The sequence below is a fragment of the Paenibacillus sp. DCT19 genome (genome assembly GCF_003268635.1).
In the GTDB taxonomy this organism is placed as follows: domain Bacteria; phylum Bacillota; class Bacilli; order Paenibacillales; family Paenibacillaceae; genus Paenibacillus.
The window spans coordinates 1,048,185-1,105,855 of the sequence record NZ_CP029639.1; the positions used below are offsets into that span (position 1 = coordinate 1,048,185).

General features: G+C 45.3%; 45 protein-coding genes and 3 pseudogenes (2 of these 48 cut by a window edge). 39 read left to right on the forward strand and 9 right to left on the reverse strand.

What is annotated here, in order from left to right:
* The 8 genes from DMB88_RS04640 to DMB88_RS04670 all read left to right on the forward strand — a co-directional run.
* Nucleotides 1–442, forward strand: partial view of a methionine ABC transporter permease gene (locus DMB88_RS04640; RefSeq protein ID WP_128100394.1) — the 3' portion only. The gene continues 227 nt to the left of window position 1, outside the view; only the last 442 of its 669 coding nucleotides appear in the window; its start codon lies off the left edge, out of view; the stop codon is at nucleotides 440–442.
* 65 nt (nucleotides 443–507) lie between these two features.
* Entirely contained in the window at nucleotides 508–1,347 is an 840-nt protein-coding gene (locus DMB88_RS04645) for a MetQ/NlpA family ABC transporter substrate-binding protein (protein ID WP_128100395.1), read from the forward strand.
* A 577-nt stretch (nucleotides 1,348–1,924) separates the two neighbouring features.
* Nucleotides 1,925–2,770, forward strand: a complete 846-nt coding sequence (locus DMB88_RS30780; protein ID WP_254438453.1) for a HAMP domain-containing protein — start codon at nucleotides 1,925–1,927, stop codon at nucleotides 2,768–2,770.
* Nucleotides 2,771–2,787: 17 nt separating this feature from the next.
* A complete protein-coding gene (locus DMB88_RS30785; RefSeq protein WP_368028318.1) occupies nucleotides 2,788–3,735 on the forward strand; it encodes a methyl-accepting chemotaxis protein in 948 nt (315 codons plus the stop codon).
* Nucleotides 3,736–3,811: 76 nt separating this feature from the next.
* Entirely contained in the window at nucleotides 3,812–4,117 is a 306-nt protein-coding gene (locus tag DMB88_RS04655; RefSeq protein WP_128100396.1) for a nitrogen regulation protein NR(II), read from the forward strand.
* An 88-nt stretch (nucleotides 4,118–4,205) separates the two neighbouring features.
* The gene (locus DMB88_RS04660; protein WP_128100397.1) at nucleotides 4,206–6,383 is read left to right on the forward strand and encodes a sensor histidine kinase; all 2,178 of its coding nucleotides are present in this window, start codon (nucleotides 4,206–4,208) and stop codon (nucleotides 6,381–6,383) included.
* On the forward strand, nucleotides 6,341–6,784 hold the full coding sequence (locus DMB88_RS04665; RefSeq protein WP_128100398.1) for a hypothetical protein: 444 nt from the start codon (nucleotides 6,341–6,343) through the stop codon (nucleotides 6,782–6,784). Before DMB88_RS04660 ends, DMB88_RS04665 begins: the two co-directional genes overlap by 43 nt.
* Nucleotides 6,785–6,837: 53 nt before the next feature.
* Nucleotides 6,838–7,476 carry a response regulator gene (locus DMB88_RS04670; protein ID WP_128100399.1) on the forward strand — a complete coding sequence of 213 codons (639 nt, stop codon included), beginning with the start codon at nucleotides 6,838–6,840 and terminating at the stop codon, nucleotides 7,474–7,476.
* Between the two features lie 24 nt (nucleotides 7,477–7,500).
* Here DMB88_RS04670 and DMB88_RS04675 read toward each other — a convergent pair whose 3' ends face one another.
* Together DMB88_RS04675 and DMB88_RS04680 are read right to left on the reverse strand one after the other, a co-directional pair.
* On the reverse strand, nucleotides 7,501–8,175 hold the full coding sequence (locus tag DMB88_RS04675) for a response regulator transcription factor (RefSeq protein ID WP_128100400.1): 675 nt from the start codon (nucleotides 8,173–8,175) through the stop codon (nucleotides 7,501–7,503).
* A 193-nt stretch (nucleotides 8,176–8,368) separates the two neighbouring features.
* Nucleotides 8,369–9,232, reverse strand: coding sequence for a helix-turn-helix transcriptional regulator (locus DMB88_RS04680; protein ID WP_128100401.1), 864 nt, complete (start codon nucleotides 9,230–9,232; stop codon nucleotides 8,369–8,371).
* A 131-nt stretch (nucleotides 9,233–9,363) separates the two neighbouring features.
* Between DMB88_RS04680 and fabF the strand changes: the two genes are divergently transcribed.
* A complete protein-coding gene (gene fabF, locus DMB88_RS04685; protein WP_128100402.1) occupies nucleotides 9,364–10,602 on the forward strand; it encodes a beta-ketoacyl-ACP synthase II in 1,239 nt (412 codons plus the stop codon).
* A 185-nt stretch (nucleotides 10,603–10,787) separates the two neighbouring features.
* Here the strand turns inward: fabF and DMB88_RS04690 are convergent.
* Nucleotides 10,788–12,016, reverse strand: a pseudogene (locus tag DMB88_RS04690) (nitrate/nitrite transporter).
* 427 nt (nucleotides 12,017–12,443) lie between these two features.
* Between DMB88_RS04690 and DMB88_RS30790 the strand changes: the two are divergent.
* The 10 genes and pseudogenes from DMB88_RS30790 to DMB88_RS04730 all read left to right on the forward strand — a co-directional run bounded on the left by DMB88_RS30790 (nucleotide 12,444) and on the right by DMB88_RS04730 (nucleotide 28,079).
* Nucleotides 12,444–13,604 (forward strand): FAD-dependent oxidoreductase, encoded by a 1,161-nt coding sequence (locus DMB88_RS30790; RefSeq protein WP_254438454.1) that lies wholly within the window; start codon nucleotides 12,444–12,446, stop codon nucleotides 13,602–13,604.
* Between the two features lie 5 nt (nucleotides 13,605–13,609).
* Entirely contained in the window at nucleotides 13,610–14,701 is a 1,092-nt protein-coding gene (locus tag DMB88_RS30795) for a (2Fe-2S)-binding protein (protein ID WP_254438455.1), read from the forward strand.
* Between the two features lie 36 nt (nucleotides 14,702–14,737).
* A pseudogene (locus tag DMB88_RS04700) lies at nucleotides 14,738–16,866 on the forward strand (molybdopterin oxidoreductase family protein).
* A 279-nt stretch (nucleotides 16,867–17,145) separates the two neighbouring features.
* Nucleotides 17,146–17,565 carry a hypothetical protein gene (locus DMB88_RS04705; protein ID WP_128100403.1) on the forward strand — a complete coding sequence of 140 codons (420 nt, stop codon included), beginning with the start codon at nucleotides 17,146–17,148 and terminating at the stop codon, nucleotides 17,563–17,565.
* A gap of 25 nt (nucleotides 17,566–17,590) precedes the next feature.
* On the forward strand, nucleotides 17,591–22,564 hold the full coding sequence (locus tag DMB88_RS04710) for a DUF4132 domain-containing protein (protein ID WP_128100404.1): 4,974 nt from the start codon (nucleotides 17,591–17,593) through the stop codon (nucleotides 22,562–22,564).
* A 612-nt stretch (nucleotides 22,565–23,176) separates the two neighbouring features.
* On the forward strand, nucleotides 23,177–25,882 hold the full coding sequence (locus tag DMB88_RS04715) for a beta-glucosidase (RefSeq protein WP_128100405.1): 2,706 nt from the start codon (nucleotides 23,177–23,179) through the stop codon (nucleotides 25,880–25,882).
* A 122-nt stretch (nucleotides 25,883–26,004) separates the two neighbouring features.
* Nucleotides 26,005–26,223, forward strand: coding sequence for a hypothetical protein (locus DMB88_RS04720; RefSeq protein WP_128100406.1), 219 nt, complete (start codon nucleotides 26,005–26,007; stop codon nucleotides 26,221–26,223).
* A gap of 95 nt (nucleotides 26,224–26,318) precedes the next feature.
* A pseudogene (locus tag DMB88_RS04725) lies at nucleotides 26,319–27,247 on the forward strand (hypothetical protein).
* Between the two features lie 50 nt (nucleotides 27,248–27,297).
* Nucleotides 27,298–27,549 (forward strand): glycoside hydrolase family 30 beta sandwich domain-containing protein, encoded by a 252-nt coding sequence (locus DMB88_RS30800; RefSeq protein WP_254438456.1) that lies wholly within the window; start codon nucleotides 27,298–27,300, stop codon nucleotides 27,547–27,549.
* Between the two features lie 89 nt (nucleotides 27,550–27,638).
* Nucleotides 27,639–28,079: an acetyltransferase gene (locus DMB88_RS04730; protein ID WP_128100407.1), complete on the forward strand. Its 441-nt coding sequence runs from the start codon at nucleotides 27,639–27,641 to the stop codon at nucleotides 28,077–28,079.
* 240 nt (nucleotides 28,080–28,319) lie between these two features.
* Here the strand turns inward: DMB88_RS04730 and DMB88_RS04735 are convergent, their stop codons facing one another.
* On the reverse strand, nucleotides 28,320–29,108 hold the full coding sequence (locus DMB88_RS04735; protein WP_128100408.1) for a formate/nitrite transporter family protein: 789 nt from the start codon (nucleotides 29,106–29,108) through the stop codon (nucleotides 28,320–28,322).
* A gap of 319 nt (nucleotides 29,109–29,427) precedes the next feature.
* Between DMB88_RS04735 and DMB88_RS04740 the strand changes: the two genes are divergently transcribed.
* A complete protein-coding gene (locus tag DMB88_RS04740; protein WP_128100409.1) occupies nucleotides 29,428–31,869 on the forward strand; it encodes an S-layer homology domain-containing protein in 2,442 nt (813 codons plus the stop codon).
* 33 nt (nucleotides 31,870–31,902) lie between these two features.
* Nucleotides 31,903–35,988, forward strand: a complete 4,086-nt coding sequence (locus DMB88_RS04745; RefSeq protein WP_128100410.1) for an S-layer homology domain-containing protein — start codon at nucleotides 31,903–31,905, stop codon at nucleotides 35,986–35,988.
* Nucleotides 35,989–36,104: 116 nt separating this feature from the next.
* Here DMB88_RS04745 and DMB88_RS04750 read toward each other — a convergent pair whose 3' ends face one another.
* The 3 genes from DMB88_RS04750 to DMB88_RS04760 all read right to left on the reverse strand — a co-directional run bounded on the left by DMB88_RS04750 (nucleotide 36,105) and on the right by DMB88_RS04760 (nucleotide 37,804).
* Nucleotides 36,105–36,494, reverse strand: a complete 390-nt coding sequence (locus DMB88_RS04750) for a hypothetical protein (RefSeq protein ID WP_128100411.1) — start codon at nucleotides 36,492–36,494, stop codon at nucleotides 36,105–36,107.
* 22 nt (nucleotides 36,495–36,516) lie between these two features.
* Nucleotides 36,517–36,747, reverse strand: coding sequence for a bacteriocin immunity protein (locus tag DMB88_RS04755; protein WP_128100412.1), 231 nt, complete (start codon nucleotides 36,745–36,747; stop codon nucleotides 36,517–36,519).
* A 67-nt stretch (nucleotides 36,748–36,814) separates the two neighbouring features.
* Nucleotides 36,815–37,804, reverse strand: coding sequence for a quinone oxidoreductase family protein (locus tag DMB88_RS04760; protein ID WP_128100413.1), 990 nt, complete (start codon nucleotides 37,802–37,804; stop codon nucleotides 36,815–36,817).
* 138 nt (nucleotides 37,805–37,942) lie between these two features.
* On the opposite strand from DMB88_RS04760, the gene DMB88_RS30805 reads away from it, so the two are divergent.
* The 6 genes from DMB88_RS30805 to DMB88_RS04785 all read left to right on the forward strand — a co-directional run bounded on the left by DMB88_RS30805 (nucleotide 37,943) and on the right by DMB88_RS04785 (nucleotide 42,283).
* Nucleotides 37,943–38,164 (forward strand): helix-turn-helix domain-containing protein, encoded by a 222-nt coding sequence (locus tag DMB88_RS30805; RefSeq protein WP_254438457.1) that lies wholly within the window; start codon nucleotides 37,943–37,945, stop codon nucleotides 38,162–38,164.
* Nucleotides 38,137–38,856, forward strand: coding sequence for a LysR substrate-binding domain-containing protein (locus DMB88_RS04765; protein WP_254438458.1), 720 nt, complete (start codon nucleotides 38,137–38,139; stop codon nucleotides 38,854–38,856). The genes DMB88_RS30805 and DMB88_RS04765 overlap by 28 nt, the downstream gene beginning before the upstream one ends.
* Nucleotides 38,841–39,938, forward strand: a complete 1,098-nt coding sequence (locus DMB88_RS04770) for a threonine aldolase family protein (protein ID WP_128100414.1) — start codon at nucleotides 38,841–38,843, stop codon at nucleotides 39,936–39,938. The genes DMB88_RS04765 and DMB88_RS04770 overlap by 16 nt, the downstream gene beginning before the upstream one ends.
* 344 nt (nucleotides 39,939–40,282) lie before the next feature.
* The gene (locus tag DMB88_RS30810) at nucleotides 40,283–40,987 is read left to right on the forward strand and encodes a dockerin (RefSeq protein WP_128100415.1); all 705 of its coding nucleotides are present in this window, start codon (nucleotides 40,283–40,285) and stop codon (nucleotides 40,985–40,987) included.
* A complete protein-coding gene (locus DMB88_RS30815; RefSeq protein WP_254438459.1) occupies nucleotides 40,915–41,661 on the forward strand; it encodes a discoidin domain-containing protein in 747 nt (248 codons plus the stop codon). Before DMB88_RS30810 ends, DMB88_RS30815 begins: the two co-directional genes overlap by 73 nt.
* A gap of 148 nt (nucleotides 41,662–41,809) precedes the next feature.
* Entirely contained in the window at nucleotides 41,810–42,283 is a 474-nt protein-coding gene (locus DMB88_RS04785; RefSeq protein ID WP_164848610.1) for an SMI1/KNR4 family protein, read from the forward strand.
* A gap of 101 nt (nucleotides 42,284–42,384) precedes the next feature.
* Here DMB88_RS04785 and DMB88_RS04790 read toward each other — a convergent pair whose 3' ends face one another.
* On the reverse strand, nucleotides 42,385–43,416 hold the full coding sequence (locus DMB88_RS04790; RefSeq protein ID WP_128100416.1) for a PocR ligand-binding domain-containing protein: 1,032 nt from the start codon (nucleotides 43,414–43,416) through the stop codon (nucleotides 42,385–42,387).
* A gap of 581 nt (nucleotides 43,417–43,997) precedes the next feature.
* On the opposite strand from DMB88_RS04790, the gene DMB88_RS04795 reads away from it, so the two are divergent.
* The 8 genes from DMB88_RS04795 to DMB88_RS04830 all read left to right on the forward strand — a co-directional run bounded on the left by DMB88_RS04795 (nucleotide 43,998) and on the right by DMB88_RS04830 (nucleotide 53,829).
* Complete coding sequence (locus tag DMB88_RS04795; protein WP_128100417.1) at nucleotides 43,998–45,137, forward strand: glycerol dehydrogenase; 1,140 nt, start codon at nucleotides 43,998–44,000, stop codon at nucleotides 45,135–45,137.
* Nucleotides 45,137–46,906, forward strand: coding sequence for a dihydroxyacetone kinase subunit DhaK (gene dhaK / locus DMB88_RS04800; protein ID WP_128100418.1), 1,770 nt, complete (start codon nucleotides 45,137–45,139; stop codon nucleotides 46,904–46,906). The genes DMB88_RS04795 and dhaK overlap by 1 nt, the downstream gene beginning before the upstream one ends.
* 347 nt (nucleotides 46,907–47,253) lie before the next feature.
* The gene (locus tag DMB88_RS04805; RefSeq protein WP_128100419.1) at nucleotides 47,254–48,294 is read left to right on the forward strand and encodes a siderophore ABC transporter substrate-binding protein; all 1,041 of its coding nucleotides are present in this window, start codon (nucleotides 47,254–47,256) and stop codon (nucleotides 48,292–48,294) included.
* A 33-nt stretch (nucleotides 48,295–48,327) separates the two neighbouring features.
* Nucleotides 48,328–49,338, forward strand: coding sequence for an ABC transporter permease (locus DMB88_RS04810; RefSeq protein WP_217363779.1), 1,011 nt, complete (start codon nucleotides 48,328–48,330; stop codon nucleotides 49,336–49,338).
* Complete coding sequence (locus DMB88_RS04815; RefSeq protein WP_128100421.1) at nucleotides 49,335–50,399, forward strand: iron chelate uptake ABC transporter family permease subunit; 1,065 nt, start codon at nucleotides 49,335–49,337, stop codon at nucleotides 50,397–50,399. The genes DMB88_RS04810 and DMB88_RS04815 overlap by 4 nt, the downstream gene beginning before the upstream one ends.
* A complete protein-coding gene (locus DMB88_RS04820) occupies nucleotides 50,396–51,148 on the forward strand; it encodes an iron ABC transporter ATP-binding protein (protein ID WP_128100422.1) in 753 nt (250 codons plus the stop codon). Before DMB88_RS04815 ends, DMB88_RS04820 begins: the two co-directional genes overlap by 4 nt.
* 172 nt (nucleotides 51,149–51,320) lie before the next feature.
* Nucleotides 51,321–52,499 carry an alanyl-tRNA editing protein gene (locus DMB88_RS04825; protein WP_128100423.1) on the forward strand — a complete coding sequence of 393 codons (1,179 nt, stop codon included), beginning with the start codon at nucleotides 51,321–51,323 and terminating at the stop codon, nucleotides 52,497–52,499.
* A 25-nt stretch (nucleotides 52,500–52,524) separates the two neighbouring features.
* The gene (locus tag DMB88_RS04830; protein ID WP_128100424.1) at nucleotides 52,525–53,829 is read left to right on the forward strand and encodes a DUF1963 domain-containing protein; all 1,305 of its coding nucleotides are present in this window, start codon (nucleotides 52,525–52,527) and stop codon (nucleotides 53,827–53,829) included.
* Between the two features lie 191 nt (nucleotides 53,830–54,020).
* Here DMB88_RS04830 and DMB88_RS04835 read toward each other — a convergent pair whose 3' ends face one another.
* Nucleotides 54,021–54,584 carry a GNAT family N-acetyltransferase gene (locus DMB88_RS04835; protein WP_128100425.1) on the reverse strand — a complete coding sequence of 188 codons (564 nt, stop codon included), beginning with the start codon at nucleotides 54,582–54,584 and terminating at the stop codon, nucleotides 54,021–54,023.
* Nucleotides 54,585–54,840: 256 nt separating this feature from the next.
* Between DMB88_RS04835 and DMB88_RS04840 the strand changes: the two genes are divergently transcribed.
* From DMB88_RS04840 to DMB88_RS04855, 4 genes are all read left to right on the forward strand, one after another.
* A complete protein-coding gene (locus DMB88_RS04840; protein ID WP_128100426.1) occupies nucleotides 54,841–55,296 on the forward strand; it encodes a GNAT family N-acetyltransferase in 456 nt (151 codons plus the stop codon).
* A 218-nt stretch (nucleotides 55,297–55,514) separates the two neighbouring features.
* Entirely contained in the window at nucleotides 55,515–55,787 is a 273-nt protein-coding gene (locus DMB88_RS04845; RefSeq protein ID WP_128100427.1) for a hypothetical protein, read from the forward strand.
* Between the two features lie 179 nt (nucleotides 55,788–55,966).
* Complete coding sequence (locus DMB88_RS04850; RefSeq protein WP_128104316.1) at nucleotides 55,967–57,265, forward strand: amino acid permease; 1,299 nt, start codon at nucleotides 55,967–55,969, stop codon at nucleotides 57,263–57,265.
* A gap of 185 nt (nucleotides 57,266–57,450) precedes the next feature.
* Nucleotides 57,451–57,671, forward strand: the 5' portion of a protein-coding gene (locus DMB88_RS04855; RefSeq protein WP_128100428.1) for a hypothetical protein. It continues 169 nt past the right edge of the window; only the first 221 of its 390 coding nucleotides appear in the window; it begins with the start codon at nucleotides 57,451–57,453; its stop codon lies beyond the right edge, outside the window.

The window sequence follows — 57,671 nt, forward strand, 5'->3', positions numbered from 1 at the left end:
TGTATTCATGATTCCGTTCACACGGATTGTGGTGGGCACGTCTATCGGTACACTTGCGGCATCTGTTCCACTATCGGTCATTGCCATTGCTTATTACGCTAGGCTCGTTGAACAGGCGTTGCTCGATGTACCCAAAGGCGTCGTGGAAGCTGCAACATCGATGGGAGCATCAACCATACAACTTGTCGTGAAATTCCTTTATGTGGAGGCGCGATCAAGTCTTGTATTGGGTCTTACGACGGCGACCATCAGTTTTATCTCCTACTCCACAGTGATGGGTATCGTTGGAGGCGGCGGTGTTGGTGATTTTGCGATTAGGTATGGTTACCAGCGGTACGAAACGGATATTATGGTATTTACGATTATCATTATGATTATCTTGGTACAGACGATTCAATATGCAGGCAGCAGGTTATCACGCTGGCTTGATCGTCGATCTTGAGCGTATAATGAGGTCGAAATGAACATGTCACACACAGACTACATAATGAAGGGGTTAATGATGAAATGAAAGCGAAATTAATGCTCACACTGCTTGCAGTGATGCTTGTAGTAGCCGGTTGCGGTCAGAAGGAAGCAGCACCTGCGGCGGAAGGAACGAACACAGATAACGGGGCAACACAGGAAGTTACATTGAAAGTGGCTACATTGATTCCGCCGATGACGGATGTGTTGGACATTGTAAAACCTTTGTTGAAAGAAGATGGTGTGAATCTGGAAGTTGTAGTTTTGTCTGATAATGTGCAGCCGAATACAGCGCTAGCGAACAAAGAGGTGGACGCCAACTTTTTCCAGCATTTGCCCTATATGACTCAATATAATGAAGCGCATAACTCCAATCTGGTAGGCGTTCAACCTATCTACAATGCGATCTATGGTGCGTATTCCAAAACATACAAGTCAATGGATGAACTGCCGGATGGAGCAACGGTTGCGATTGCCAATGATCCTTCGAACATAGGACGTTCCTTGGTCATGATGGAGCAGAATGGTTTGATTAAGCTCAAAGAGGGCGTAGGCTTCGATGCTACACCATCGGATATTATTGAAAATCCTAAGAACTTCAAGTTTAAGGAAGTGGATCTGTTGATGCTGGCTCGTATGTTAGATGATGCAGATCTGGTTGCGATGACACCTGCTTATGCAAGTCCACTGGGGCTTACGCCGAAGAAGGATGCACTTTTCACGGAGAAGGATGATTCTCATTTTGCCATCACATTGGTTGCTCGTGAAGATAATAAAGACTCTGAAGCCATTCAGAAATTGGCTAAACGTATGGCTGGCCCTGAGGTAAAAGCGTTCTTCGAAGAGAACTATGCTGATATCGCAATTCCGGCATTTGAATAAGGGTTGACTCCGAACACATAAATTTAATACAACAGACTTAAAGATCTGAGCGATGATGCTCAGGTCTTTTTTTGATCATTGAGAAGATAGACACTTTTGTTAATAAGTGTTTAAAAACTTAACATTTTAGTCATATCACGAATTTACTTTATTTAATAACTTTTTCTTATAATTAGCTTGGAAAAATAGTTCTTAAGCATTAGGAAAAGCGAAAAACAAGAGATTTTTCGATGAGAAAAGTGTCGTTTTGCAGTTGTTAGACCTATTTTTTCTATGGATGTAGTACGTCTAGTAGAACGGGTGCTGTCATGTCCAGAAGAAAGGAGTAGAAGGTACATCCGAATGGATGAAACGATTTAAAATAAATAAATGTCGGAAGAGGTAGAGAAACTTGGTGAAAATAAAGAGGAAGTTGATTTCATTTCATAAAATTCATAAAAACTTTAAGGCTAAGCTAGCGCTGTCATTAATCGCTTTTTTGGTTATACCTTCGTTGCTCGTAGGAATATTAGCATATAACAATGCAAGAGCCGAAATAGAAAAACAAATTTTACATAGTGCTACAGAGAACGTTAATTTGGCGAATTCGACCATTGATATTGTAATAAATGCGAAGCGTAATCACATTGAATTCTATGCAGATAAGCTTACCGGAATGAAGGGTCAAGAAGATGCGGAGACATCGATGGTTAACGAATTGAAAGACTATGCGGGTCAGAATAAAGATATTATTATGATCGGCTTGGGGACAGAGGAAGGCGCCTTCCTAAAGTCATCTGATCTGAACATGCCAGAGGGCTACGATCCAAGAACAAGACCATGGTATATCGAAGCGATGGGAAACCCGGATGAAGTCATTGTAAGTGATCCGTATACTTCTGCTGAAACAAATGAGGTTACCATCACCATTGCAAAGGCGCTTCGTGACAGATCTGGTGTGGTTGAGTTGGATCTGGATTTGACTGACATTAGTAGTTTAGTTAGCGGGATTAAGGTGGGAGAACAGGGATATATGATTTTGCTGGATAGCAGTAAAAAGTATATTTATCATCCAACTCTGTCTGCTGGAGCAGATGCCACAGAAGATATGTGGACACAAGTGTATGAGAATAAGTCGGGGCAATTCAACTATACTTTTGGTCAAGATGAGAAAATTATGTACTTCGATACCAATGCATCAACAGAGTGGAAAGTGGCTGGAACGATGTATTCCTCTGAAATCGATACTGCGGCTGCCCCTATTTTGCAGCGTATGATGATTATTATTTCAGCTTGTCTTATCGTGGGCTGTGTCATTATCTTGCTGGTGATGCGTTCTATCGTTCGACCGATTCGCCGTCTGAAAGACCAAGCGATCCAAGTGAGTGAGGGGACCTTACCCAGACGATTGTTAGTACAAGTCATGATGAGATCGGCGAGCTGAGCGATGCGTTTGGAAAAATGCAGAGTAATCTACGATTGTTGATTCAAAATGTCGAGAAAAGCGCAAGCGAGGTTGTTGCTTCCTCAGAGGAAATGACACAGAGTGCAGAATCGACCAGTGCAGCCAGTGAGCAGGTTGCACGAGCCATTCAGGAAATTGCGGGCGGTGCAGAGAGACAGACCAGTGGCATCGAACATAATCATGGAGCGATGAACGAAATGACGGTAGGCATTACTCGTATCTCAGAAAGCTCTATGCGAGTCGCCGATTTAGCGAAGAATACAACAATTCAAGCGGAAGAAGGCGGAGAAGCGGTCAAACAGACCGTTAGCCAGATGCATTCCATTCAGAACACCGTAGCAGAGACGAATCAACTGATTCAGGCATTACATGAACGTTCTAACCAGATTTCTGCGATTACAGAACTGATCGGTAATATAGCGAAGCAGACAAATCTGCTTGCTCTTAATGCATCAATTGAAGCTGCTCGTGCAGGCGAGCATGGTAACGGTTTTGCCGTTGTAGCGGGTGAAGTACGCGTGTTGGCTGAACAATCCCAACAATCCGTGAGTGAGATCACCGCCCTCACCAATGCGGTTCAGGAGGATATGGCTGCCTCAGTTCGCATGATGGCAAAGGTAACAACAGAGGTGGGTGATGGCATGATCATCTCAACAGAAGCCATTCAGAAGTTTGAATACATTCTGAGTAGCATGAGAGATACGACACCACAGATTGAAGAGATTGCCGCGACGTCACAGGAGATTACAGCAGGAGTGCAGGAAGTAGCAGCGATCTCTAGAGAGTTGGCAGGCATTGCGTCAGCTAATGCGGCAACGTCCGAAGAAGTTGCGGCCTCGTCAGAGGAGCAGCTAGCAGCGATGGAGGAGATTTCATCGTCAGCACGCAGCTTAACGTCTATGGCGGAGCACTTACAAGGTCTCATTCAAAAATTTAAGTATTAAATCCATATAGGATATAGACGTGTTCTCCGAAGGATAAATTCATTTACATCATGTTACATCAAGGGAGGTAGTTGCGATGCAACTAGAACTTAAAACTTTTTTATTGTTAGAGGATGCTGTCATGATTACTGATGAACATGGTGTAATTCTGGAGGTGAACTCCATCTATGAAGCCAAAACGGGTTGTACCAGGGAGCACATGGTTGGGCAGCCTGCTCGATTGGAAATTGATACACATTGGAGAGGGAATCAGACATGGTCTGGTGTTGCCCAAATTGCAAAATCCAACCAGGAGATTTGGGAAGCAGAAGTCACAATAACCTCTGTTTATTTAGACGATTCTATCTTTTATATTACTATTTTCAATGACTTGTGTAAGTAAGTGGTTATATAGAGGTTAAGATTAAAAATAGTTTAATTGATTAAGAGAGATTGGCATAATATGATTTGTTTAATTGGAAGCTGCAAACGTGAATGCAGTCAAGTTCACGTTTGCAAATACCAGAATCCGCGATTTGGACGGTGACCTATTGCTACGCGATCTTGTACTGAATATTACGTTGATTCTGATCTTCGTTTTTCTCACACATTATTATACGAACCAGACGAGTACGAAGCGTGTTTCTTTCATTGTTAATCGAATGGTTGTTGGTGTTCTTTATAGCGTTCTTGGTACGGCTTTGTATTATTTTACGATTCAGATCAGTGATGGTTCATTATTAAACTTTAGAGCAAGTGTGTATTTTTTAGCCGCATATTTTGGAGGAAGTCTTTCTGCGTTTGTCACTTTTGCGTTAATGTTAAGCCTCAGATTAGCTATCGGTGTTACCCCTCAATTCGGTAATTTAGAATTTTTAATTATTGAGATCCTCTTTGTCATCGTTATATGTCTGATCTTCAAGTATGTTAGGCATTTTGTGCTGAAATGGATATGTGGAGCAGTGCTGCTGAACTCGGTGTATATCTTCACTGTAGGTGAAATACAGTCACTGTCTCTGCCCATTTTGAGCATTCATTTGTCATTTCAGAGTGCGTGTATTTTATTAGTTTCGTTATTTTTGCATTATCTTAATCAGAACCATAATTATCGCCTACTCGTTATTCAGAATGATCGGGAAATGCTAGAGATGCTGCGTATGCAGACTGGCTTTGCCTTTAAAATACAGAAGCGAAACGCTAATTTTGAATATGTTGTATTAGAAGGGGAGATGCTCTCCCGCATGGGCTTGGATATGAAAAGCGTAATGGAAAAGAACAAACGTGGAGGAACGAGCCTTCTACCTAAGGAAAAAATGGATTTTCTGATTGCACAATATGAGCGGGCTTGGCAAGGAGAGTCCTTATTCTATGAGTTTGAATATAGGGGTCATTATGCGATTGTGAAGATACAGCCTCTACTGGAAGACGGCGAAGTGAAGTATATAATCGGTCACGGGCTTGATATTACGGAACATCATGCCGTGAAACGAAGAGTTCAAGAGAGTGAAGAGCGTTATCGAACGTTGGAGCGTGTCTCACAGGATTGGTTTGTCGGATTTGATGCGGAGAAACGCATTGTGTCAGTGAATCAGAGGTTTCTCGATGCGCTTCAGACCAGCAAGGAACAGGTCTTCGCACAGCGACTTGAGAACTTGATTACGATTGAAGAGTTGGAGAACTGGTCGTTACTTTTGCAACAATCCTTGTATAATCAGTCTTCTCAAGAGATGGAGCTTAGCCTGAGGCTCGGAGAAGGGCAGTTACAACATTACCGGGTGCACTTACATCCCATTCAGATGGTGAACTCTACAGAGCGAATCAAGGGTGTGTTTCATGATATCACAGATCAGGTTCAACGCTTGAAGGCTGACGAGGCCAGTCAGGCAAAAAGCAATTTTCTCGCATTAATGAGCCACGAGATTCGTACTCCGCTTAACGGCATCATCAGTTTTACATTATTGCTTCAACGTACAGGTCTTAACACCATGCAAATGGAGTATCTGAATAAAATTAATTCGTCTTCCCAATCCCTGCTTACCTTGGTGAATGATATTCTGGATTTTTCCAAAATTGAAGCAGGCATGCTGACCATTGAGAGGGTACCCTTTTTTCTGGAAACCTTCTTCAAAGGCATTGCTGATCAAGCCGGTGCGGCAGTGGGGTACAAAAATATAGATGTCATCTTCAATACAGATCCAGATCTGCCATTGCGTGTGTTGGGTGATCCAGTGCGGCTCGAACAGATTCTGCTGAATTTACTCAGCAATGCGATCAAATTCACAGAGCACGGTCATGTTCTTGTCCAGGCTGAGCTCATATCGCTGGATACAGAGCAAGCGCTTGTTCGGTTTGTTGTAGAGGATACGGGCATCGGTATAGCACCGGAGCACATGGAGCGGTTATTTGTACCCTTCACACAGGGAGATCCATCAACGTACCGAAAATATGGAGGTTCGGGTCTAGGGTTAACCATCTGTTATCATCTCGTGAGCTCATTGGGAGGAACTTTGCAAGTAGACAGTGTACAGGGAGAATATAGTCGTTTTTCCTTCGAGTTGGTACTGGATTTGGCGGATACGGAAGAGAATTTCTTCCTTCGCATGTATCCTCAACTGCAGCCTATGATGTGGCGATCATTGAAGATAATCAACGACTGGGTGAAAGCTTGATTCAGATGATGCATTCCTTTGGTGTTCATGCCGTGTCATATCCTGAACTACCTGAAATAGCAGCAAGTCGTGAGTTTACTTCTGATCATGATGGAACATATGCGCTATTCATGATTGATATGGACATCATAGAGAGGGGCAACGAGAGGGATTGGAACCGCTTTATTGAAAACCTTGATCGGACAAAAGTCAAGGTGCTCGGATACACCCATCCGTTCAGCGAGCATGATATGTGGGAAGAGGGCGATTTAAGCCGTCCAGATATCATGCTTTTCAAACCACTCACACGTTTAGGCTTATTTGAGGCGTTGCTTACGCTTCAAGGAAATGGGGCATTGGAGCAAGAACGAATGGACAATGATCTAGGTGATTCGCCTATACACATAAAGGACATATTTTAGTTGCAGAAGATCATGAAATTAACCAACTTGCCATACGCGCAACACTTGAACATATGGGTTTTGAAGTCACTTTGGCAGCCGATGGACAAGAAGTCATGAAGAGGCTGGATGAACAGAAATGGAAACTCATTATGCTGGATCTGTATATGCCTGAAATGAATGGGTTCGATACAGCACGAAAAATTCGTCAGATTAGGCAGTATGATCATACGCCGATCCTTGCGCTAACGGCAAATGGGTTAAAAAGCGATTATGAGAAATGTCTTGAAGTGGGAATGAATAGCATCTTACTTAAACCCATCAATGAGCAACAAATCACAGAAAAATTAACAATATGGATCAATCTGAAAGGGTTGAAAGAGATTAGAGGTATGCATGTAGAGCAGGCCATTAACCAGATGGGCGAGAAGCCGCATATCTTACAATATGCGCTTACGAAGTTCAAGGCGGAGTATAGTTTATTTCAGAAAAAGGTGGAGATGCAGCTTCAATACCATCGGCTGGATGATGCGATTCGCAATGTTCATTCACTCAAAGGCGTTGCTGCGAACCTGCATGCCGAAAAGTTATTGAACCATGTTCTTGAACTGGAGACATGTTTAGTTAATCTGTCACCTAGAGCCGATGTGGCTGCACAGCTAGAGCGGGTGCAACAAGAGATTAATATGATCATTGCGTCTTTACCATGGTGAAGCAGCTATAGCGAATAGTTAATATTATGGTGTAAACTTATATCCCACCCCCCAGATCGTGTGAATATATTGGGGGTTTTTTGGGTTGATTTCGATTTTTTTGCGTAATTTGGCAATGTGAACATCGATGGTACGATCATTAATATAAGCATCCAAACCACGAATGGCTTCAATTAAGGCATAGCGACTGTATACTCTGCCTGGATTAAGGACAAAGAGCTTCATAATTTCAAATTCAGAGAATGTAGTTTCAATCTTCCGATGATTGAGCAGAATCGTTCTACGTTCCAAATCAAGAGAGATTCCCGTCTGCTCCTTAGACATGATGGAGTTGTGATGTATAGCCGTTCGTCGTAGCACAGCTTCTATGCGTGCCTTAAGCTCTTGCATACTAAAGGGTTTACATACATAGTCATCGGCTCCATCGGATAAGGAACGAATTCGTTCAGAGATATCAGTTAACGATGAGATGACAATCATAGGTGTAGTTGTATGCTCTCGAATGAGCAGACAAGGGTTCTTACCTCCCAGGTCGGGGAGCATTAAATCAAGAAGAATGATATCAGGCAGCGCTTGAAGCTGTAGAAGACCATCTCTTGCGTTATCGACACGAATTACGTCATATCCTTCCCCTTGGAGATACAGGGATAATGTGTCACCTAACATATTGTCGTCTTCTATTATAAGCACTTTGGTCATGATGTTCCTTTCTAAAATCCACGATGTGGAAGTGGGCTAACTGTCCTAAATGCACCTTAATCTACCTGATAATCTATACTTACGAGGGATGATGTCAAGGATGGGATGGACGCTATCCGAAATGTAGTTTTCATTCTAGTTGATTTTAATATTAATTAGAGCCACGCTGGTGTGAGAGTAGCATCAAGTCTGGTTATAATGAGTCTCCGAGGATTCTCGGATCACGCTCCATGAGATGCATGAGCTTCTGTTCAGTAGCTGTATCCGCTGCAGGTGTATAGATGCTACAGCGTAGATCAGAACTGCCATGAATTTGTAAGGAGGTAAGGTCAAATAACATCTTGCCTGCCTTAGAATGTCTAAACTCAATGAGAACGTCAGGGGCACTGCTGACACTACTCTGTGTCCACAGTGTCCGGAAGTCTGGATATTGATCCATCATCTCGTCCAAAAATAAATTATACCATTCATCCTCTACATACTGACCATAATAGGCGCGGAAAATCGCCAGAAACCCGCTAACAAAATGCTCCCAGTTCACAGCAAGTCTACGGAACTCCTTACGTTCAAATAACAGTCGAATCATATTGCGTTGTTCAAGTGGAATGAGGTCAAAATCAATAAATACATGTCTCGCTGCATCGTTCCATCCAACAATGTAACATCGCCGATCAGAGATGATGCTTGGGCAATGCTCCAGATCACGGAGAATCCGTTGCAATGGTGGACTGATCTGCAGTGGTTCTTCCTCTGCAATATGTGCTGCTGCCTGATGCTCCAATGCTAGCGAAAACAAATATTTGCGTTCATCTGGTGTTAACCTGAGAGCCGTCGAGATATTATCCAACACGGAATGAGATACCTGAATATCCCGTCCCTGTTCCAGCCAGGTGTACCAAGTGGTGCTTACTCCGGCTAGTTGAGCTACTTCTTCCCGCCGTAAACCAGGTGTTCTTCGCCGAGTGCCCATAGGCAGACCGACGGATTCTGGCGATATTTTGGCACGCTGGGTTTTCATAAATGAAGATAGAGCTTGAAGCCTAGCGTCATGATTCACGAGTTCACCCTCCATCTAATCCATTATCCTAGTGGTCATTATACTAGGATAAACAACAACTTGTAATAGGATAACACCCATGACAATATTAAATCGAACTTAATTTTGTATACATGCTGGAGGGAAAGAAGATGGAGCGTGTTGTAATTACAGGAATGGGAATTATCTCTCCTTTGGGGAATGAAGTGGAACCATTTTGGAATAGCCTTGTTGAGGGCAAATCAGGAATTTCACTTATTGATACGTATGACATGACACAATATAAATCTAAAATGGCAGGTGTGGTTCGAGACTTTAATGGGGAGCAGCTATTCGGACGTAAAGAGGCTCGCCGTATGGATCGCTTCACCCAATTTGCCGTTGCAGCAGCAGAACAGGCCTTAACGCAATCGGGTCTGGATCTGGAGAAGCTAGAACGTGAGCGAGTAGGTGTATATGTTGGTTCCGGCATTGGAGGAATCCAGACCTTGGTTGAACAAAGCAACCTGCTTACGGAGCGAGGTTCGGGAAGAGTCAGTCCTACCCTCGTACCGATGATGATCTCGAACATGGCGGCATCGATGATCAGCATGAGATTTGGATGTTGGGGGCCAACGCTCTCGCCAGTGACCGCTTGCTCTATCGGTAATACAGCGATTGGAGAAGCTTTTCGGTTAATTCGACATGGCGGAGCTGACGTCATTTTTGCAGGAGGCACAGAGGCTGCTGTGACTGAGGTTGCATTGGCGAGTTTTGCTAACGCAACGGCATTATCTACGCGTAATGAAGAGGTGAAGGCAGCGAGTCGTCCGTTTGATGCAGGTCGAGATGGCTTCGTGATGGCTGAGGGTGCTGGAATCGTTGTGGTGGAATCACTGTCTCATGCGCTTGCTAGAGGTGCTCATATTCTGGCTGAAATTGTTGGTTATGGCGCGAGTTCAGACGCATACCACATGGTTGCCACCCATCCGGAAGGAAGAGGAGCGTTTTTGGCAATGAGGGCTGCATTGAAGGATGCTAATCTCAACCCCGAGGATGTGGATGTCATCAATGCACATGCAACAAGCACAGAAGCAGGTGATCTTTCCGAGACCCGAGCGATCAAGAAGCTATTCGGCGAAGTAGCTTATCGAATCCCAGTGACTGCGAATAAATCGATGACCGGCCATATGCTCGGTGCGGCTGGTGGTGCGGAAGCGATCTCTCTCATTCAGACGTTGAGACATGGGGTTATTCCACCAACGATTAACCAGGTAGAGCCAGACCTTGAATGTGACTTGGATTATGTTCCTAATGAGGCCAGAGAGGCCGATGTGAAGATCGGGATGTCCAATTCGTTTGGTTTTGGTGGACATAACGCGGTATTAGTGTTTCAAAAGGTTGAGGCTTGAGTTGTTGAGTGTCTTCAACCAACTGACGAGATAACGAAACTACGAGACGAAGTAACATTCGGGCAATTAGAAGTAACATTCAAGTAATTAAATGAAAAAAACAGCGTTGCCACACAAGGCAGTCGCTGTTTTTTGTATGCAAAATTTTCAACCCATGCCATACCGCAATCCATTTTCGGGTGTCATCAGGAGGATATGGAGGGAGCATCTGCTTGTTTCGTAACGGAACCTTTCAACCAGTGAGCACGCCATTTGGATTGCATAACCAGCACTAACAGCATGGATGCCGCAGCGATCAAACTGAGGATGACAAAGCCTGGCGTATACGATTGGTACGAGCTATACAGTTGGCCAAGAATGAGAGGCAGCGCATATCCGCCAAGTCCACCGGCTGCACCAACAATTCCGGTCATGAGTCCAATTTCATTGCCAAACCGTTGAGGAACCAGTTGGAACACCGAACCATTGCCGGCACCAAGACACATCATACCTAGGAATAACATTACGACAACCACAGGAAGTGGAGGGATAAAGGAGACACCTACCAGCATGATACACGCTCCTGTATAGAGGAAGGTTAACATGCGTGTCCCGCCGAGTTTATCTGCCAGATAACCGCCAACAGGTCGGAAGAAGCTGCCTGCAATAACGCAAAAGGTAGTGATATCTGCTGCACGAACAGGTGACAGTCCGTATTGAGTATTGAAAAAGATAGTCAGGTAGTTGCATAATCCAACGAAACCACCAAAGGTTACACAGTAGAATGCGCAGAACACCCAGGCATCTCTTTGCTTCAACAAGCTTCCGTATTGAGATAGTTTCTTCGGTTCAGGGCGATTCGGGCTGTTACGGGCGAAGATGGAAAAGAGGATAAATACAATCACGATTGGGATAATCGCTAGACCAAATACAACTTCCCAACTGCCAAAGTGCGTAGCTAACCGGTTAGCGAACAATGTAGCGAGCACTGTTCCACTATTCCCTGCGCCTGCGATCCCCATCGCAAGTCCTTGATGTTCCTTAGGATACCACTGTCCTGCAAGCGGCAACGCTGCTGCGAATGAAGCGCCTGCTACACCGAGCAGAAGTGCGACTACATATAACTGGCTTAGTGATTCTACCCATAACCAGCCTAATAATAAGGGATAATGGTGACAATCATACCAATCTGAGCCGTTCGTTTCGGGCCAATATAATCGGACATAAATCCGAGTACAAGTCGAAGAATCGAGCCGCCCAGAATAGGGAGTGCCACGAGATTAGCCTTCTCCAGGGGAGTCATTGGATAGTCCAAGGCAATGACAACGGCCAGTGGACCAAGCATACCCCAGATCATAAAGCTGATATCAAAATACAAAAATGCGCCAAAGAGGGTAGGCTTATGCCCGCTTTTCCAAAAACTTTTGCTCTCCATCATCCATCATCGCTCCTCATCCAATTGAAAGTATTTCTTACACGTGGTGTGTAATCCAATAGAAAAAGGCCACAAATCGTCCAATTCATTGAACGATTTGCGGCCTCTTTGCCGACTGGCGTAACACGTCATTGTGTTTCCGCACCCGATAGGATCACAGCACTGTGATTTTGATTCAAATTATAAAAAAGGATTTTGAGTATGTCAACAAAAATTACATGTAATTTAAAATAACCTAATTTTCAATGCTTTATCTTCTTTTTATGTTAATTTTGTTGACACCATTTAAATTTTAACTTAATCTGAATCTAATATGAATTCACACAATGGCGTGTGAAATTCCGGAGGCAACGGTGCCCTTTTCCGAATGATGGAGAAGGGATTTTTCTGTTTTTTTATCAGCGTGTGAACGAGTAGGGGGTAGCTCATGGATAAAAAGAAGCTGGTGGTCATCGGAAATGGTATGGCTGGCGTGAAGTGTATCGAGGAGATCATCGCCATTGCTCCGGATACGTATGACATTGTGATTTATGGTAATGAGCCAAGGCCTAACTATAACCGGATTATGCTGTCCAAAGTTCTGCAAGGTGAGCATACGGTGCAGGATATCATACTTAACGATTGGAGTTGGTATGAACAGCATGGGATCCGGCTTCATACAGGCGAGACGGTTACTAGAATCAACACGCAGACGAAAGATGTAGAGACGGCATCTGGAATGACGGAATCTTATGACATCCTGATCCTAGCAACAGGTTCATCTCCATTCATTCCACCGATTCCAGGTGTAGATAAAGAGAGAGTGATGTCATTTCGAACAGTGGATGACTGTACGCGTATGGCTCAATACTCGAAACAATACGGCAAGGCCGCTGTTATTGGTGGTGGCTTGCTTGGACTAGAGGCTGCTCGAGGGCTTCTGCATCTTGGCATGGATGCGGTTGTTGTTCATAACGCACCGTTTATTATGAACCGTCAATTGGATGCTCAAGCCGCGGATATGTTACAGCGGGAACTGGAGAGTCAAGGAATGAAGTTCCTTCTATCGAAGAATACGCAGAAAATTGTGGGCAGATCGCAGGCTCAAGGTCTGGCTTTTACGGATGGTTCGAGGCTAGACGCGGATGTGGTGATCGTGGCTGTAGGTATTCGCCCTAATGTTGAATTAGCTAGACGGAGTGGAATATATACCAATCGTGCCATTGTTGTTGATGACTTTATGCGTACCAGTGTTCAAGATGTATACGCGGTGGGTGAATGTGCGGAGCATCGGGGGATCAGTTATGGACTTGTGGCTCCATTATTTGAACAAGGGAAGGTTCTAGCTCGTACGTTATGCCAGCAGGAAACAGGAGCGTATGCAGGCTCAATCCCGTATTCACAACTGAAAGTATCCGGTGTGGATGTCTTCTCCGCAGGTGACATTAGCGGTGAAGGCATGCAGACAGCCGTGCAGATGCTGGATGGTGTTCAGGGAACCTATAAGAAGGTGCTTATGCAAGCAGGCAAGGTTCGAGGCGCTATTTTGTTCGGGGATACGACGGAAGGAACGGGATTACTCAGTCTTGTTCAACGGGGGCTGACGTAGCTGAGTTGCGACCACGTGATGGAGAACCTGATCCGGCGGAAAAAGCGGCTGTAGCATTACCTGCACAAGACACGGTATGTGCTTGCAACAATGTTAGCAAATCGGCGATTATGCAGGCAATTCAAGAGCATGGGTTACAGAATGCCGATCAGGTTAAGGAGCGAACGAAAGCATCAGGCTCATGTGGTGGATGTCGTCCGATGGTCGTAGCTCTGGTGAAGCACACACATAATCTCCAGAAGAACGGTAAAGGTGCGAGTACTGCTGTGGATACCCAAGAGGCTCAGGCGGAGCTAGCGGTATGTGGTTGTACAACACTGGGACATGATGGACTCAAGAGCGCGATGGAAGAGATGTACCGTGAGCAATTTTCTTCAGTTGGGTTAATATTGGATACTCAACGTGCAACCGATTGGGAGTCAGAGAAGAATGCATTGCTGCAAAAACTGAGCTGGGAAACAGCATCGGGATGTGAGGTTTGCGAACCAGTACTTCGTTATTATGCACAAGTACTAACACGCGGAGCTACGGGCATGGACTTTAAACCTGAATGGGGTGTTTACGGGGCAGAGCAAGCTCATGGAACTACGGTGTACAGTGATGACATTATGTATGATGCTCTTTCGGGGTCTGATGCGAGTGGACTCTTGACGGATCGACTTCGCCTGGCATGGAGAGGTATGGCGATGCCTGCTCCAGTTAGGATTGCAGTAGCTGCAAGGATGGGGTCACCTCTTAGTCCTGTTGTTCAAGATCTAGGTCTGCAAGCTTCTCCGGCTGGTTGGGAGGTATATGTTGGCGGGCATGCAGAGCATCCGGTAAAGCAAGGTGGGTTGTTGGGGCTTGCGGAATCGGTGGAGGATGCGGTGAGACTGGGCTCGGCGTGTCTCCAGTGGTATCGCCAGACAGCACGGTTTGACGAACCGATGTGGGCGTGGTCGGAGAGGCTAGGATTCATGTCGATTCGAGAGACGCTGCTGGATTATCAGTTGCAGGGCGAGCTGGTGAACAGAAAGAACGCCGAGATGGCGAGTGCATCATATGCTCGGGACGTAGTTTTATCAGATGGAAGGACGGCTGTGCAAGGTCAGAAATGATGTGAACTATCATTTTAGTGGAATGGCGGGATGAGGATGACACCATCTATGAATGCGGAGAAGACAGCTTCAATGCTCCAGGTACAGGAAACGCAGTGTCCCTATTGCAGTGTGCAATGTAAGATGACGGTGCGTGAAGTTGCTAGGTCGGTTACAGGTGAACGTCGAGCGGAATACATCGTCGAAGGGGTTCCGAATAAAGCTTCACAAGGACGGCTGTGCGTCAAAGGCATGAATGCACATCAACACGCACTTAGCAAAGAACGTTTGTTGCATCCACTAATCCGTCGGAACGGTGAGCTTGTAACCAGCTCATGGAGCGAGGTAACCCAGTTCATATCGGAACGGTTCAGCCATCTGCAAGAGAGTTATGGAGCAGACACACTTGGCGTGTATGGTGGGGGCTCTCTTACCAATGAGACGGCTTATTTGCTCGGCAAATTCGCAAGGATTGGTTTAGGAACGAAGTACATCGACTATAACGGACGGTTCTGTATGTCGGCAGCGGCTTCGGCTGGCAGTAAGGTGTTTGGCATGGATCGGGGACTAACGTTTCGTTTATCGGACATTCCGCTCGCACGTTGTATTGTGCTGGCCGGTACCAATATTGCCGAATGTCAGCCTACACTCCTTCCTTACTTTAATGAGGCAAAAGAGAATGGGGCATTTATTATCGTGATTGATCCACGCAAGACTGCAACTGCAGCGATCGCCGACCTCCATTTACAGATTAAACCGGGAATGGATGCGTTGTTGGCAGATATCATGATGAAACTAATTATAGATGCAGGCGATGTAGATCATCATTTTATAGGGGATCGAACTCACGGATTTGAACAGTTACAGCAGGAACTGGCGGAGATGGATATGGAGCAGGCCGCCGCCAAGTGTGGGATTCAACTTGAACAGATTCGTCAGGCTGCACTTGCTTATGGTCAGGCGGATACCGCAATGGTTATGACTGCCCGTGGGGTTGAACAACAGACCGATGGACATATGGCGGTTCGGCATTTTCTTAATCTGGTGCTGGCGACAGGCAATATTGGTAAACCCGGCTGTGGTTATGGCGCAATCACTGGTCAGGGTAACGGTCAGGGGGTCGCGAGCATGGTCAGAAAGCCGATCAATTACCAGGTTATCGTTCAATCGAGAATGAACAAGATCGTGCCTATGTTGCATCCGTGTGGGGCGTAGACCCAGTGAGTTTGCCGGGAAAAGGGGTCTCTGCCTATGAAATGATGGAACTGGTTCATGATCAGAAGATTCGTGGTCTATTCGTCATGGGGTCGAACCCAGTTGTATCCAATCCGAATGTACGCTTGGTGGAAGAAGGTCTGCGTAAGCTGGATTTTCTAGTCGTGGCAGATATGTTTCTCTCCGATACAGCGCGGATGGCTGATGTGGTGCTACCCGTTACGGCGTATTTGGAGAATGAAGGAACCTTAACGAATCTGGAAGGCCGTGTTCTTCTTCGTGAGCAAGGCATACCAGCACCGGGTGAGGCGCTTCATGATTGGGACATCTTATGTCGCATCGCTGTGGAGATGGGCAAGGCTTCGTATTTTCAATTCCAGTCTGCCGAGGAAATCTTCAATGAACTGCGAGAAGCCAGCCGGGGAGGAATTGCTGATTATTATGGAATCACGTATGAACGTCTACGTCACGAAAAAGGAATCTACTGGCCTTGTCCGTCACTGGAGACCACAGGCGAAGGATTAGTATTTGCTGAACGCTTTGCTCACGCGGACGGCAGAGCTTCCTTTACCGCTGAAGCGAGTCCGGGTTGGGATGAAGTATCCCGAGAATTTCCTCTAATTCTTACGAATGGACGTGTGCTTCCGCATTATCTTACCGGCGTACAGACGCATCGAAGCCCGACGCTTGAAGCTCGCGAGCTGGAGAACTTTGTTGAGCTTCATCCGGCTACGGCTGCCCGTCATCGTATTCGGGATGGTGAATGGGTGGAGGTTCAATCCGTGTATGGCAGTTTCTCGGTACGAAGCAGGGTGAAGGAGCATATCCGTGAAGATACGTTGTTTGTACCGATGCACTGGGGCGGCATTCAGAATGTGAACAGAGCTACAAGACCTGAGCTGGATCCGTATTGTCGTATGCCTGGCTTCAAGACGGCTGCCGTAACGATCCGTCCTTTGCGTTTGGTATGATATACACTTTTGTGTAAATGAAGTGGAGGTTTCCTCGTAAAGAGGGGACCTTCTTTATTTTTGCTATGATTGTGAGGTAGTTCATAGGTTTCATATAAAACATGAGAAATGACTCATGTATGTGAAGAAAGATTTGGTTATCATACTAAATAGGGGCACATATGTACGTATTATTTTGCTTTTGATAAAGTAGACTCGTAATCTAGTTCCGTAATTGGCACTCAAGGACAGATCAATGAGATAATGGATATATTTAATAGATAGGAAGGGGGAGGTGGAGTGAATGTATGGGTCACAGTCAAGAGTCTGGGCAAACGAAAGCCTGCTCTCGCCAAACAAGCTACCGAACTTCCGGAAACAACGGGCACGCTGAGACAACTTATTAGCAATATGGTTACGCTGCAAATACAGGCGCTTGAGGATAAGAAAAGCCAAGTAGAATGGCTCGCATACCTCATGCCTGAAGAGATTGAATCCCAGAGAGCCGCGGGGAAAGTGGGCTTTGGGGCGATTAATCATGAAGGTGTTCCTGAATTGCAGCAGGCGATTGAAACGGCCGTGTTAGCACATGAAGATGGTTTATATAAAGTGTTTGTTAATGAAGAAGAAGTACATCAGTTGGATGAACCGTTAACGCTGCGTGAGGGTGATGAACTGGTCTTTATCCGCTTTACCATGCTAGCAGGTCGTTTGTGGTAGGACGTATCTAAAGGAGGAGAATTGCATGAATCAGCAAGAGCAGGAACAGGTATATCTGAATGGGTTACGGGAAAAGGCAGCATCTTTGCCAGAAGAACAGCATGAACTAGCAACTTATGTTGTAGAACTGGCTGGGTTGGGTTATTTGCGTGAAGACGAAAAACTCTATTTAAATATGCGACATACATTACTACAACTGGCGGCAGACACTGGTCGTCCATTGTTCCAGCCTATTCTAGACATACTGGATCATGTGGCAAGTGAGCAACTATATGCACGGTTCCGTTATATTGCGGAGCAAGCACCGAAGTATCCATACAGCAATAACTATGAACGCAGACCGTTCCGTACAGCTGATCCTGTACTGCATATGGGTCAAGTATTACGCAAGCTAGTTGGGCTGTTCCGTATGGAGATTCGCTCATTCTCTCTGACCGAGTATGTGTCACTTCGTGAATACAAGTTCGATTACCAATACGAAATCCGATGGGTGCTCCCCGATTGTATTGCTTATGAGCTGGATCATGATAACGGCGAGATGAAGCAGGCATTACATGACATCATCTATGGAGACAACCAGAACGCACTGTTAAGCGGCGAGATGATCAAAGGCATTGTACTGAGTAACCAGGCCGAAGCGTATCAGATGGTGGGTGAACTACTGGTTGCTGCAAGACTGCAGGAGGGACTGCGGCAGAGTATCGTTGAGCGTATGGATGAAGGTACGATTGAGGCTTATATATACATATTAAAAATTATCATCGACAACAATCTGATCCGGTTCAGCTCGGTGGTGCGTGCACTTGCTGTCTGGACAGGTATTGGTATTGAGGCGGCGAATCAGCGCGTTGCGACCCAACTCATAACGCAGGCTTACGAGGCTCTTGTTGATTCTGAAGTACGCGCAGCATGGCAACTGGAGGATAACGCGAATAAGCTGTTTATTAGTCTCTGGGCTACCGCAGTAATTGAAGAGAATGAACTGGGAGCTAAGGTGATCCAGATCATGGATCAAGGCCAACTATATCAACAAATTGTGGCTCAATATGTGCTTGCGAACAGCCAGAACCGAGAGCTTCGATTGATTCTGGCGCGTCAGTATCTTGGCGGACATGACACGGAACTCATGCACTGGATTGTTCAAAATTACGATGCGATGTACACCTATGATTGGGGTCGTTTTGACGATGGAGACCAACAGCGTAGGGTGCATGTCTGGCCACTTCCTGTATTTTCAGATAAAGCTGTACGGCGACGGGATTTTGACATATTCAAGCAGATGTTAGAATTCATTCCTCAGGCAGGAGCAGGAGGGCCTTCAGGCGTTCTTGATTTTGTTCATTATCGCATTGATGTGGATGATGTTGTGAAGAAAATGCTCTATCTAACAGCGTACGATATGGACTCGGAATGGATTAGTGAAGTGGTTGTGTTAAAAGACAAGCTCAGCCCCGATCTGAGAGGGGAGCTTCTAACTTTATTTTTACAAGATCCGAATCAGGAGGTTCAACGCCAGTTTATTCTCGATAGCTTATCGGATAAAAGTATGACGAACCGTGAAAGTGCGCTAGTGAAGCTGAAGAAGCTTACCTTGACGACAGACGAAATGAAGCAACTGGAGGCTTTGCTCAAATTGAAGACTGGTTCACTACGCCAGAAGGTTATACAGGTGCTGCTGCTTCAACCTGTAGATGAGCTTGAGAGTGCGTTGAAACGGCTTCTGACTGCCAAAGGTGAATTGCAGCGGCTAGGTGCGCTTGAATTGTTGACAGAGATTGCATCCGATCCGGAGCGAACATCACAACAAAACCAATTACAGCCATTAGCAGAGCTAATTACAGCGCCGTCAGCCAAGGAGCAGAAATTGCTGGATAAGCTGAACGAGCAGAATAGTCAGTATACCGCTGCGAATGGATTTGGTTTGTTCGACCCTTCACGGGAGCAGCCTTTGCTTGAGGAGCAGCGTGATTTTGGGAGCTTTAATGTGAAGGAGATGTTCACCCTTTCCTTGGAAAAGGCTGAACAATTCCTTGGTGCGCTTGATGCGTTGGTGCATGAGCATAGAGATGTGGAATATGAAGTGGAGTATTACGCAGGCTACAAAGAAACACTTCTGGTTGGTGCTAACCTGCGCGCGACGGTTCCTTATACACAACGTAATGAAATGCCTTTAATGGAGCAATTCCCGTTACATGAGGTGTGGGGGAATTTCATTCAGCATAACGGACTAGATCACCAGGAATTGCTACAACTCGTTTTCAGCATGCGGTTCCACGATTTGAATAAAAATTTGGACGACCATTACAGCTATTACAGTCAGGCATATGAATATGATGAGCTGCGGAAGATTCCGTTGCTGGAGGGTTGGCGCAAGGAGTTTGCAGAGCAGATCTACCCTTTAGCTTATTTAAAAGAATTGAAGGAACTGTTTAAGAAATTGACGTATTCCGAGCAAGTGGAAGCGATTGTTACAGCTGCTTTTGAGGATAGCAACAAGGCGGATACGTTCGAGATAGCTGAGAAGGCGTGGGCATTCATTATAGCGAGTATGCCGGAGGAACAGCTGGAGAAGGAAACGGGTATGCTCCATATCTTAACTGGTCCATGGAATTATCTCGTACGTGGTAGAATCCATGATGACAATAGCTTCAAGCGTTATTTCCAGACAGCCTATCAATTGAAGCACCTGGTCAAAGATACACATCCGTTAAACTTGTTATCGCTGGAAGACTTCTTACGTGCTTACAAACTTGAGTTAATTGACGATCAGGAGATTTATCAACAGTTGTTGACGGGTGCAGATCGCCATGGCTTTATCCGAGATTTAACGTATAGCCGTACCGAGGGTGTTGCGGATGATCCAGCACTGGTTCATATACGGGATACCGTTGTTAACCGTATTGTAGAGATTGAATTAACGCGGGGTGAGCTATCTACAGAAGTTAGCACACTAGCGATGAAGCTTGATCGAATTGAAGGCATGGAGCACTGGGTGCATCTTGTCTCCGCAATGGATCAGGACACCTTCGTTCGTGGTTATATTTATGGTTACGGGAATAACACAACACGTAAAGAAACATTCAGCTATCTGATTCAGAAATGTCATCCAAGAGCTGGTGAGAATGAGGAACTTCTGCGTGAGCTGCTTGAACGGTATCCAATTAAGGAGAAGAAATTACTTGAGGCAGCGATGTACGCACCGCAGTGGATGGAAATTGTGGCGAAATATCTAGGCTGGGAAGGGCTGCGTAGCGCAGCATGGTACTTCCATGCCCACATTAACGAGAGCTTTACGGCAGAAAAAGAAACGATTGTGGCGCATTATTCTCCAATCTCACCACAAGAGTTCAATGATGGTGCGTTTGATATTGCTTGGTTTGAGGAAGCGTACGCGGCAGTGGGTGAGGAACGTTTCAACCTGTTATATGATTGTGCCAAGTATATATCAGGCGGAGCCAATCATCGCAGATCACAATTGTTCGCAGATGCTGCTCTAGGGAAATTACGCCTTGAGGATATGCGGAAGTCTGTTGAAGATAAGCGTAACAAGGATCATTTGTTGACATACAGTCTGATTCCACTTGCTGAGGAACGGGAGCAAGACCTACGGGAACGGTATGACTTCATTCAGAAGTTTCTAATGCAGAGTAAACAATTTGGAGCACAGCGACGGGCTAGCGAGGGGGCTGCATCCCAGATTGCGTTGGGTAATCTGGCTCGAAATGCAGGCTACGCCGATATCACACGTCTGATCTGGGATATGGAAGCACGCAAGCTGGATGAGATGAAGTCTTATTTTGAGCCCCATGAACTGGATGAGACAACGACAGCACAATTGGTTATTGATGAGGAAGGACAGCCTGATCTCGTCTTGATCAGTAAAGGGAAGACACTCAAGTCTGTACCTGCAAGGTTTAAGAAGGATGGATATATCACTGAATTGAAGGAGTTAAAATCAGACCTGGTGCAGCAGTATCGCAGAGCTAGACAGGAGCTTGAGCGATCCATGACATCAGAGACTGCTTTTACCCGTGAAGAGATTACGAGTCTGTTCCAGAATCCAATTCTTCGACCTTTGGTGAGCAACCTTATATTCAAGAATGGTGAATATGTAGGTCGGTTCGATGCATCGACAGGTGGCCTGATTAGCGTGGATCAGGAAGGTTCTACTCACCCGCTGACAGATCAAGATGAGCTGTTGATTGCACATGCGTTACATCTGTACAACAGTGGTCAATGGAGTACGTTCCAACGTGATCTATTCACCCGTCAGGAGCGGCAGCCATTCAAGCAGGTATTCCGAGAGTTGTATCTGCCTAATGAGGATGAACTGGCGAATGGTACTCTATCCCGGCGCTATGCTGGATATCAGATTCAAACCCAAAAGACTGTGGCTCTGCTCAAAGGACGCCAGTGGACGGTAAGCTATGAAGAAGGTCTACAGAAGGTGAGTTATGAGCATAACCTAATTGCTAATCTGTATGCGATGGCAGACTGGTTCTCCCCGGCTGATACGGAGTCACCTACGCTGGAGACGGTTCAATTCTATGATCGCAAGACGTATAAGCCTGTAGCATTACAAGATGTGCCACCGATCTTCTTCTCTGAGATTATGCGTGATATTGATCTGGTTGTGAGTGTTGCACACGTGGGCGGAGTAGATCCAGAAGCAAGCTTGACAACAATTGAGATGCGTCATGTAATCGTCAATGAATCTCTGCGTTTGCTGAAAATAGACAATGTTCGTTTGGACGGGAATTATGCGCGCATTGATGGTGAGCTGGGAGAGTATGCTGTTCACCTAGGTAGCGGTAATGCGTTCAAACAAGCGACAGGAGCGCTTCACATTGTACCAGTGCATAGTCAGCACCGTGGACGTATCTTCTTGCCTTTCTTGGATGAAGATCCAAGAACTGCGGAGATTCTATCCAAGATTATGCTGCTGGCCGAAGATAAGAAAATCAAGGATCCTCAGATTCTTGCCCAATTGCAGAATTAGAATGATATTATAGATAAAACGAAGAGTGTTACTGTGCTCTCCGTTCTCGTGTAAAATATTTAGTTGCCTCTATATAGACAGACGTAGTATAAAAATCCATAGCCGGAGTACCTGTTAAAGGGGACTTCGGCTACTTCTCTATGTTCTTATTTATGAAGTCTATGTGGTGTATCCGGTTTCAAAATGACTTTGGACCCAGGGTCACCACAACTCCTTCCTGATATTGATAATTAATTGTATAAACTAGGAGGATGCAAGTGGGCCTATAAGACTGTTTTTAAAAGTGAATTTTTTGTACAAAAATTGTTACGGAAATGTAATTAATTCGTTTTCTTATGCTGTTAAATGCATTTGAAATCATGTGATTCATAAGAACTAGTAGTCGTTTATCCAGCCGATTTCCATATTTAAGGGGATGCAATCTCGTCGTGGGTCAGCTATCGTAAGAAAGCGAAATCGCTCGCTGGCTTGTAAGCGATGGTTGCTCAACGTAAGATGCAAGGCTTACCTGAATGCTTGAAGAGCTGGGCACACCCCAGTCTGCATTCCCTTGTATACATGTATTCAAGCGTGTAGACAAGACAAATGATCAAGAGAGAAGGAGAGCGCAACATGAACAGAAGACTCAATCTAATTTTCCTCAAACGATGGTTTATGGTGTTAATCATCGTGGCGGTTGCGGCTATGCCGTTGCACGCCTTCGCCGCAGAATCTGGGGCAGATCGCCCATGGATGAACCCATCCTTGACTGCGGAAGAACGTACCGAACTGCTACTTCAAGCGATGACGCTGGAAGAGAAGGTTGGTTTTGTGACAGGTAAAGTGAATAACTATTATGGTTTCTATAATGATGGTCTGGAGCGTCTGGGTATTCCTGCACTACAGATGGCTGATGGGCCAGAAGGTGTGCGGGTGGCAAACCCGGATGTTCAGGACAAAAAGTCCACGGCATTGCCTGCGCCGATTGCTCTGGCAGCATCTTGGGATACAGATCTAGCTAAGAAATACGGTGATCTGATCGGACAAGAAGCTCATGATACTACACATAATGTAGTGCTTGGCCCTGGACTGGATATTGCACGTACACCGTGGGGATCCCGTAACTTTGAATCACTGGGTGAGGATCCGTTGCTCGCTTCTGGTATGGGAGCAGCGTATGTGAACGGAATTCAGAGCAATCCTGTGATCGCGACAGCGAAACATTACCTTCTGAACAATCAGGAGACGGAGCGCTTTACCACCAATGCAACAGCAAGCGAGCGTGCGATACAAGAGGTGTATGCACGACCGTTCAAGGCTGTGGTAGAACAAGCAGATCTAGGATCAGCCATGTGTTCATTTAACCAGGTGAATGGTACATATGCTTGTGAGAACCAAGAGCTGCTGACGAACATACTGAAGGATCAGATTGGCTTCAAAGGCTTCGTGATGAGTGATTATGGTGCCAACTTCAGTACGGTAGAATCCGCTAATGCTGGACTTGATCTGGAAACACCAGGTGAGCCGTACGGTAAATGGGGAAGTAAGCTGCTGGAGGCCGTGAACAAAGGTGAGGTCAGCGAACAAACCATTGATGAAAAGGTTAGACGTATTCTGCTTCAAATGTTTGATAAAGGGCTGTTCGATAAGCCTGTAACGAATACAAGAATCAATGCGAAGGCAGATGGGGCAAAAGCTCGTCAGTTTGCAGAAGAGAGTATGGTTCTACTGCAAAATAATGATAATATGCTGCCACTCTCCGATAACAAGCTTAACTCCATTGCTGTAATCGGTCCGGATGCAGATACAGCATCTGCAGCTGGAGGCGGAAGTAGTTTGGTTAACCCAACGTATACCGTGAGTCCATTGGAAGGCATTCGCAAACGTGCTGGAAAAGGCGTTGATGTGAAGTATGCAGCGGGAACAGACCCTGTTTCGGCAGGGGATGCATTTAACGGTCCATCTGCGGTACCGTCTGCCATCTTGTCTCCAGCTAATGCTCAGAAGAGTGAGCAGAACTACGGGACAGATCAAGCAGAATTCGGCCTGCATGCAGAATACTGGACGAATAAAGACATGGAAGGTGACCCTGAACTTGTTCGCACAGACAATCAGGTCAACATGAATCTTGGGTTTTACAACTATGAAGGCTTCAATGCACAGTCTTCTAAACTTCCAGTGACACCGACCAAGTTTAACAGCAAAATGTCTGCTCGTTGGACAGGTGCAATTACAGCACCGAAGACGGGTGAATATCAGCTATCTCTAACGAGCTTAGGCTCTGCAAAATTGTATGTGGATGATCAGCTTCTTGTGGATAACCAGGGTGCTACTCTAAGCACAACGAAGAAAGGCATCACTTTGCAAGAAGGAGAGTCCCATAATATTCGCATTGAATATCGCACGGATTTCCCGGTACAGTCGAATCATGATATGGGAGCGCAGGTTCGTTTTGGCTGGGAAGCACCAGATGATGCAGTGGATGCCAAGATGCAAAAAGCTGTTGAACTGGCTAAAAAGTCAGACGTGGCGGTTGTTGTAACACGTACGTATGACAGTGAAGGTTATGTAGACCGTTCCGATCTAGAACTGCCTAACAACCAGGAGCAGTTGATCCGCAAGGTTGCGGCAGCCAATCCGAAGACAATTGTAGTACAGATGAGTGGGCGAGCTGTCGAGATGGATTCTTGGCAAAAAGAAGTGCCATCCATTGTACAAGCTTGGTATGCTGGTCAGGAACAAGGAAATGCTGTTGCTAGGGTATTGTTCGGGGATGTGAATCCTTCAGGTAAGCTACCTGTAACGTTCCCAGCAGATGACCAACAAACGCCAGTATCAACTGCAGCGCAGTTCCCTGGTGTAAATGGAGTAGGAAACTATTCGGAGGGAATCTTTGTAGGGTACAAAGGATATGAAAAGCAGGGACTGACACCCGCATTTGCGTTTGGTCATGGTCTGTCATATACAAGCTTTGATTACCGCAATCTGCATGTGAAGAGCAATGGCAAGGGAGATAACGCAAAGGTAGAAGTGTCTCTCAACCTGCGCAATACAGGCAAACGTTCGGGTGCCGAAGTGGTTCAAGTATATGTAGGCAATCTGCCAACAAAAGTAGAGACACCAGACAAACAGCTTGCTGGTTGGGCTAAGGTAGATCTCAAAGCAGGTAAACAGCAGCGTGTAAACATTAAGCTGGATCGTAGTGCCTTGTCTTATTGGGATGAGAAGTCGAATGAATGGATTATGCCTAAGGGTAAAGTATCTATCTATGTCGGTAGCGCTTCGGATGATGTCCGTCTGACAGGCAGTGTGAATATCGGAAGTCCTTCCGGTAAATAACAGGTAACAGAAATATCAGTCGTGGCCTTAGGGCCGCGGCTTTTTCTACAATAAGATCTTACAATCCTGACTGCAATACGATTGGAGAATTCCGAGTAGACAGGATAAGGAGTGTGAAAAAGATGAGAAGAGTGCTTCCGCGGAACAGGCTGGGAGGCGGGATAAATCTTATTATCGTATTCGCCACATGCATTATATTATTGCTGGTATGGTTTGTATTACGTAACCTCAGAGAAGAACCCGTTCCACCCCCTGTAGATCAGACGCAATCCGAGGTGGAAGCGTGGTTGACTACAGGGGATCAGCAACACTTGCTCGCCCGCAGCAGTCGATTCCGTTAGTTCAAAGTGAAAGAACTAGCTCATCCCCACTAGAAGCCACAATCACGATTAATCCCGAGAAGACCTATCAAACGATGGATGGGTTTGGGGCAGCCATGACAGGATCGTCCGCACATCTCATGAACCAACTCCCACAAGAAAAGCGGGAACAGTTGCTTCATGATCTGTTTACCTCCGAGGGACTAAATATGGATATGGTCAGACATACCATCGGAGCTTCCGATTATTCGGTGGATGCGTCTGGTGCACCTGCAAGCTATACCTATGATGATGTGGAATCAGGAACAGATTACGCAATGGAACATTTCTCGATTGATCAGGATCAGGAGGTTGTAGGTATGCTGCAACAGGTGATCGGATTGAAGCCACATATGAAAATCATGGGCACACCATGGACAGCACCAGCATGGATGAAATATGGCGAGAAAACCTTACACGGTTGGTATTTGAATTATGAAGATCCGCAGGTATATGAAGTTTACGCACAATATTTTGTGAGATATATTCAAGCCTACCAAGACAAAGGACTGCCCATCTATGGGGTTACGCTCCAGAATGAACCGGGATTCACTTCTCCGAATTATCCCAGTATGAGTATGGGTGCTGAAGAACAGGCAGGTTTTATACGTGATTACCTCGGCCCGGCGCTACGAAAGGCAGGGCTAGACACCAGAATCATTGCGTATGATCACAATTGGGATGAAGGTGTAGAATATACCGATCAGGTTCTAGGGATAAACAGGCTGCCACCTATATTGATGGCTCGGCTTTTCATTGTTACGCCGGTGATCCTTCTGCCATGTCGGAGGTACATGATCGTTTTCCGGACAAGTCTATTTATTTCACGGAATGTAGTGGAGGAGCGTGGAGCCCTGATTTTGGCGAAAATCTGAGCTGGCAAATGTCCAACATTATGATTGGTGCACCGCGAAACTGGGCACAAAGTGTGTTGCTCTGGAACATCGCATTAGATCCACAAGGTGGACCAACCAATGGCGGTTGTGAGAACTGTCGCGGGTCATAACCATTGATCCAGAGAGTAGAAAGGTAGATCGAAATGTGGAGTACTATGCATTGGCGCATATCAGTAAGTTTGTACGCCCTGGAGCGGTAAGAGTAGATTCCAATCAGGAGAAAGGCAAGCTGGAGAATGTTGCTTTTCGCAATCCGGATGGAACGATGGTACTGGTTGCAGCTACTACGGGAGAAGAAGATGCCTCGTTCAAAGTGGTGATAAATGGAAAGGAATTTCACTACAGCTTGCCTGCAAAGTCAGCCGTAACCTTCCGCTGGAAACCGATAAACGCCAGTGGAAGGTTGCCTTAAGATTCGTGTACTCAGGTACTGGTTGTAGGCTCGGCATGTTACAATAATAGTCAGTTCAACAGTTTCTTTCGTAATGGGGTGCATTCAAGATGCTTATCGTTTCATATCGTGAACAAGATCATGAGCAGTTGGTTCGGATCTGGGAGAGCGCTGTTCGAGCAACGCATACGTTTTTGGAAGAGCATCACATTCAGTTCTATCGAGACATGGTAGGTGAAATACTAGAGCAACGGCAAGTTGAGGTATGGGAAGTGCTAGATAGGGAGCAACAACCTGTCGGCTTTATCGGTTTAGACAATAATTCTATTGAGATGTTATTCGTCGATCCAAGTCAGCATGGACAGGGAGTAGGGCGTCTGCTGATCAAGCATACCATCAAACTCAAAGGGCACCATCTCAAGGTGGATGTGAATGAACAGAATGCTGGAGCAGCGCAATTTTATGAAAAAATGGGATTTGTACAGATCGGTCGCTCTGAACTTGATGGATCCGGCAATCCGTTCCCGCTGCTGCATCTGGAGATTTCATAAACAAGCCGGCACATTGACCGAGAAAGAGTAAGTAATCTATGAGGGTAAAGACATTCTGAAGTTGGATCGGGCGTGTAAGTGAATAATATAAAAACGCGAGAAACTAAAAACCATCTCAAATCGTGAGTGAGATGGTTTTTTGCTGTTTTTTTAATTCCAGTGCTTAATAATTGTACACGTCCTTGGATGCTTGTCTGCTGACTTGAGGAAGCAATCTATTTCGCAGTTTAGGTCAGTGTGTTAGTGAGTTTCCTCATCTAAGAATGGTTTGTTCACGGTGTAATACATAAAGCCCATTAAGAATACACCGCCGACCAGATTGCCCAGTGTGACTGGAACCAGATTGTGGAGTACGCCTCCAAACGAAATAGTCCCCGGATGATTCAGCACCAGAGCAATCGCAAAGGTACACATGTTAGCTATGCTATGTTCATAGCCCGAGATGAAGAAACAGAAGACAAAGAGCATCATGGCGAACATTTTGGCGCCGTTTTCTTTCATGAACATTGGAACGAAGAATGCTAGACATACCAGCCAGTTACATAGAATTCCTCGGAAAAACAGTTGCATCGTAGGAGCTTCCATTTTATGTTCAACCACACTAAGCAGGAAGCCATTAACTTGAGCTGAATCAAACAAACCGGTGAGATAGATTAATAGGGCAAATACTGCAGCACCCATGAGGTTCCCGCTGTAGCTTGCAATCCATAGCTTCACCACTTCAAGCCAGCGCAGCTTCTTGCGTAGTGCAGCATACGTATAATAGAACGTATTGCCTGTAAACAGGTCACCGCCACCGTAGGCAATCAGGATGATGGCTGCTCCAAACGTTATTGCCGCCATGGGGTATGTAAACGGGGATTGTTCCATATAGAAGAAGTTCCCTGTCTTAAATGCAACGATTACCCCAAACCCGATGAACATACTCGCCAGCATCGAGCGTGCGATATAGCGCATTACGCTTTGTTTGAAAATCTTGTGTTTCTTCAAGGCTAAACTCTCAACATTCCGCAAACCTTCCGTTTCCATAATCATCCTCCAGTGACTAAGTTGTGTGAATTCATAAACTTACCAATCTCGCCAAGTTCTTTCCATTATAACGAATTTTTAGTTAGAGGCACGTTATTTCAAAAAAAGAATATTTTCTATAACTGAATCTATGTCAGACCCATTATTAATAAAAAAAGAAAATCCTGCATTCATCTTCAATGTTAAATGAAACTTCAGAGAATCCCGTTGGAGAAGCTCCTTTAAATTGGAACTACTGTTAGCATTTCTGTTCAGAATTTGTTCAGAACATCCTGATAAGCTATGTGCCGAAAACGAGTTTCTTTGGGAGGAAACGTACATGAATCAGGATTGGAAAAAAGTGTTGCTGACTTCGGTTATAGTGGGCATGCTGTCGAGTACTCAACTCGCTAATGCAGCAGATCTAGCAGGGGGAGCACAGGGTCAGACAACATCGGTTTTTACCGATCAAACGGAGATTCGTTCCACTTCTCTGCAAGCGGTGCAGGAAGCGGTTAATCAAGGGTTAATTTCAGGCTACCCGGATGGGTCATTTCATCCACGCCAGCATTTGACTCGCAGAGAGATGGCTGTATTGTTAGCCAAAGCATCACAGTTAACCATTCAAGAAACATTGAATACTGGGGTCAAAAATTCAGATTGGGCTACGCCTTATATTGAAGCCATCCAAAAAGCAGGATGGATGACTGGAGATAAATCCGGGAACTTCCGTGCCAATGATCCGATTCGTAGGGAAGAGCTTGCATCGATTTTGGTAAGAGTCACAGGAACACAAGGTGCCAAAGGCGGCCAAGAACAGACGCTTTCGGACGAAGCTACAGTGAGTGGTTGGGCCAAAGAACAGGTACATACAGCATTGAAGCTGGGTTTGTTGGATTCAAGTGAAGGCAAGTTCGAATCCAAAGCCTATGTGGAACGGCAAGATATTGCCAAAGTTTTGGTAGACGTATTCCAGACGGGAGAGCGGACAGCCTCGTTAACGAAATTAGACGGCGATGTTGCCTACGTTGATGGACGTCCTTTCGTCATTAGCAAGGAATTGCAAAGCATTTTGAATGAGAAAAACCAAGCAGCACTACAGAACGCTGTTATCACGTATGACGCACGCACACGTAATTTATCTTCTGTGTCAGAAATTCAGGTTACCCAGACAGGTACGGCTAAAGATTCCGTCACTTTGGATCTGAAAGGAACCTCCTATCATGGGACTGTCTCCGTGTCAGCAGATCACGTTGTTTTGAAAGCCGATACATTGTCCCGGGTTATTTTGAAACCAGGTGTAGCCTCAATCACGATTGATGGCGATATCAACTCTGTAACGGTAGATACAATGGACAAGGTGACTGTTCTCGGAACTGGCACGTGGAAAGAAATTGTGCTGAAAGATGTGAAGTCTCTTATTCAACTGCCTACGAGTGTAAAAACAGACAAAGTGACGCTTCCACAAGGCGGAGTAGCCTCACAGATCATTCGCAATACGCCTTCTGCGAGTGCACCATCCAGTAATCAGGGTACAAGCACTGCGAGTGCAGGTTCATCTGGTGGATCGTCATCGCCATCACCAGTACCACAGCCGCAACCACAACCGGAACCGCAGCCAGAACCACAACCGGAACCACAACCAGAGCCGCCTGTTGTTGTACCTCCGACTCCGGAAAATCAAGCGCCTGTTGTCAAAGCCACTATTATGAATAGAACGGTGATTGTGGGAAGTCTTGTCCAACAAATTGATCTTACAACTGTATTTTCCGATCCGGATGAGGATGAATTGAGTTATGAGATTAAGGAGATCAATCAGGGCATCGCTAGTGCAAGTATCCAGGGCTCAACATTAGGAATTTCACCTATATCAGTGGGGACTACAGCGGTTAAGGTAGAAGCTACGGATGGCAAAGGAGGTAGTGTAACGGCATCTTTTAATTACGTGGTTATGCCAGTTCTCTTACCACCAGTACCGCCGATCCCACCAATCACCATTCCGCCAATTATTATTCCACCGATCAATATACCATTGCCTCCTTATGTGTTAAAAACACTGGACACAGTGAATGTTGATATGGGCACAGTGAGTAAACCGGTTCAATTGACAGGTGTGTTTGGTGATATAAACGGAGACTCCCTCACGTATACGGCAGTTTCTTCTGACCCGTCAGTAGTAGAGACAAGTGTGCAAGCCGATACGTTGACGTTAAATTTCAAGGATAAAGCTGGTTCAGCGACGATTACAGTGAAAGCTACCGACCCTACTCTTCTAAGCACGCAGACTACATTTACGGTTAATGTGGCAGATCCGGATGCGGGTAAGGGGCTGTTTATTTCAGAGGTTGTATGGGGAGATGAGGAAACTCAAGCAATTGAACTATACAATCCGACTTCGAAAGAAATTGACCTATCCAGTTATTCTATTAAACGTAGTGATGGTGGAGATCCAATTGAATTTGCAAGTGGGACGACGATTCAACCTTATAACACATTGGTTATTGCAGATAACTCTACAGGTTTCCCGATAGACGAAGACGATCAATACTATATCTCTTTTAACGTGGATCAGTTGAACCCTCAAGAGTTTATCTTACAACTCTATCAAAATGGTCAGGATAACCCTCTGGATACTGCCATGATGAAGCCAGCTCAATCGATTACGAGAACAACCGGCATTGTGCATGGAGATACATCCTATGATGCAACCCAATGGATTGAACAAGGTGCTAACCACTATGACGGTCTAGGCAACTATACATCCATCAATCCTACGCCATAATATGGAATGATTACATTTTGAAGGAGCACCTCTATGTCCAAAATAAGCAGAACTGTACAGCTCACCTTAATCGCATTACTACTTTCCAATGCTGTACCCGTATCTGCACAATATGATAAGTTAGGGGCGCAGGCTATGTCTGCGTCTGGCGTATCATCGGTTGCGCAAGATTCCAACAACACGAAGTTGAACGATGCAATGAGTAGGGCAGTATCAATGGGAATCGTTAAAGGTGACCCTAACGGAGATGTTCGGGCGAACGATCGGATTACTCGCCAAGAATTGGCGGTTATATTGGCTCAATCGCTTGGGTTAACGGTAAATAAACAAGCATCAGCTCCTTTTGCCGATGTCCCATCTAATAGCTGGTCAGCACCGTACATTCAAGCGGTTAAGCAGGCTGGACTGTTACAGGGGGATGCTCAAGGGAGTTACCGCCCTCATGCACCGATTACAGGGCAGGAACTTGTGACGGTTTTGGTAAGAGCATCTTCCTTTGCCAAACAAGAAGCTCAGAAAGGTTCTCTTTCCTCGGATTGGAAAGGGGCAAGTTCATGGGCGACTCCGTATATTGAAACGGCGGAGAAGGCGAATCTTCTAAGCGAGTATCAAGGAGAACTTAAAGTTAAACAAGGACTTGTTCGAAGCGAAGCTGTCGGAATGTTGCTGTCGGCTATGTTTCCAGAAACACGCCTATCTGTGGTTCAGTCCATTCATGGAAATCAGATTCAGATCAATGGAGTCACCTATCAAGCCTCTGAACAAGTGGCGGGTCTTCTGTATGAAGGTAATAAGGCGATATTGAACCAAGCTGGAATAAAGTTCATAAGTCATAAGCGAACCATTACTGAAATTAATGAACTGGAGATCAGAACGGGTGGCTTAGAAGCGGCCGAAGGTAAACCGGAATTCAGTAATAATTTGTTATTGAATGGTAACGGAGCCGTATTGAATGGAGATTTGACGATTAAGGCAGATTTCACTTCTGTACAGGGACTTACAGTGAAAGGCAAGCTGAGAATTGCCCCTGAGATGGAGCATGATTTTTACGCCCAGAATATTAAAGTAGAACAGTCCGTGTTGGTTCATGGTGGTGATCCCAATACGGTTGTATTTGATAACTCCGTTCTGAACACTGTAGGTATCAACAAAACCGATGTGCATGTTGCTCTTACGGGGAATACCAGCGCTCAAGAGGTGAGTGTGGAATCTAATAGTACAGTTGATATTGCAGCAACCGCAACGCTTCCACTCTTAACGATTGTTGAAGGGCCGAGCCAGGTAGAGCTGAAAGGAGCTATCGGTACTGTTATTCTGGATTCAACGAAGCCTTTGCAACTGAATGGTAACGTTGCGATCCAGCAACTTAAAGTAGAGGGAACGGGTGCAATAAGCTTGAATGCTGCAGGTACCGTCCAACAGCTTCAAGTTAACAATCCTGCTTCCCAAATTAATGTAGCTGGTAATGTAAAGGTGTCTGATGTTTCTTTGGCTGCGGGAGTAGCCTCATCCGCAATAAGTGGAAATACAGGCACGACTACAACAAGTACAACACCGACATCTTCTTCTGGAGGAGCAAGTGGAGCTGGCACTGGCAGTAGCAGCGGTGGTGGTGGCAGTGAAGCGCCACCGGTTGTGGCGAATCGTTCGCCTGAACTAATCAAGCCATTCGAAAATCGCAAATTGACGGCCAATGGACAGGCGGCATCGTTAAACCTGAACGAATATGTGACCGACCCGGATGGTGACGTGATATCCTACACTGTTAGCTCATCCAAATCGTCCGTTGCCAAGGTAGTGCTTACAGGAACTCAATTAAATATTGTTCCATTAGAGCACGGCATGGCTACAATTACGATTGCTTCAAATGATGGTCGAGGCAAAAGATTAAGATCCACATTTGAGGTTAACGTAAACGCATCACCTTTGGCATCACCTATTCCAGATCAAGAAATTCACGCGGGATCAGACAGCAAGAACGTGGATCTTAGCATCTATTTCATGGATGATGAGAAGTATGAATCAGAGCTGCTATATAGTGTAACCAACACGGACTCGGACATCGTTGGTACAGAAGTGAACGGCACGATATTGAAATTAACACCCAAAAAGGTAGGGGAAACTGTACTTAAAGTTAAAGTGGATGATCAGCAGGTTGCCGATGATGGTAGTACAGGTGTGACAGAAGTGGAGTTGAGAATTGTTGTTCTGCCACATGTTAACCGTGTACCTGTAGGTGCAATTCCTGCAAAAGTTGATGTATACCTAGGGGATGTAATTCCTGGAACAAACTTAAATGAGCATTATACTGACCCAGACGGTGATCCTTTGACGTATACCGCATCGTCCTCCAACCCAGCCGGTCTTGCCGTTGAAGAGGATGCAGGAGTACTGACTCTATCTGCTCTCCAACTCGGAACATACACCATTGCATACACAGTTAACGATGGCAACGGCGGTATCGTGAGTGAATCATTTGAGGTAGAGGTGTTGTCCATGCCGAATCAGCCTCCAGTTCTGACAGATAGCCCGCCCAAGCAATTCGTTGTTCTTGGAAAAAGCGATCGGATCATTGAATTGTCTAACTATTTCATAGATCCAGAGGGCGAAGAGTTGAACTACGTTGCATCCTTGGACAATCCCGATGATGTATCGATGTTGGAACCGAGCGTAGCGGACAATGAGTTGACTCTACATGCTATTCAGACAGGGACAACGAAGATTAAGGTCGTTGCAAGTGATCCTCAAGGGCAAGAGACGGTAACGTATATAGACGTAACGGTGGTCGAAGCTGGATCGATTGCTACGATTCCAGATCAAACCATAACATGGCCTTGGACTACGCTGGATATGGATCTTGCTCCATACCTATCGGGCTTTGATTCAAGTACATTGTCAGTCAATGCTATAACACTAAATGAAAATATTGCTACTGTATCTACTGACGGTTTACAGGTGAAAATCACCCCTGTTGCAGAAGGGAATACGAAGGTAGTGTTCATGCTGCATGATCAGAGCGGGCGAAGTGAACAAGCACTCGTAGGACTGGTCGTACAAGGGGAACACGCTAGCTCTAACACGGTACCTGAGGTTGTAAGTACCATTTACGACCAAGTTCTAACGCCGAATGTAACGAATGATCGCACATTTGATCTGGGGCAGTTGTTCAGTGATCCAGACGGGGATTCATTACAATTCACGATTAGCAACAGTTCGAATGAAGCGGTGGATGCTAGTATTAATGGTAGTATGCTGACGCTGAAACCAGGAACAGGGAACGCGGTTGCTCCCTTGACAGTGACTGCGGATGATGGAAAAGGTGGGAAGGTGGACTACACCTTTAATGTTCGTACCGCTACTCTGGTAAACAGTGGTGTCATACAGGTTAGCACCAAGTCCGGTGTAAGAGATCCGCTGACCTTTGCAGCATCCGTTTGGTTTCCTGGTCAATCGAGTTTCCAACTTTACAGCGGCACGGCATATTCGACCTTTACAGGGCCAGATATTATTCCTTCTTCTCAAATTCCTTTAACCGTATCTCCGCTATTGTTCTGGATTATCGGTAATGATGGCCGAGCTGTAGTGGTTCAGGTGAATTCGACAGCTCAAGGAACGCCAGAGCTATTCTTCTCGCAATATGTGGATGCAGGCGCCGAGAAAGTTGTTGTGCAAGTGCATTACACGGGAGGTGGCGATCCGTCCCTCAAAGCGTCAGGGTATCAATTGGAAGTGCATCAATGGATGAACCAAGCCTCCACGAAGAGAATAGTGACAGAAAATTTATATGATATTCCTGCTAATATGCCTGGGATTTATATTAATTTTGCGTATTATGATTTTATGGATGATACCCATTTTGGCTATTATAATAGCGAGCTACCTTTATATAATCCTGTTAATCCGAATGAGTACAATGTCGTTGCATTGGTTCTCAAAAAGGATGGACGAGTTGTAGATGTATTAGGTGACCCTAATTCACATGAGAGATTTATGCCTGCTGGCGGAACCATTGTTCGTAAAGGTGGTATCTATACAGGTTCACAACAGTTCTCGTTAACGGGTGAATGGAACGAGTTTCCGAAAGGGACGATCCAGTACATCGGTTACCACAATCCGTAGGATTGTAATCAACCACAAGAACCCGTGACCAGTCGTTCGAACGAATTGAATCAAACGTCTTCTTAACCTAAACATGAAGAAATCTCTATACTCAACCTACGAGTATAGAGATTTCTTTATTTCACCGGATATGGAAACATACATGAGCGAAGAATTTCAGCTTGTTGTGCTGTGGATCGCTCCCGCGGCGCTAATTCTTCTGCATAGGAGCGTTCTAACTTGTCACGCATGAATGTCTCCGCATATGCATTAGGACGTGAGTGGAAGTCCTTCGCAAACTCTCCGAATTGACTTGCATCACGCGCCTTTTCCAATACGCTGTTCAGTAAGGGGCTACCTGCGTAAAGGAGCGAATCCGTCTCGTTGCATTCAAACTTGAGATACATAATCGCTTTCTCCAGCGCGTTGATCTCCCCTTGGGTAAGGTGAATTGGGCGGGTTGAATGCTCGCCAAGTTCATTATGGTTGTCTCGTTCATGGTTACTGTTATTGGATACATCCGTCATTGTAGGCGTCTCCTCCTTATCCTTATGATTGGGACGGGGGCGGAAGCTGGATAGGACGGGCAGCGAGTGCTTCTTCTACGATCTGCTCAGGAGACAGGGCTCGATCATCCCAGTAAATAAGATTGCTGATCTCTGTATAAGGCAACTGTTGCTGTAGCTCATTTAACATATCATCTAACTCTGCCTCTGTTCCTTCCGCGTTCATCAGCTTACGAACCCATTCGATCAGCTCTATACGAGTAACTTCAGTCATATGTACACCCCCATAAGATTTATTCTTGTCATGGTCATTCATTAATGAAGCTCCACCAACTCAGACTTCAATCCACAAGGATGGCGAGATTGCCGAACTGCTCTCCATTAGCCATACGTTCAAACGCCTCAGCGGTGTCCTGTAACGAATAGATCCGATCGATCACCGGATGAATGTCATGTTTCTCCAGCCATTGCAGCATCTGCGCAAATTCTTCACGGCTACCCATAGAGGTTCCGATCAGGCTCACTTGTGGGAAAAAGATCGAACGGATTGGCACCGTCAGATCATCTCCTGAGCTTGCTCCGTACATGACGATGCGTCCACCTGGTCTAATTATATCAAAATATTTTGGGAACAACGTTTGTCCGATACTATCCAAAATCATGTCAACCGGTTCAAGATCGCTATAGAGATGCCAATCGTCATGACTATCGAGTGCTTGGGAAGCACCCAAGTGAAGAGCCTGTTTTCTCTTAGCCTCGCTTCTTGAAGTAACCGTTACTTTGGCACCTGCGGCAATAGCCATGAGCAGGGCATAGGTTGCTACACCTCCGCCGATCCCCGGAATAAGAATATGTTCGCCTGGCTGAAGCGCACCACGAGTAAATAAGGCGCGGTACGCGGTCAAGGCTGAAAGGGATAACACACCTGCTTCCTCCCATGATAGATGAGAAGGTTTGGGCAAGGCATTTCTAGCAGGTAGCGTAATATATTGTGCGAGAGTTCCATGGGTAGGGCCACCTACAATATCCGGGACAGTGGGCACATCAACAGCGTGCTCCCAATGAAGGGTTGGATGGATTACAACTTCGTCGCCTACAGATATATCGTGCACACCTGTTCCGATCTCGACAATGATTCCTGCCCCATCTGATCCAAGAATGAGCGGCTCATCCTGACCGGTACGTGCTGCCATAATAAACAGATCACGGTGGTTAATTCCAGCGGATCTCAATTGGATCTGTACCTCGCCATCCCCTGGTGCTCGTGCTGTTGTTGATGTGAATTGAAGACCTTGACGTCCGGTATGCTCAGCATGCATCATAGCTTTCATCTCTCTTTTTCCTCCTTGTGTGTGGTATAACGTTGCGTATTGAGCCTCATTGTACAGATGGGAGAGATTCACGTAAAATGAACAAAAATGAAGGTGAATATCAAAAACGATGATAGATAATAAGCAGGTGATTAGGGCATGGATGCAGGAGATTTGAAAATATTTCAGGCGGTTGCCCGCGAAGGCAGTATCAGCAAAGCTGCAATAGCACTGAATTATGTGCAGTCCAATGTGACAACACGGATCAGACAGCTCGAAGAACAGCTGCAGGCCCCTCTATTTCGACGGTCTAATCGGGGATGTCGCTCACACCTGCGGGTGAGAATCTGCTTTTGTACGCAGACAAAATTGTCAGTCTGATCTATGAAGCGGAGCAATCGGTGTTAATAGGGGATAAACCTGTAGGTTCACTTCGTCTGGGATCGATTGAGACGGCAGCATCGAAGTTGTTAACTCCGCTATTGGCAGCGTATCGTTCACGCTATCCGGATGTGCAACTCGCACTGGCGACGGGTGGAACCCATGAATTGATGCAAAAGGTCATTCGGCATGAGGTGCACGGCGCATTCATCTATGGTCCACAGAATATTCCCGATCTGAACTATATGAAGGTGCTTGAAGAAGAATTGGTACTGATCGCAGAGCCTAGAGCACAGGAATCATATGGACTCCAAGAATGGTTGAGCCAACCGATGCTGTTCTTCGAAGTAGGCTGTACACATCGAGAGCAGGCAGAGGCATTACTCAGGGATCAAGGTGTGCAAACCATACAAGTTACCGAGTATGGGACGTTAGACAATATCATACATGGCGTCTCTGCTGGGCTAGGTGTATCGCTTCTGCCACGCTCCACTGTGGTTCAAGCGCAATCCAGAGGCGAAGTGCATATCTACTCATTGCCTGAGCCTTACTGCAGACTGGAAGTGGGGTTTGTCTATTCCCATAGTGAGCATTTGTCGGGAGCTATGCGTGCGTGGTTATCATTGTTGAAGACAGACGAGAAGGACACCTATTCAATAGAAGGAGTGAATAATGGATGGAATCATCCCTAACGTTAGCTGATGCATTTCAGAATGCGAAGTATATTATTGGCGGTCACGGAAGCCGGAAGATTAGAGTTCTTCAAGAAGCGTTCATGCATGTGGATGGAGAGCTGACGAGTGACCACTATGGCAACGGTGCCGTCATCGATAATTTTCAACAGCAGATGGCTGATGTGCTAGGTAAGGAAGCGGCTGTATTTTTCCCAAGTGGAACGATGGCACAGCAGATTGCATTGCGGATCTGGTGTGATCGCCAAGGGCTGAAACGAGTTGCTTATCACCCGCTGGCTCATCTGGAGATTCATGAGGAAGATGGGCTGAAGGAGCTGCATCAGATTGAAACTATTTTACTGGCAGATCAGGATCGGCTCATTCGATTAGAAGATGTACAAGGATTGGAGCAGGAGATTGCTTGTCTCTTACTTGAGCTGCCGCAGCGGGAGATTGGTGGGCAATTGCCAAGTTACGAAGAACTGGAGTCCATCTCAGCGTATTGTCGTGAACGTGGAATCAAGCTGCATCTGGATGGCGCGCGCCTGTTCGAGATTACACCTTATTATCAGAAGACACCTGCTGAGATATGCAGTCTATTTGATAGTGTATACGTATCCTTTTATAAAGGCATTGGTGGGATTGCAGGGGCAATCCTTGCTGGAGACGCGGATGTGATGGAGGAGTCTAAGGTATGGAAACGGCGTCACGGTGGCGATCTAATTGGCCTATATCCATATATTCTAAGTTCGCAATACTACTACAATGAACGAATTGGCAAAATGCAGCTATATTACGAGCAGGCTAAAGAACTGGCTGCCTTATTGAACGCATGTCATGGCATACGTACTTTACCTGAAGTTCCGGTATCGAATATGTTCCATGTTCACATTGCACTTGCAGCTTCGGAGGTAGAACCTCTGCTTGTGCAGATGACGCAGCATTACGGGATAGGCATTACGTCATATTTGAACAAAACAAGCGGGAACAGTTGTGCCTTCGAACTCTCTATGGGTGATCGTTATGAGCACATACCACAGGATAAGCTGCGAGCAGCGCTGACATGGTTGGATATAGAGCTGAGCAAACAGACCAGATAAAAAGTGTGAGAGAAAATTGAAAGAACGAAACGATATAGTATGAAATCAATAAAATGATGTTGAGCCGCCTTGTCCACATGCTGGACAGGGTGTTTTGTGTGCTTATACACATCTTCCGACTGTCTATGAAAACTACTTTCATAAACGAGCATCTGCAATTAGTCCAAAGACCGATCTGATCACAGGATTAATTTAAACGAATGCATGAATCAGTAACAAAAACAGGTATACAGATGTATTCCAATATTTTCTTTATAATGTAAAATATTAAAGACAATATATTCCATAAGGAAGCTGGAGTGAAGCGAAAGTAGAACACAAAAATGAAGGGAGAAAGGATGAAGATGATGTTTTCACGCCAAAAATGCACGTTAGCGGTAATGTCGTTTGCCTTAACTGCAACACTGCTGGGAGGAAGCACGGCATGGTCTGGAGAGGTGTCTGCTGCTGGAGCTAATTCTGATGTATCCATCAGTGCTGTACTATCAGATATGCCTTCCGAATTAAGATCGTCCATTGAGTGGGTGTACACCAATCGTATGATTAAGGAGGGTTCGTTGAATCGGAGGAATCTAATCTATGATCAGATTTTTGCAGGTCAAGGAACGATTAACTATGTGGTGCGCTGGCAGTCTACCAAGAATGTGACGCTGCAGCAGCGTAAGGATATCGAGAAGATGCTGGGACGGCAAATGAACAACTGGACGAGGCATCTGAAGGGTTATGATGGTTGGCCCTATGGGGATATCGAGGTAAAAGTCGTCGGTTGGGCCGTAGTGAATCCTGCACAGGTTCTGGACAAGCAATCGAATGAAAATGTGTACACCACCACAACTGTGGATGAACTAAGTAAGTCTGATCCTAGGATCCCAGCAGCTCTGCCATATGCGCCAGATGCATTGTCACGATTTGAACATTTTATGAATCCGAACTATGTATATCCGGGTGGCTTGGACAAACGCTTTGACATGTACTTGTGGGGAACGTCCAATTTTGGCGGTGGCGCCGGGGAGACTGGGGGCAGCGGGTTTCCGATGATTACATACTAAGAACCGTAAATGATACTGAAATCCAAATTACAGAGCATGAGATTGGACATGGCTTCGGCATGCCAGATTTCTATGAAGTACCGGATCGTCCGCCGGGTGGGTTTCCGATGCCAACCATTATGTGGGCAGGGAATTCGTCTACGATAACGAATTGGGATGCCTGGTTATTGCGATATACGTGGAGCCAGTTGAAAAAGGACACGGCACGTTTCCCGCTTGTGCCGTCAACTAATCAGCCTATGAATGTAGCCCCTCGCGCCAAAGTAACCACGTCCTATGTTTCTCCATGGGAAACGGTTGTTGCCCTAAATGACGGGCTAGATCCGGCACATTCCAATGATCGCACGCAAAAAGTATATGGGAACTGGCCAGAGATGGGTACACATTGGGTGCAGTATGACTTTGATCTCGCCTATACTTTGTCACAGACAGATGTGTACTGGTTCAAAGATGGCGGTGGCATTGATGTACCTCGTTCATATAAAATTGAGTATTGGGATGGCAATGCATGGCGTGAGGTGAAGAATGCCAACGGTCGGGGAACTCGAGCGGATATGTATAATACAACCACCTTTGATCCAGTGAGCACGACCAAAATCCGTCTGCAAATCTTGTCCAGCAGCACAGCTTCTACAGGCATTCTAGAATGGAAGGTAACTGGTATTGCGTTATAAACGATACGTAAGCAGTACGCGTTGATCTAAACACATAGCGGCTAATCAGTGGCGAAAGTTCTGATTTAGCCGCTTTTTGCAGGAAAAGATGGACAAATAACGAAAGTTAGACGAATGTGCCTCATCAATTATTAAAAGGGGAGTTCATGTGACGTTGATAGAATGGGAACCGATTCGTAATCTTTTAAAGAAGGCTTATCAGACCACCATGGGTAAGGAATGCAAGCCTAACACAGAGCAGGATGTAGAGGCTTTTGAGCAAAAGTATAACGTGCATATTCCCGCAGCTTATCGCGCGCTTTTACTCGAATTCGGTGCATGCAACTTCGGTGATCCTGCCTTGTATTCGGTAAAAGAGTTAGACTGGGCGTATCCCGAGTTCTTGGATGTGTACCGCGAGTACAAGCTTGAATACGATCTTCCAGCTGAACTTGAGCCGTTTCCAATTGGCGGGTTTGGTGAGGGGAGTATCGCTATACTGGATCGGACCTCTGGCAAAGTGTTGATGCTGGTTCATGATGCGTACGAGCTTCCCCTTGAGAACATTGCTGTTGATTTTAATGAATTAATGACGATGCTGGCGGAATCAGCAATATGGGTTGAGGAACAGATGAAATCATAGATGAGCGGGAGAGAAGTGATGGATTCCGGCGAAGTGCGGACTAATGTAGAGGTGATGGAGCATCACCTCTTTCCTGTTTGGAATTCATTCGGATCTGGGGCTTATTGCTTCTGAATGTATTTACGATAAAGGGCAGGGGTAATTTCCTCGAACTTCTTGAAGATTTTGATAAAATAACCTGATTCGTTGAAACCCAGTTCGTCACTAATCTGAGAGACAGGCATGTCGGTCACCTCAAGTAATTGCTTGGCCCATTTAATCTTGAGTTTAGCCAGATAAGTTGTGAAGTTTTCACCCGTTTCCTTGGCGAATAAGCGACTGAAATAACTTGGGCTCAGGTGACAGAGATCAGCCATATGTTTTAACGAGACCTGCTCGCTTTTGTGACTATGAATGTATTCAAAGGCAGGCTGTAGCACTGGATTGGCAGATTCGGCTTCATTAGGACTCGTTTTCAGATAAGCATCCGCAATTGCATTGGTCATTTCTTTTTTGATGGATTCGATATTACGGATGGAATACCCTGGCAGGATGGTCGCGAGGTTCAGTGATTGCTGATTGCCAGAAGCCTTCTCGAACATTTCCACGAGCAGATTTTTGTTCAACGCTTCCTCTACAATATAGTTGCAGAGCAGAGACAGCATATTTGAAATTTTTACAACCTCTTCATACGTCATGACCGGCAACTGGTCGTACTCTTCCTGTAACTCATTCAGCTTCTCGGCGTGCAACGGTACATTCTTGGAGGTCACGATCTGTTCCAGATCGGTGCCTTTCTCCGGGTCAGCCAGCTTAACTTGTCCAGCCATGACAGCCCCAATATATTTTCCGTCTATCGTGATGGGAATCGCAATATCTACAATGTTGAAATGACATAGATACACATAGGGTTCATTCAGTCGAACAGCTTCCAGACCGCCGCGCGAGTCACATTTTTGGCAATAGGGAAGAAGCTCGGGATCTTTGCGTACACTCTGGCAGAACGCCTGACAACTACTGTGACTGGTTACAGGAATCCCTTTATAATCCACGGTTAAGATGGCTAGTTTCGTCACGGTGGCAAGTGAGTCCTGTAGCCGCTTCCATTTGGTGAGGTCAAGGATTTTATTAATATGCAAGTATTCCTTAATCATGGTGAAACCTCCATAGCAGGCTGGATCAAGACGGTATGTCGTCCTACGTTATGTTCTTGTTTGAATTGGTTATATAAGTTAACTAAACTTTTTACACGAGAACGGAGAGGACAGAAATAACGTGAAGAAGCGAAGCGTTCGCCTAAAAGCTTTCTGAAAGAAAGCTACCTCGAAAGCATAGACTATCACCGGATTTTTCCTTTGAAGAAGGGAATGCAAAAAAATCTGGGGATAACAGCGATCGGAAGGTTATTCTGTCATCGGAGTGGTAGGTGTAAACATTGAACTTATATTCATGCTGTGAATCAAAAACGGACTTATTGAACAACCTCTAAAAGTTAGGAATTTGTACATATTAAAATGTAATGCCTATGGGTAATGTATAAAAAGCCCATGACAATAAGATACCATGATTGTAGTAAAAAGCAAAAAATTACGATTGCAAATTATAATAATTTGTTATCAAAATCCACTGTAAACCTCACATTACTGATATATATTTATATTAATTGTGAGTCATTTAAAATTTAATATGTTGAATGGATTTATTCATTAACTATTCTATAGGAGGTTTTTTAGATATGAGAAAAGCATTTATTAGCCCAACGAAATATGTACAAGGTGAAGATGAACTGCTCAACCTAGGGTATTTTGTAAAATCGTTCGGAGACTCCGCGCTCTTGATCGCTCACCCAGATGATGTACAACGTGTAAAAGCAAAGCTGGATGCAACAGCAGAAAAATTCAATATTACCTTTGTTGAAAGCGGTTTTAAAGGCGAATGTTCCCGTGAGGAAGTTGCTCGTCTGCAAGAGATCGCAAAGGAAAAAGGATGCGACTCTACGATCGGTCTTGGTGGTGGTAAAGCGATCGATGCGGCCAAATGTGTAGCAGAAGGCGAAGCCTTGATCATCTGCCCAACGATTGCGGCGACGGACGCGCCAACAAGTCACTCTGCTGTATTGTACACACCAGAGGGCGCATTCGATGATTATGCATACTTCAAACAAAGCCCAAGTGTTGTGCTTGTAGATACAACGGTTATTGCCAATGCACCAACCCGTTTCCTCGTATCCGGTATGGGAGATGCACTTTCGACGTATTTTGAAGCAAGAGCAACAGCTAAATCCTACTCCCGTGTGAACGCAAGTCTGCCAATGGGATCACGTGAAGGATATACACCTTCTGCTGTAGGTACCAATGCAGCACTTGCTCTAGCGAGGCTATGTTATGAGATGCTTCTTACGGACGGTGCAAAAGCTAAAGTAGCTAGTGACAGCAATGTGGTAACTCAAGCGCTAGAGAACATCGTAGAGACGAACATTCTGTTGTCTGGTCTTGGATTCGAGAGCGGTGGTCTGGCTGCAGCACATGCGATCCACAACGGTCTGACTGTGCTTGAAGGTACGCACCACTACTTCCATGGGGAAAAAGTATCCTTCGGTACAATTGCTCAGCTCGTGCTTGAGAATGCACCAACCGAAGAGCTGCATGAAGTGATGGACTTCTGCCTTGCCGTTGGACTGCCTGTAAGCCTGGCGGACATCGGTGTAGAAACGATTACGCAAGAAGAACTGATCCAAGTAGCAGAGATTGCTTGTATTCCGGAAGAATCCATTCATGCAATGCCATTCCCAATCACAGTTCCTGAAGTGGCAGCTGCCATCGCAGCAGCTGACCGAATCGGACGGGAGTACAAAGCTCGCCAGGAGGCAAAATAATGAAAAAAATTATTAACCAGGCTGAGAATGTTGTAATGGAAATGTGCAACGGGATTGCGCTTGCGCACCCGGAGCTTGAATTCCTGAAGAAATACAAAGTCATCAAACGCAGAGAGATCAATGCGGATAAAGTTAGCCTGATTAGTGGCGGGGGAAGCGGACATGAACCGGCTCACGCAGGGTATGTTGGTAAAGGTGTGCTGGATGCCGCTGTGTGCGGAGATGTATTCGCATCTCCTTCACAGATTCAGGTATACCAGGCGATCAAAGCTACCGCTAGCAACAAAGGTACGCTGTTAATTATCAAAAACTACAGTGGCGATATGATGAACTTCAAGAATGCGGCTCATCTGGCAGAGGAAGATGGCATCAACGTACAATATGTGCGCGTCGAGGATGATATCGCAGTACAGGATAGCTTGTACACGGTAGGACGCCGTGGTGTTGCTGGTACTGTACTGGTTCACAAGATTGCTGGAGCTGCGGCAGAAGAAGGCCGCAGTCTGGATGAAGTGAAACAGGTTGCTGAGAAAGCAGCACAAAACGTACGTAGTATCGGGTTTGGCTTCACATCCTGTACTGTACCAGCGAAAGGCACTCCGACGTTCGAAATCGCGGAAGATGAAATGGAGTTCGGCGTGGGAATTCACGGTGAGCCAGGAATTCGCCGGGAGAAAATTGTGTCTGCGGATGAACTTGCAGGGCGTATGGTTGAAGCATTGCTGGTAGATATGAAGCTGGACAATGACGCTTCTGCGGAGATTGCTGTGCTTGTGAACGGATTCGGCGCAACACCGCTACAAGAATTGTACCTGCTGAACAACTCCGTTCAACGTGAACTCGCAGGACAAACAGGTCTGAAGGTTGCTACAACATTTGTAGGCAACTACATGACAAGTATCGATATGGCAGGTGCTTCAGTAACCATCCTGAAGCTGGATGATGAACTGAAAACATTGTTGTTCCAAGAAAGCGATACGCCTGCATTCAAGGTCTCCGGTGCGCCGGTTGCCCAAGTAGCCTATTCTGAAGCACTTGAAGCAGTTGTTAGTGAGGATGCTCCGGTATCCTTCGAGGTAGAGACGCCTGCAACGTCTGCGGTCATTAACGATAATCAGTTCTCGCTCGATAATGTCGTCTACCTGATCGATAAAATGGGTGAGATCATCATCAAGAATGAAGTACCGTTCTGTGAGCTGGATTCTCATGCGGGCGATGGCGATTTCGGGATGAGCGTGGCCAAAGGCTTCCGTCAATTGAAACGTGAATGGAACCACATCATTAACGAAGAGAAAAAAGATATCGGTTCATTCCTAGATGCATGTTCACTGGTTATTATGGAATATTGCGGCGGGGCATCCGGCCCGATCTGGGGTTCAGCATTCCGTGCAGCTGGCAAAGCTGTAGGCGAGAAGCAGCAATTGAGTATTGCTGAATTTGCTGAGATGATGCAAGCTGCGGTTCAAGGCATTCAGTCCACTGGTGAGCGTTCCTTCGGACGTGGTGCAGTTGTCGGTGACAAAACCTTGATTGATGCACTTGTACCTTGTGCTGATTCTTGGACACAAAGTGCTGAGTCAGGAGACGACTTCAAAACGGCATTTGCCAAAGGTGCAGCAGCAGCGGTGGAAGGTGCGAAGAAAACGGAAGACATCGTGGCTCGCATGGGTCGTGCAGGTACGGTTGGTGATCGTAGTCTAGGATATCCTGATGCTGGTGCGTATGCATTAGGTGTTATTTTCACCGAATTGTCGAATTCAATGAAATAAAAATGTTCAAAAAGTAAGATGAATAAAAAAATAAATAATATGAGTTTCTGAAGCGTTTAACCACAAGGGAGTATCACAATCGTGATACTCCCTTGTGGTATTGAAGTACCGTTCTTTTAAGAAACTAACGGGTACACATCATAAAAATTAAAAAGAAGATTATAAATTTGTATTCATAATTTCGCCATAAAATACAGGTGTTGTGCTGTTGAAAATGCTCGCTAAGTTGGTATAATGGGTTCTATTGATATTGATAATCACTATCATTTGTTGATTTTAACATGATAATGATTTCATCGAAAAGACTCTGCTTATGGGTCATACATATCTAACCTAGGGGGATACAAATGAGAAAATCTATTTCTAGAAAATTCATGTTTATGATGGTGACGGCTTTGGCGTTGGTGCTCGCGGCATGTTCCAGTAATGAAGCTGCGAATTCAAATGCAACAAGCACAAGTGCAACAGACACGAGTACTTCTACGAGTGCAGCTACTCCTTCGACAGTTGAAATTACAGATGCACATGGAACGGTAACGGTTCCTGTAAACCCTACGAATGTAGTTGCTCTAGATAACAGAACGTTTGAGACATTGGCGAACTGGGACGTTAAATTAGCGGCTGTTCCGAAGGATGTTATGCCTGCGAATTCACCATATGTAGCTGATGAAGCTGTACAGAATATCGGTAATCATCGCGAACCAAATCTGGAGTTGTTGGCATCGATCCAGCCTGACCTTGTTATTGTTGGTCAGAGATTTTCGGGATTCTATGAAGATATCAAAAAATTAGTGCCTAATGCGGCAGTAGTTGATCTTACATTTGATGTTTCTGAAGAAGCCGGAACACCTGGGGAAAACTTGGTTAACGGATTTAAAGATACAACAACGAGCTTAGGTAAAATTTTCGATAAAGAAGAAGAAGCTAGTCAACTGAATGCTGAATTCGATAAATCGATTGAAGCAGCAAAAGCGGCTTATAACGGCAAAGATACAGTGATGAGTGTAATTGTTTCTGCTGGCGATATCGGTTTCTCAGCTCCTCACTCCGGTCGTGTATGGGGACCATTATATGAAATTTTCAACTGGGTACCAGCACTAGAAGTGGACAAGTCTTCTGCGGATCATCAAGGTGATGATATTTCCGTTGAGGCTATTGCTCAAAGCAACCCGGATTGGATTTTCGTATTGGATCGTGATGCAGCTATCTCTTCCGATGAAGCTTCTGTTCCCGCCCAGGATGTTATTGATAATGCACCTGCTCTCAAAAACACAACGGCGATCACTAAAGGACAGATTATGTACGCTCCGAACGACACATATACCAATGAATCCATCGAGACTTTCATTAAAATTTTCAATAACCTATCAGAAACTTTAGCGAAGTAGTCAAAGGAGTATGACGCAGTGCTGAAAAATTTTATACCAAAACTAGCTGGGGTTGAGAATTCTCAACCCCAGCGTCATAACCGTAAGAAGCTCTGGACGATTCCTTTTATCATCGCCATTACAGTGACGGCTCTTCTAGCGATCCTATCGCTGTTTACTGGCGTATATGACATCAGAGGACAAGCGGATGGCATGGAGATGTTCTTCATCACTCGTGTCCCTAGAACCATTGCTTTGATGCTTACGGGAGCGGCAATGGCCATGGCAGGATTGGTGATGCAGCTTATTACACAGAATCGTTTAGTAGAACCTACCACCACAGGAACGATGGAATGGTCAGGTCTCGGACTTTTATTTGTTTATCTAGTCTTTCCTGCTCCAACGTTAGTACTTAGAATGACAGGTGCAATCATTTTTTCTTTTGTGGGAACGATGATTTTTTTTGTTTTTCTGAGAAAAGTTAAACTCCGTTCGTCTTTAGTTGTGCCTATTATCGGGATGATGCTTGGAGCAGTCATTTCGGCATTTTCAACGTTTATCGGACTTGTCTTTCAAGTGACGCAAAATATCGAGAGCTGGTTTGTAGGCTCTTTTTCGCCTGTTCAGATTGGTCGGTATGAGTATCTATGGATTATTATTTTGGTCACTATACTTATCTTTATATTTGCTGACCGGTTGACTCTGGCTGGACTTGGGGAAGATGTTGCTACCAGTCTCGGCGTAAACTACAACAGAATTATTCTTATTGGCACAGGACTCATTTCTCTAGCTGTTGGTGTTGTTGCGGCTGTTATTGGAAACTTACCTTTCCTAGGGCTAATTGTTCCCAATATCGTTTCCATGTTTAGAGGGGATGACCTTAGGAGTAATCTGCCATGGGTGTGCGTGTTAGGGATGGCTACCATCATTGTATGTGATATCCTGTCACGCATCATTATTATGCCGTTTGAAATCCCTGTTTCTATGATCCTTGGAACGGTGGGAGCCGTTGTATTTATTGCTATTTTGCTAAGACAAAGGAGGTCAAAAAGGAGGCTAAGATGAGCGAATTAACAAGTAGTAATCCACTAAATGTCGACATCGACTCTAGCCGACCTCCCCGAAAAAGATCAGCTAGAGCCTTTCGTACCAAGAAGGAAGAAAAGCGTTATTGGATTTTGCTGATAACATTGATTGTTGTGGGCCTTTTATCATCGTTCGGACTACTGGTGTATAACAATCCGGTTCCGGTAACTTCCCCATCATTCATACCTGTTGTTACAAGAAGAGTGGTAGCCCTTGTTGCCATGCTTATGGCTGTCATTTGTCAAAGCTTAGCAACGGTTGCTTTTCAGTCGATTACGAATAATCGAATTATCACTCCGTCACTCTTAGGTTTTGAAGCCATTTACTCCACCATTCATACAAGCACGATCTTTTTCCTTGGTGCTGCGGCATTTGTGAATTTTAGTGGTGTAGATTCCTTCTTATATCAGATTGCTGCTATGGTCTTGATGTGTTTAATCCTCTATGGATGGTTGCTCTCTGGCAAGTACGGCAACTTACAATTGTTACTTTTGGTCGGTATTATTATTGGAACGGGACTAAGGTCTGTATCATCTTTTATGAGAAGACTTCTGTCGCCGTCTGAATTTGATATTTTGCAAGCAAGAATGTTTGCTTCCGTCAATAATGCAGATGCTGCCTATTTCCCGATAGCCATACCCATTGTTATCGTTGTAGCCATTCTTTTGCTTACGAATGCCAAGCGGCTTAATGTATTGTCACTGGGTAAAGATGTCTCAACGGTTCTGGGCTCCAAACATCAAGTGAGTGTCATTTATACGCTTGTTCTCATTTCGATTTTGATGGCCGTTTCAACCGCTCTGGTTGGCCCACTTACATTCTATGGATTTTTGGTTGCTACGTTGAGTTATCAAGCAGCGCAGACCTATGATCACAGGTACGTGTTCCCGATGGCTCTTGCTATAGGATTTGTAATCTTAACGAGTGCGTACTTTATTATGAATCATATTTTCCATGCGCAAGGTGTTGTCTCCATTCTTATTGAATTGATTGGTGGACTAACATTCTTAATTGTTATTTTAAGGAAGGGTTCGTTATGATACAGATCGATAATGTCAAAAAGTCCTATGCAGCCGAGGTAGAAATTGGTCCTTTGAATATTAGTATCCCCAAAGCCGGTCTTACTTCATTAATTGGGCCTAACGGAGCAGGGAAGTCTACAACGCTTCTGATGATTGGTAGGCTTCTGAATTTGGACGAAGGCCAGATTAAGATTGCCAATATGGATGTTTCCAAATCCAAGTCCAAAGACTTAGCCAAAATTGTAACAGTGCTACGGCAAGAAAATCATTTTGTCACAAGACTCACGGTTAGACAGCTTGCTGGATTTGGACGTTTTCCTCATTCCAAGGGAAGATTAACGGATGAAGATGAAGCGATTATCTCTAAATATATTGATTTTCTAGACTTAACTGATCTGGAAAATAGATATTTAGACGAGCTTTCCGGTGGTCAACGGCAGAGAGCGTATGTTGCGATGGTTTTGTGTCAGGAGACAGAATACGTGCTCTTGGACGAGCCGTTGAACAATCTGGATGTGGCCCGCTCTGTTCGAATGATGGAGCATCTGAGATATGCAGCTAATGAATTTGGACGAACCATTCTAACGGTTATGCATGATATTAATTTTGCCGCCAAATATTCGGATCGGATCTGTGCGATGAAGCATGGTCAGATTGCTGCGTTTGGAACAGTGGATGAGGTAATGGAACCCGAGATTTTAACCGATATTTTTGAGACAAAAATCGAAATTATCGAGGGCCCATATGGACCGATAGCGATTTATTAAGTACAGGATGTATTTAAGAGTTATAGGATAAAAAAGGTTCTTAGAAAGTAGAGTGATCACTTCACTCTACTTTTTTTGTATAAAGAGGGCGAAACTTGGCTTGCTTATGCCAAATAGTGTAATCTGGAGAACAGATAACCCACTTTGAACGAGAAGGGAACGGAACTATACAATGACAGATAAACTTTATTACAACTCAGCATATACACATGAATGGCATACACAGATTACAAATAGAGCAGACAAGGAGGACGGCATCTACGTTACATTAGCAGAGACTGCTTTTTATCCGCATGGTGGCGGACAGCCGTGTGATCTGGGGCAGATTGGCGGTATTGCCGTTCTTGATGTCAATCTTGAAGATGGAGAGGTGTGGCATAAGCTGGAGCACTCACCTGAACAAGTGGACGTAGAATGTAAACTGGACTGGCAGCGTCGATTCGATCATATGCAGCATCACACCGGACAGCATTTACTGTCAGCAATCACGCTAAAGCTCGCGGATGCGATGACGCTCAGCTTCCATCTGGGAACGGACTATGCCACGATTGATGTGGCGGCAGAGTCAGTAAGTGCAGAGCAGCTTGCAGCCATCGAGTACGAGGTGAATCAGCAGATTTATCGTAACGCTCCAATCCATACATCATGGGTAACTGCAGAAGAGGCAGCACGTCTACCCTTGGTGAAGCAGCCGAGCGTAACTGAAGATATTCGGATCGTTGAGATTGAGGGTGTGGAATATAACGCTTGTGGTGGCACACATGTGTCGGCAACGGGGGAGATTGGATTAATTAAGCTGCTGAAAACCGAGAAGGTGAAAGGTGGTACCCGGATTTATTTTAAATGTGGATCTAGAGCATTGGACGAATTCACCGCAACACAGCAAGTACTGAACGGCTTAACGACGAAATTGAAGACAAGCAGGGACGAGCTGTTAGAGCGCATTGAGAAGATGGAACAGGAGCAGAAGCTGCTGCAAAGCGAGCTGAATGTGGTAAAAGCAACGAATGATGATTATTATGCACAGGAACTGCTCGCAGCGCGAGAAGGGCTGGTCATCGCTCAGGTATTTGAGGACAAACCGCTTAAGGATATGCAGAGTCTTGCGACCAAGCTTACAGCAGAACATGAAGGCTTGGTGCTCTTCGCCAGTATCTCGGAAGCCAAAGTCGTTCTAGCGCAGAATGGACAACCGCCGGAATGGGCATGTGGACCATTCTTCAAAGGCAATCTTGGTGCATATCGAGGCAAAGGTGGCGGCAGTGATAAAATGGCTCAGGCGGGCTTTGCGAACAGCGAAGATGCGCTTGCTTTTTACGAATTCACGAAGGAGCAACTGGGTCACCACTAAGTGAAGGAATGGGGAGAGAGGTCTAATGACAGAACGGATTCCTTGTCGTCGAGAGGGGTGCAGTAACACCATTTTGCCCGCAACAGCAGCCAAAACAGGTGGCATCTGTATGCCATGTAAACAAGAGATTGCGCGGGAGGAGCATCGCAAATATATCGAGGCGAATCGGCGTGATGTGAACTTGTATGAAGATATGACTGATCCTGTTGAGATCCTGAAAATCATGCATACACATCATGTCCGCGACGAATTAATCCGTTATATTCCATACGGGCAGTCCAAAGAGCAAGTGTTTCTGTCTTTGTCAGCAGAGCAGCAGGCTGTGATGGTAGAGTACGCAATGGATCTCATTCGCACAGAAGATGTGGATACAGGCAAAGATATTCTGGTAGCGCTTGTCTGTTATCATGGGATTTCGTTATCCGAACAGATTCCAGAGCTGTTGGCTCATGAGATCTATTACCCTGCAATTCTGTATAAGAGTGCGAGCCCGGAAGTGCGAGATCAATTGCTACAGCAGGTGAATATAGATGATGAGAATCGTAATCTTCTGTTGCTGATGCTTGCGTATATTGGGGATGATATCGTTGTACAGCAATTTCAGCAATGGAAGCAATCTCCCCCTCCGTGGGCGGATCAACTGTATGTAGCTGCTGAGCAGTATGCGACAGAGGCCGGTTGGGAACTGACAACAGAAGGTAAGCGAAGAATGTTGTTCACAACACCGAGTTATTCCTTATTTGTGGTGGATGAAAAAGAGTCTGCTGCCACTGCTTCAGGCGGAGAACCGATCTCCATGTTAGTTAACAGCTCAGATTGTTGTCCTTGGTGCAGTCGAGAATTAACCATACTGGTAAGTTTAGATGCTCATCATCCGGCACTAGGTGAGGTGTCATGGAAGGCAGAGAAACTTCAAGTCCAGACCTGTATGAGTTGCAGCTGTTATGGGGTAGTTTACATGGAGCTGAACGCTGAAGGTGAACCTGTCTGGAGCACGTATAACGTCATGCCGATGGGCGTGGATGAGTTAGATCAAGAAGACTGCGATGTGTTTACGCCAGATACAACTCCTCATTACCACATTGCGACCAAACCGCGAAACCCTTATCACGGCAGTGAGTGGGCCAACGAACCTTCACTGTCGCAAATAGGCGGACATCCGGGATGGGTACAGGATGCGGAGTATGCAACTTGTCCGTCCTGTTCTACCCGCATGAAGGCGGTTGGACAGGTGAATGGTGAGGAACTGGCGGAGTATGGGGAAGGCATGTATTATATGCTGCTATGTGAGCCGTGTCAGATGACGGCGGTAACGTATCAGCAGAGCTAGAGTGCCCGTCTGCATCGGTATAAATCCATCATCGTCATATCTTGAGTTGAAGATTATCGATTATAGATAAAGGGGTACGGAACCTGTAGATAAAGGTTGTATGAGCAACAGAATTAAATCGTAAAAAAACGTTCAGGCATTGAGCCCTGAACGTTTTTTGGTAGGTGTTGTGTATTGATATGGATCAGTAATTAAGGTGTAAGCTCTGCTGAGACGGCTTCCCACTCGGATCTCAGAATGCCCATCATTAGACGATCATATCGCTTGCCATCCCGATATACTGCTGAGCGGATGCGACCCTCCAGTTGAAAGCCTACCTTTTCATAAGCGCGAATGCCTCGGGCGTTGTAGGAGATGACATCAAGACCTACGCGATCCAAATTTAATTCATGGAATGCATACCGGAGAATCAGCTTCAATGCTTCTGTACCATAGCCTTTGTTGCGATGTTCAGCAAGTCCAATGCCAATCGCAAGCTGACCACAGCGGTTATTCCATTCAATACTATGAATAACGACAAAGCCGATTAACTGTTCATCCTCTTGGGTGCGTAGCCGGAAATATACTTCCTTATCCTTCGTTTCGCCCTCGTCTTCTAGCTGTTTCTCCGAATAGGGAATCGCAATATCCGTATCCACGTTACGCAGATATTCAGGATCTTCGTTCCACAATAACATCGTCTGCACGTCTTCTGTGCGAGGAGGGGTCATTTTTAAACGCTGGCTGTAAAATAGATTTTCTGTTGATAGTGTCATGTTAATCTCCTTCAGATCCAAATTTAAGTTCGCTTCACCTCAGAACAACCGTTAGCCATATGTATTGTACACAATATGCCTCGCCCCTTTAGAGATCAGATAGGCTCATCATAATGGAAAATTACAGGGTGATACAACACTCGATCTAGAGAACCTTCATAATAGTCTTGTCAGGAAACCTGCCATAGGAGTAATATGAAATACAGAAGATTAACGAGTATACATCATACTTAACATTAGCGTAGGAGTGGTTGCAGTGGAGATTCGTGTAGATGATTTGAGCGGGGCACAAGTGATTGGATTAATTGCAGAACATTTGCAAGGAATGGCAGAGGATTCTCCACCAGAAAGCATTCATGCCCTTAATCTAGACGGCTTGAAGAAGCCGGAGATTACATTTTGGTGCGCATGGGAAGATCAAGAGCTTCTCGGCTGTGGGGCAATCAAGGAACTGGACAAAGAGCATGCAGAACTCAAATCGATGCGGACAGCTAAGAATCATTTACGCAAAGGTGTAGCTCGAAATATTCTTGCTCATATTATTGAAGTTGCCATAAGTCGTGGATATAAACGGATCAGTCTAGAGACTGGCTCTATGGATTCATTCATCCCAGCTCGCAAGCTGTATGAGGATTTCGGCTTCACGTATTGTGAGCCTTTTGCAGATTATATTCTGGATCCGAATAGTACATTTATGACGAAGGAACTGTAGTATAACTATAAAAACACTTGAAGAACAGCATTCTGTAGTTGCAGAGGATGCTGTTCTTTGGCGTGTATAAGGCACCGTCGCTACAGTGAAAGGAAGCGAAAGTGCGGCAAGTGCTAGTCATGGTGAGAATGTATCAAAAGACACATAGTTGGATTGCAAACTAGATTAAGATGACAGTATACACACGTAACTAATGTTCCCCAGAGAGGAGAGCCAACGTGATCTATTGGGTATTTGGTGATATGAATCCGTTATTTGCAGTTTTTATAATGAGTCCGATCATTGCACTAATGCTTGGTGTCGTTTGCTTTTATAGAAGGCGGTTTAAAATTATGATGGGGATGGGTGTTTCATTTGTACTGCCTTTGTTGTTCATCGCGAGTGATTGGGATACGCTCTGGGGTAACGCAGGCATAGGGATCGTGTACGGTGTTGGATATAGCTTAATCACGTTATTGATGTATAAAGGATTACACGGTATAAAGAATTGAATGAAATTCCCATGCAGATGTTCTGTTCTGAGGTACGAACTATAGGGTATACTGAAAATTATGTATTTAGATAGACTTGAACCAAATAATCACAGACGTGTTTTACATCAGGAGGACTGGAATTGGCTCAGACAGAAGGAACATTACAGAAGAAACTCAAACCAAGACACATTAGCCTGATGGCGATGGGTGGTGTCATTGGAACCGGAATTTTCAAAGGTAGCACCGAAACGATTGGACTAGCAGGGCCTGGGGTCATCGTGACCTACATTTTCGCCGGATTGTTACTGCTCGTTGTCATGGCAGCTATGGCAGAGATGGCCACTGTCTATAAAAATCGGAATATGAAAGACTTTGTACAAGAAGCGTTTGGCAGCAGAGTGTCATTTGTCATGGGATGGATGTATTGCTTCCTATGGTTATCTGTATGTGTAATTGAAGTGATCGCAGCGGGTAGTTTCCTGCAATATTGGTTCCCAGACGTGCCATTGTGGCTCATGAGTCTGGCATGCGCTGCGTTTATTATATCCGTCAATTTTCTGAGTGTAGGCGTGTTCGGAGAATTTGAATTCTGGTTAGCAGGGATCAAAATTGCGATGATTATCGCTTTTATTTTCCTAGGTACTGCGCTAATCTTCGGGATTATTCCGAGTGATAACACACCTTATTTGCAAAACTATACACAATCGGGTGGATTCTTCCCTAATGGTTGGGGCTCGATCTTCTCCGCTCTGCTTGTTGTTATGTTCTCCTATGGAGGCTCTGAGCTGATTGGATTAACGTTGACGGAAACGGAAAATGCAGATCGTGTACTGCCCAAGGTGGTGGGCAATTTCATGTTAAGAATTATTCTGTTCTTCACCTTGCCTATTCTCATCATCTGTGGGTTAATTCCTTGGAATGAGCTTGGACCAGAGAGTAGTCCATTTGTACAGGTGCTCGCTTCAACTGGGCTACCAGGCGCAGCTCATATTATGAACTTCATTCTGGTTACCGCTGTCTTATCAGCTGCGAACTCAGGGATCTATGGTGCATCCCGGATGATGTATTCGATGGCGGTCGGCGGTGAGGCTCCCAAAGCTTTAGCGAAGACCAATGCGAACGGCAGCCCGATTAACACCTTGCTTGTGTGCAGCGTTATTTTGTTAGCTGGATCATTGCTTGGGCTGTTTGCACAAGATCAGCTATTCAGTGTACTGCTAGCAGTTCCTGGATTTGTGGTGATTCTGGTGTGGATCTGCATTTCTTCATCACAGTTGAAGTTGCGTAAGCAGTATCCCGTGCAACCTTCCTTCAAGGTATGGGGATTCCCATACATCACAGGTGCGACAACCCTTTGTCTGACCGTAATTGCAGTGATGTTCATTTTCGATGCAGGCAATCGTTTCAGTATTAGTGTCTGTCTCTCCGTGCTGGCGTTTCTTATCATCTGGTCTTTGGTTCGATTCCGTAAGGCAGATGGGAAACAGGCGAAATAACGGACTGCATCTGTAGGTCGCATGTAGATCGGATAGAGAAAAGGGTTTGAGAATTAGCAGAATGAAATATTGTTTAATTAAGAAGAAGAAGACATCTCAGTGCTTATGCTGGGGTGTTTTTTGGTACTTGGAGGTATACTTGCATATATAGGTTCAGATGAGAAAAAAGAAGGGAGGATTACGCAATGAAGAATTGGGCTGTCGTTATAAGGTTAGATCCCCACATAGAAGAAGAGGTAACTCTTGAAATGAACGGAGTTGAATTTACAGGGTTTGCTAATATCTGTCCATATCCTATTGAAGTGGGAAGTGCTTACCCCGTATCCATTGGGATTACAATATTAGATGATGTCATTGTTCAGGAGCTGCACGAGCCTAAGAAAGAGTTAGAACGGATTGATTCAGG

Excerpts from the sequence above, each read along its gene's own strand:
- DMB88_RS04645 (WP_128100395.1), top strand. The coding sequence starts at position 508 with ATGAAAGCGAAATTAATGCTCACACTGCTTGCAGTGATGCTTGTAGTA.
- DMB88_RS30785 (WP_368028318.1), top strand. The coding sequence starts at position 2,788 with ATGCAGAGTAATCTACGATTGTTGATTCAAAATGTCGAGAAAAGCGCA.
- DMB88_RS04655 (WP_128100396.1), top strand. The coding sequence starts at position 3,812 with ATGCAACTAGAACTTAAAACTTTTTTATTGTTAGAGGATGCTGTCATG.
- DMB88_RS04670 (WP_128100399.1), top strand. The coding sequence starts at position 6,838 with ATGGGTTTTGAAGTCACTTTGGCAGCCGATGGACAAGAAGTCATGAAG.
- DMB88_RS04675 (WP_128100400.1), bottom strand. The coding sequence starts at position 8,175 with ATGACCAAAGTGCTTATAATAGAAGACGACAATATGTTAGGTGACACA.
- fabF (WP_128100402.1), top strand. The coding sequence starts at position 9,364 with ATGGAGCGTGTTGTAATTACAGGAATGGGAATTATCTCTCCTTTGGGG.
- DMB88_RS30790 (WP_254438454.1), top strand. The coding sequence starts at position 12,444 with ATGGATAAAAAGAAGCTGGTGGTCATCGGAAATGGTATGGCTGGCGTG.
- DMB88_RS04710 (WP_128100404.1), top strand. The coding sequence starts at position 17,591 with ATGAATCAGCAAGAGCAGGAACAGGTATATCTGAATGGGTTACGGGAA.
- DMB88_RS04715 (WP_128100405.1), top strand. The coding sequence starts at position 23,177 with ATGAACAGAAGACTCAATCTAATTTTCCTCAAACGATGGTTTATGGTG.
- DMB88_RS04720 (WP_128100406.1), top strand. The coding sequence starts at position 26,005 with ATGAGAAGAGTGCTTCCGCGGAACAGGCTGGGAGGCGGGATAAATCTT.
- DMB88_RS04730 (WP_128100407.1), top strand. The coding sequence starts at position 27,639 with ATGCTTATCGTTTCATATCGTGAACAAGATCATGAGCAGTTGGTTCGG.
- DMB88_RS04735 (WP_128100408.1), bottom strand. The coding sequence starts at position 29,108 with ATGGAAACGGAAGGTTTGCGGAATGTTGAGAGTTTAGCCTTGAAGAAA.
- DMB88_RS04740 (WP_128100409.1), top strand. The coding sequence starts at position 29,428 with ATGAATCAGGATTGGAAAAAAGTGTTGCTGACTTCGGTTATAGTGGGC.
- DMB88_RS04745 (WP_128100410.1), top strand. The coding sequence starts at position 31,903 with ATGTCCAAAATAAGCAGAACTGTACAGCTCACCTTAATCGCATTACTA.
- DMB88_RS04750 (WP_128100411.1), bottom strand. The coding sequence starts at position 36,494 with ATGACGGATGTATCCAATAACAGTAACCATGAACGAGACAACCATAAT.
- DMB88_RS04755 (WP_128100412.1), bottom strand. The coding sequence starts at position 36,747 with ATGACTGAAGTTACTCGTATAGAGCTGATCGAATGGGTTCGTAAGCTG.
- DMB88_RS04760 (WP_128100413.1), bottom strand. The coding sequence starts at position 37,804 with ATGAAAGCTATGATGCATGCTGAGCATACCGGACGTCAAGGTCTTCAA.
- DMB88_RS30805 (WP_254438457.1), top strand. The coding sequence starts at position 37,943 with ATGGATGCAGGAGATTTGAAAATATTTCAGGCGGTTGCCCGCGAAGGC.
- DMB88_RS04770 (WP_128100414.1), top strand. The coding sequence starts at position 38,841 with ATGGAATCATCCCTAACGTTAGCTGATGCATTTCAGAATGCGAAGTAT.
- DMB88_RS30810 (WP_128100415.1), top strand. The coding sequence starts at position 40,283 with ATGATGTTTTCACGCCAAAAATGCACGTTAGCGGTAATGTCGTTTGCC.
- DMB88_RS04790 (WP_128100416.1), bottom strand. The coding sequence starts at position 43,416 with ATGATTAAGGAATACTTGCATATTAATAAAATCCTTGACCTCACCAAA.
- DMB88_RS04795 (WP_128100417.1), top strand. The coding sequence starts at position 43,998 with ATGAGAAAAGCATTTATTAGCCCAACGAAATATGTACAAGGTGAAGAT.
- dhaK (WP_128100418.1), top strand. The coding sequence starts at position 45,137 with ATGAAAAAAATTATTAACCAGGCTGAGAATGTTGTAATGGAAATGTGC.
- DMB88_RS04805 (WP_128100419.1), top strand. The coding sequence starts at position 47,254 with ATGAGAAAATCTATTTCTAGAAAATTCATGTTTATGATGGTGACGGCT.
- DMB88_RS04815 (WP_128100421.1), top strand. The coding sequence starts at position 49,335 with ATGAGCGAATTAACAAGTAGTAATCCACTAAATGTCGACATCGACTCT.
- DMB88_RS04820 (WP_128100422.1), top strand. The coding sequence starts at position 50,396 with ATGATACAGATCGATAATGTCAAAAAGTCCTATGCAGCCGAGGTAGAA.
- DMB88_RS04825 (WP_128100423.1), top strand. The coding sequence starts at position 51,321 with ATGACAGATAAACTTTATTACAACTCAGCATATACACATGAATGGCAT.
- DMB88_RS04830 (WP_128100424.1), top strand. The coding sequence starts at position 52,525 with ATGACAGAACGGATTCCTTGTCGTCGAGAGGGGTGCAGTAACACCATT.
- DMB88_RS04835 (WP_128100425.1), bottom strand. The coding sequence starts at position 54,584 with ATGACACTATCAACAGAAAATCTATTTTACAGCCAGCGTTTAAAAATG.
- DMB88_RS04850 (WP_128104316.1), top strand. The coding sequence starts at position 55,967 with ATGGCGATGGGTGGTGTCATTGGAACCGGAATTTTCAAAGGTAGCACC.